Annotated in this window: 59 protein-coding genes and 2 pseudogenes (1 of these 61 running past the window's edge); 26 read left to right on the top strand and 35 right to left on the bottom strand. The window is 45.2% G+C overall.

Annotated elements, in window-relative coordinates; all coding sequences use genetic code 11:
• Positions 1-750 carry the 3' portion of a succinyl-diaminopimelate desuccinylase gene (gene dapE / locus CEW93_RS00295; protein WP_089541146.1) on the top strand. The gene continues 429 nt to the left of window position 1, outside the view, so 750 of the gene's 1,179 nt are visible here — the last part of the coding sequence; its start codon lies beyond the left edge, outside the window; it ends in the stop codon at positions 748-750.
• 25 nt (positions 751-775) lie between these two features.
• Here dapE and iscX read toward each other — a convergent pair whose 3' ends face one another.
• The gene (gene iscX, locus CEW93_RS00290) at positions 776-976 is read right to left on the bottom strand and encodes a Fe-S cluster assembly protein IscX (protein ID WP_089541145.1); all 201 of its coding nucleotides are present in this window, start codon (positions 974-976) and stop codon (positions 776-778) included.
• Positions 977-1,107: 131 nt separating this feature from the next.
• Positions 1,108-2,652: an aspartate aminotransferase family protein gene (locus CEW93_RS00285; protein ID WP_089541157.1), complete on the bottom strand. Its 1,545-nt coding sequence runs from the start codon at positions 2,650-2,652 to the stop codon at positions 1,108-1,110.
• Positions 2,653-2,851: 199 nt separating this feature from the next.
• On the opposite strand from CEW93_RS00285, the gene CEW93_RS00280 reads away from it, so the two are divergent.
• Positions 2,852-3,790 (top strand): PD-(D/E)XK nuclease family protein, encoded by a 939-nt coding sequence (locus tag CEW93_RS00280; protein WP_089541144.1) that lies wholly within the window; start codon positions 2,852-2,854, stop codon positions 3,788-3,790.
• A 70-nt stretch (positions 3,791-3,860) separates the two neighbouring features.
• Here CEW93_RS00280 and CEW93_RS00275 read toward each other — a convergent pair whose 3' ends face one another.
• Together CEW93_RS00275 and CEW93_RS00270 are read right to left on the bottom strand one after the other, a co-directional pair.
• On the bottom strand, positions 3,861-5,225 hold the full coding sequence (locus tag CEW93_RS00275; protein WP_089541143.1) for a diaminobutyrate--2-oxoglutarate transaminase: 1,365 nt from the start codon (positions 5,223-5,225) through the stop codon (positions 3,861-3,863).
• Positions 5,226-6,040: 815 nt separating this feature from the next.
• Entirely contained in the window at positions 6,041-8,665 is a 2,625-nt protein-coding gene (locus tag CEW93_RS00270) for a bifunctional aconitate hydratase 2/2-methylisocitrate dehydratase (RefSeq protein WP_089541156.1), read from the bottom strand.
• 548 nt (positions 8,666-9,213) lie between these two features.
• On the opposite strand from CEW93_RS00270, the gene CEW93_RS00265 reads away from it, so the two are divergent.
• Entirely contained in the window at positions 9,214-10,758 is a 1,545-nt protein-coding gene (locus CEW93_RS00265) for a catalase (RefSeq protein ID WP_370511923.1), read from the top strand.
• Between the two features lie 204 nt (positions 10,759-10,962).
• On the opposite strand, the gene CEW93_RS10760 is transcribed toward CEW93_RS00265, so the two are convergent.
• On the bottom strand, positions 10,963-11,121 hold the full coding sequence (locus CEW93_RS10760; protein WP_186727856.1) for a hypothetical protein: 159 nt from the start codon (positions 11,119-11,121) through the stop codon (positions 10,963-10,965).
• A gap of 68 nt (positions 11,122-11,189) precedes the next feature.
• The gene (locus CEW93_RS00260) at positions 11,190-12,275 is read right to left on the bottom strand and encodes an enoyl-CoA hydratase/isomerase family protein (protein WP_089541142.1); all 1,086 of its coding nucleotides are present in this window, start codon (positions 12,273-12,275) and stop codon (positions 11,190-11,192) included.
• 147 nt (positions 12,276-12,422) lie between these two features.
• Between CEW93_RS00260 and yaaA the strand changes: the two genes are divergently transcribed.
• The 3 genes from yaaA (at position 12,423) to CEW93_RS00245 (ending at position 15,320) form a co-directional block, all read left to right on the top strand.
• Positions 12,423-13,205, top strand: a complete 783-nt coding sequence (gene yaaA, locus CEW93_RS00255; protein WP_089541141.1) for a peroxide stress protein YaaA — start codon at positions 12,423-12,425, stop codon at positions 13,203-13,205.
• Positions 13,206-13,304: 99 nt separating this feature from the next.
• A complete protein-coding gene (recA, locus tag CEW93_RS00250; RefSeq protein WP_089541140.1) occupies positions 13,305-14,405 on the top strand; it encodes a recombinase RecA in 1,101 nt (366 codons plus the stop codon).
• 78 nt (positions 14,406-14,483) lie between these two features.
• Positions 14,484-15,320, top strand: coding sequence for a regulatory protein RecX (locus tag CEW93_RS00245; RefSeq protein ID WP_255503857.1), 837 nt, complete (start codon positions 14,484-14,486; stop codon positions 15,318-15,320).
• A 3-nt stretch (positions 15,321-15,323) separates the two neighbouring features.
• Here the strand turns inward: CEW93_RS00245 and CEW93_RS00240 are convergent, their stop codons facing one another.
• Positions 15,324-15,896: a DUF4126 domain-containing protein gene (locus CEW93_RS00240; protein WP_089541139.1), complete on the bottom strand. Its 573-nt coding sequence runs from the start codon at positions 15,894-15,896 to the stop codon at positions 15,324-15,326.
• Positions 15,897-15,989: 93 nt separating this feature from the next.
• Positions 15,990-16,859 (bottom strand): LysR family transcriptional regulator, encoded by an 870-nt coding sequence (locus tag CEW93_RS00235; RefSeq protein ID WP_089541138.1) that lies wholly within the window; start codon positions 16,857-16,859, stop codon positions 15,990-15,992.
• A gap of 102 nt (positions 16,860-16,961) precedes the next feature.
• Here CEW93_RS00235 and CEW93_RS00230 point away from each other — a divergent pair, with 102 nt between their 5' ends.
• Entirely contained in the window at positions 16,962-17,396 is a 435-nt protein-coding gene (locus CEW93_RS00230; RefSeq protein ID WP_089541137.1) for a DoxX family protein, read from the top strand.
• A gap of 53 nt (positions 17,397-17,449) precedes the next feature.
• Here CEW93_RS00230 and CEW93_RS00225 read toward each other — a convergent pair whose 3' ends face one another.
• From CEW93_RS00225 to CEW93_RS00215, 3 genes are all read right to left on the bottom strand, one after another.
• Positions 17,450-18,352 carry a pirin family protein gene (locus CEW93_RS00225; protein ID WP_089541136.1) on the bottom strand — a complete coding sequence of 301 codons (903 nt, stop codon included), beginning with the start codon at positions 18,350-18,352 and terminating at the stop codon, positions 17,450-17,452.
• Between the two features lie 78 nt (positions 18,353-18,430).
• On the bottom strand, positions 18,431-18,844 hold the full coding sequence (locus CEW93_RS00220; protein WP_089541135.1) for a hypothetical protein: 414 nt from the start codon (positions 18,842-18,844) through the stop codon (positions 18,431-18,433).
• A gap of 31 nt (positions 18,845-18,875) precedes the next feature.
• Positions 18,876-19,205, bottom strand: coding sequence for a MerR family DNA-binding protein (locus CEW93_RS00215; RefSeq protein ID WP_255503900.1), 330 nt, complete (start codon positions 19,203-19,205; stop codon positions 18,876-18,878).
• 156 nt (positions 19,206-19,361) lie between these two features.
• Between CEW93_RS00215 and CEW93_RS00210 the strand changes: the two are divergent.
• Positions 19,362-20,004, top strand: a pseudogene (locus tag CEW93_RS00210) (cation transporter).
• Positions 20,005-20,090: 86 nt separating this feature from the next.
• Here the strand turns inward: CEW93_RS00210 and CEW93_RS00205 are convergent.
• Both CEW93_RS00205 and cueR read right to left on the bottom strand, forming a co-directional pair.
• Positions 20,091-20,831 carry an arsenic resistance protein gene (locus CEW93_RS00205; protein WP_089541134.1) on the bottom strand — a complete coding sequence of 247 codons (741 nt, stop codon included), beginning with the start codon at positions 20,829-20,831 and terminating at the stop codon, positions 20,091-20,093.
• Positions 20,832-20,879: 48 nt separating this feature from the next.
• Complete coding sequence (gene cueR, locus CEW93_RS00200; protein ID WP_047977620.1) at positions 20,880-21,269, bottom strand: Cu(I)-responsive transcriptional regulator; 390 nt, start codon at positions 21,267-21,269, stop codon at positions 20,880-20,882.
• 170 nt (positions 21,270-21,439) lie between these two features.
• Between cueR and CEW93_RS10755 the strand changes: the two genes are divergently transcribed.
• The 5 genes from CEW93_RS10755 (at position 21,440) to CEW93_RS00180 (ending at position 24,353) form a co-directional block, all read left to right on the top strand.
• Positions 21,440-21,583, top strand: coding sequence for a hypothetical protein (locus CEW93_RS10755; protein WP_174521842.1), 144 nt, complete (start codon positions 21,440-21,442; stop codon positions 21,581-21,583).
• Positions 21,584-21,660: 77 nt separating this feature from the next.
• Positions 21,661-22,404: a DUF305 domain-containing protein gene (locus CEW93_RS00190; RefSeq protein ID WP_089541133.1), complete on the top strand. Its 744-nt coding sequence runs from the start codon at positions 21,661-21,663 to the stop codon at positions 22,402-22,404.
• Positions 22,405-22,582: 178 nt separating this feature from the next.
• Positions 22,583-22,993 carry a nitronate monooxygenase family protein gene (locus tag CEW93_RS00185; protein ID WP_222432702.1) on the top strand — a complete coding sequence of 137 codons (411 nt, stop codon included), beginning with the start codon at positions 22,583-22,585 and terminating at the stop codon, positions 22,991-22,993.
• Entirely contained in the window at positions 22,978-23,253 is a 276-nt protein-coding gene (locus CEW93_RS10885; protein WP_222432701.1) for a nitronate monooxygenase, read from the top strand. Before CEW93_RS00185 ends, CEW93_RS10885 begins: the two co-directional genes overlap by 16 nt.
• Complete coding sequence (locus CEW93_RS00180) at positions 23,250-24,353, top strand: RNA-guided endonuclease TnpB family protein (RefSeq protein WP_089541132.1); 1,104 nt, start codon at positions 23,250-23,252, stop codon at positions 24,351-24,353. The genes CEW93_RS10885 and CEW93_RS00180 overlap by 4 nt, the downstream gene beginning before the upstream one ends.
• A 28-nt stretch (positions 24,354-24,381) precedes the next feature.
• On the opposite strand, the gene CEW93_RS00175 is transcribed toward CEW93_RS00180, so the two are convergent.
• The 5 genes and pseudogenes from CEW93_RS00175 to CEW93_RS00155 form a co-directional block, all read right to left on the bottom strand.
• Positions 24,382-25,956 (bottom strand): MFS transporter, encoded by a 1,575-nt coding sequence (locus CEW93_RS00175; protein WP_089541131.1) that lies wholly within the window; start codon positions 25,954-25,956, stop codon positions 24,382-24,384.
• A gap of 12 nt (positions 25,957-25,968) precedes the next feature.
• A complete protein-coding gene (locus tag CEW93_RS00170) occupies positions 25,969-27,870 on the bottom strand; it encodes an amidohydrolase (RefSeq protein ID WP_089541130.1) in 1,902 nt (633 codons plus the stop codon).
• Positions 27,871-27,935: 65 nt separating this feature from the next.
• Positions 27,936-28,097 (bottom strand): annotated as a pseudogene (locus tag CEW93_RS00165) (DUF1427 family protein); the annotation flags it as partial.
• A 117-nt stretch (positions 28,098-28,214) separates the two neighbouring features.
• Positions 28,215-28,898 carry a hydrolase gene (locus CEW93_RS00160; protein ID WP_089541128.1) on the bottom strand — a complete coding sequence of 228 codons (684 nt, stop codon included), beginning with the start codon at positions 28,896-28,898 and terminating at the stop codon, positions 28,215-28,217.
• Between the two features lie 59 nt (positions 28,899-28,957).
• Positions 28,958-29,692 carry a pirin family protein gene (locus tag CEW93_RS00155; RefSeq protein ID WP_089541127.1) on the bottom strand — a complete coding sequence of 245 codons (735 nt, stop codon included), beginning with the start codon at positions 29,690-29,692 and terminating at the stop codon, positions 28,958-28,960.
• Between the two features lie 333 nt (positions 29,693-30,025).
• On the opposite strand from CEW93_RS00155, the gene CEW93_RS00150 reads away from it, so the two are divergent.
• Both CEW93_RS00150 and CEW93_RS00145 read left to right on the top strand, forming a co-directional pair.
• On the top strand, positions 30,026-30,436 hold the full coding sequence (locus CEW93_RS00150) for a hypothetical protein (protein ID WP_089541126.1): 411 nt from the start codon (positions 30,026-30,028) through the stop codon (positions 30,434-30,436).
• Between the two features lie 30 nt (positions 30,437-30,466).
• The gene (locus CEW93_RS00145) at positions 30,467-30,745 is read left to right on the top strand and encodes a hypothetical protein (RefSeq protein ID WP_089541125.1); all 279 of its coding nucleotides are present in this window, start codon (positions 30,467-30,469) and stop codon (positions 30,743-30,745) included.
• Positions 30,746-30,801: 56 nt separating this feature from the next.
• Here the strand turns inward: CEW93_RS00145 and CEW93_RS11050 are convergent, their stop codons facing one another.
• Positions 30,802-30,891, bottom strand: coding sequence for an N-acetyltransferase (locus CEW93_RS11050; protein WP_370511925.1), 90 nt, complete (start codon positions 30,889-30,891; stop codon positions 30,802-30,804).
• Between the two features lie 33 nt (positions 30,892-30,924).
• A complete protein-coding gene (locus CEW93_RS00135) occupies positions 30,925-31,332 on the bottom strand; it encodes a helix-turn-helix domain-containing protein (RefSeq protein WP_089541124.1) in 408 nt (135 codons plus the stop codon).
• A gap of 109 nt (positions 31,333-31,441) precedes the next feature.
• On the opposite strand from CEW93_RS00135, the gene CEW93_RS00130 reads away from it, so the two are divergent.
• From CEW93_RS00130 to CEW93_RS00110, 5 genes are all read left to right on the top strand, one after another.
• Positions 31,442-32,170, top strand: coding sequence for an NAD(P)-dependent oxidoreductase (locus CEW93_RS00130; RefSeq protein WP_255503856.1), 729 nt, complete (start codon positions 31,442-31,444; stop codon positions 32,168-32,170).
• A 176-nt stretch (positions 32,171-32,346) separates the two neighbouring features.
• Entirely contained in the window at positions 32,347-33,870 is a 1,524-nt protein-coding gene (locus tag CEW93_RS00125) for a class I SAM-dependent DNA methyltransferase (RefSeq protein ID WP_089541123.1), read from the top strand.
• Positions 33,870-35,333 (top strand): restriction endonuclease subunit S, encoded by a 1,464-nt coding sequence (locus CEW93_RS00120; protein WP_089541122.1) that lies wholly within the window; start codon positions 33,870-33,872, stop codon positions 35,331-35,333. The genes CEW93_RS00125 and CEW93_RS00120 overlap by 1 nt, the downstream gene beginning before the upstream one ends.
• Positions 35,330-37,738 (top strand): EcoAI/FtnUII family type I restriction enzme subunit R, encoded by a 2,409-nt coding sequence (gene hsdR, locus CEW93_RS00115; protein WP_089541121.1) that lies wholly within the window; start codon positions 35,330-35,332, stop codon positions 37,736-37,738. The genes CEW93_RS00120 and hsdR overlap by 4 nt, the downstream gene beginning before the upstream one ends.
• A gap of 142 nt (positions 37,739-37,880) precedes the next feature.
• Entirely contained in the window at positions 37,881-38,264 is a 384-nt protein-coding gene (locus tag CEW93_RS00110) for a GNAT family N-acetyltransferase (RefSeq protein WP_089541120.1), read from the top strand.
• Between the two features lie 95 nt (positions 38,265-38,359).
• Here CEW93_RS00110 and CEW93_RS00105 read toward each other — a convergent pair whose 3' ends face one another.
• Positions 38,360-38,605, bottom strand: coding sequence for a hypothetical protein (locus CEW93_RS00105; protein WP_186727855.1), 246 nt, complete (start codon positions 38,603-38,605; stop codon positions 38,360-38,362).
• A 9-nt stretch (positions 38,606-38,614) separates the two neighbouring features.
• On the bottom strand, positions 38,615-38,836 hold the full coding sequence (locus CEW93_RS00100) for an HPP family protein (RefSeq protein ID WP_255503899.1): 222 nt from the start codon (positions 38,834-38,836) through the stop codon (positions 38,615-38,617).
• A 235-nt stretch (positions 38,837-39,071) separates the two neighbouring features.
• On the opposite strand from CEW93_RS00100, the gene CEW93_RS00095 reads away from it, so the two are divergent.
• Positions 39,072-39,380, top strand: a complete 309-nt coding sequence (locus CEW93_RS00095; protein ID WP_143822809.1) for a hypothetical protein — start codon at positions 39,072-39,074, stop codon at positions 39,378-39,380.
• Positions 39,381-39,597: 217 nt separating this feature from the next.
• Here the strand turns inward: CEW93_RS00095 and CEW93_RS00090 are convergent, their stop codons facing one another.
• On the bottom strand, positions 39,598-40,278 hold the full coding sequence (locus CEW93_RS00090) for a YidB family protein (protein ID WP_089541118.1): 681 nt from the start codon (positions 40,276-40,278) through the stop codon (positions 39,598-39,600).
• A 164-nt stretch (positions 40,279-40,442) separates the two neighbouring features.
• Here CEW93_RS00090 and CEW93_RS00085 point away from each other — a divergent pair, with 164 nt between their 5' ends.
• The 4 genes from CEW93_RS00085 (at position 40,443) to CEW93_RS00070 (ending at position 43,807) form a co-directional block, all read left to right on the top strand.
• Complete coding sequence (locus tag CEW93_RS00085) at positions 40,443-42,149, top strand: SulP family inorganic anion transporter (protein WP_089541117.1); 1,707 nt, start codon at positions 40,443-40,445, stop codon at positions 42,147-42,149.
• A 109-nt stretch (positions 42,150-42,258) separates the two neighbouring features.
• Positions 42,259-43,179 carry a DUF808 domain-containing protein gene (locus tag CEW93_RS00080; RefSeq protein WP_089541116.1) on the top strand — a complete coding sequence of 307 codons (921 nt, stop codon included), beginning with the start codon at positions 42,259-42,261 and terminating at the stop codon, positions 43,177-43,179.
• A 140-nt stretch (positions 43,180-43,319) separates the two neighbouring features.
• Positions 43,320-43,535: a 30S ribosomal protein S21 gene (rpsU, locus tag CEW93_RS00075; RefSeq protein ID WP_066801040.1), complete on the top strand. Its 216-nt coding sequence runs from the start codon at positions 43,320-43,322 to the stop codon at positions 43,533-43,535.
• A 62-nt stretch (positions 43,536-43,597) separates the two neighbouring features.
• Complete coding sequence (locus tag CEW93_RS00070) at positions 43,598-43,807, top strand: hypothetical protein (RefSeq protein ID WP_089541115.1); 210 nt, start codon at positions 43,598-43,600, stop codon at positions 43,805-43,807.
• A gap of 83 nt (positions 43,808-43,890) precedes the next feature.
• Here CEW93_RS00070 and CEW93_RS00065 read toward each other — a convergent pair whose 3' ends face one another.
• The 8 genes from CEW93_RS00065 to CEW93_RS00030 all read right to left on the bottom strand — a co-directional run bounded on the left by CEW93_RS00065 (position 43,891) and on the right by CEW93_RS00030 (position 48,433).
• A complete protein-coding gene (locus CEW93_RS00065; RefSeq protein ID WP_222432699.1) occupies positions 43,891-44,460 on the bottom strand; it encodes a HEAT repeat domain-containing protein in 570 nt (189 codons plus the stop codon).
• Between the two features lie 314 nt (positions 44,461-44,774).
• Positions 44,775-44,972 (bottom strand): sulfur carrier protein ThiS, encoded by a 198-nt coding sequence (gene thiS / locus CEW93_RS00060; RefSeq protein WP_089541113.1) that lies wholly within the window; start codon positions 44,970-44,972, stop codon positions 44,775-44,777.
• Entirely contained in the window at positions 44,969-45,355 is a 387-nt protein-coding gene (locus tag CEW93_RS00055; RefSeq protein ID WP_089541112.1) for a DUF423 domain-containing protein, read from the bottom strand. Before CEW93_RS00055 ends, thiS begins: the two co-directional genes overlap by 4 nt.
• Positions 45,348-46,202, bottom strand: coding sequence for an RNA polymerase sigma factor RpoH (gene rpoH / locus CEW93_RS00050; RefSeq protein WP_370511924.1), 855 nt, complete (start codon positions 46,200-46,202; stop codon positions 45,348-45,350). Before rpoH ends, CEW93_RS00055 begins: the two co-directional genes overlap by 8 nt.
• Before the next feature lie 372 nt (positions 46,203-46,574).
• Positions 46,575-46,895, bottom strand: a complete 321-nt coding sequence (locus CEW93_RS11045; protein WP_186727854.1) for a sulfurtransferase TusA family protein — start codon at positions 46,893-46,895, stop codon at positions 46,575-46,577.
• A complete protein-coding gene (locus tag CEW93_RS00040; RefSeq protein ID WP_089541110.1) occupies positions 46,885-47,274 on the bottom strand; it encodes a hypothetical protein in 390 nt (129 codons plus the stop codon). Before CEW93_RS00040 ends, CEW93_RS11045 begins: the two co-directional genes overlap by 11 nt.
• A 15-nt stretch (positions 47,275-47,289) precedes the next feature.
• Positions 47,290-47,610 (bottom strand): BolA family transcriptional regulator, encoded by a 321-nt coding sequence (locus CEW93_RS00035; RefSeq protein WP_089541109.1) that lies wholly within the window; start codon positions 47,608-47,610, stop codon positions 47,290-47,292.
• Position 47,611: 1 nt separating this feature from the next.
• Positions 47,612-48,433, bottom strand: coding sequence for a M48 family metallopeptidase (locus tag CEW93_RS00030; RefSeq protein WP_089541108.1), 822 nt, complete (start codon positions 48,431-48,433; stop codon positions 47,612-47,614).
• A gap of 159 nt (positions 48,434-48,592) precedes the next feature.
• On the opposite strand from CEW93_RS00030, the gene CEW93_RS00025 reads away from it, so the two are divergent.
• Entirely contained in the window at positions 48,593-48,742 is a 150-nt protein-coding gene (locus tag CEW93_RS00025; RefSeq protein WP_089541107.1) for an oxidoreductase-like domain-containing protein, read from the top strand.
• On the opposite strand, the gene CEW93_RS00020 is transcribed toward CEW93_RS00025, so the two are convergent.
• The 4 genes from CEW93_RS00020 to CEW93_RS00005 all read right to left on the bottom strand — a co-directional run.
• A complete protein-coding gene (locus CEW93_RS00020; RefSeq protein ID WP_089541106.1) occupies positions 48,739-49,908 on the bottom strand; it encodes an HlyD family efflux transporter periplasmic adaptor subunit in 1,170 nt (389 codons plus the stop codon). The two genes, CEW93_RS00025 and CEW93_RS00020, sit on opposite strands and share 4 nt — an antisense overlap.
• Positions 49,909-49,920: 12 nt before the next feature.
• On the bottom strand, positions 49,921-52,086 hold the full coding sequence (locus CEW93_RS00015) for an ATP-binding cassette domain-containing protein (protein WP_089541105.1): 2,166 nt from the start codon (positions 52,084-52,086) through the stop codon (positions 49,921-49,923).
• Positions 52,087-52,094: 8 nt separating this feature from the next.
• On the bottom strand, positions 52,095-53,591 hold the full coding sequence (locus tag CEW93_RS00010; protein ID WP_255503851.1) for a TolC family protein: 1,497 nt from the start codon (positions 53,589-53,591) through the stop codon (positions 52,095-52,097).
• A gap of 236 nt (positions 53,592-53,827) precedes the next feature.
• On the bottom strand, positions 53,828-57,671 hold a 3,844-nt coding region (locus tag CEW93_RS00005), incomplete at its 5' end, for a PA14 domain-containing protein (RefSeq protein WP_146416616.1).

Genomic DNA, 57,671 nt, shown 5'->3' with positions numbered 1-57,671 from the left:
GATGAAGAAGGCGTGGCAATCAATGGCACACACAAAGTCGCCCTAGCTCTTGCCAAGCGTGGCGAGCGTATGGATTATTGCCTGGTGGGTGAACCATCTAGCAGTGCCACGCTTGGTGATGTGATTAAAAATGGGCGACGTGGCTCATTGGGCGGACGACTGACCATTACGGGCAAACAAGGGCATATTGCCTACCCACATCTGGCTGTCAATCCCATACATCACCTTGCTCCTGCACTGTTGGAACTCATCAATACCACATGGGATAATGGCAACGAATATTTTCCTGCGACCAGTCTGCAAATCTCAAACATCAACGCTGGCACAGGAGCAACCAATGTCATACCCAACAGCGTGGATGTGTTATTTAATTTTCGCTTTTGTACCCAAAGCAGTGCCGAAACATTAAAAGCAAAAACGCACGCCATCTTGGACAAACATCTCAAAGACAGTAAAGCTGATTATGAGATTGAATGGAGCTTATCTGGCGAGCCGTTTTTGACCCCCAAAGGTGAGTTTGTAAATGCGGTGGTCAGTGCCATCAAAGACATCACAGGCACAGATACTCAGCTATCCACATCAGGGGGCACATCGGACGGACGTTTTATCGCCCCCATCATGAATGCCCAAGTGGTAGAACTTGGTGTGCTCAATGACACCATCCATCAGATTGATGAGAAAGTGGCGGTTGATGATTTGGAAAAATTGACATTGATTTATGAAAACATCTTAACGCAGCTTGTCATTTGAAGGTTTTGGATTGGTGGTCAAACCATCAATCCAACTCATCAAGCCATGCCATCTGAATGGCTTCCAAAATCGCTTCATTGGACTTATCAGGCTCACCCACAAAGCCATCAAGCTCACAGACATGGCGGTGCAAATCCGTAAAACGAATGTATTGCACGTCCACATCAGGGTGCTTTTCAGACAATGCAATGGCAATATCTAGGGTGTCATGCCAGTTTAAGGCCATGATGATTCTCCATCAAAATTTTTATTGTAACAAATTTTTGTAAAAATACAAGAAGAACTCACCCCAACCTTTTGTATTTCCAATAAAAACACCGCCACCGAGACCGTTGCGGTGCTTAAAAAAATCAGCCATCAATCAATCGGCGGTGTGTAAGTGCCATTTTTGATATCATCACCAATTCTGTCTGCTTCGGTCAGTACTTGACCCAATAAAGCCTTGACATTATCCAACGTAGCGATGGGGCTTAATGTGGTCATTTTTAATGACTGTACATTTTGCTTGCTATCAATGACGCGGGTTACGCCGATATTAGCTTCCCCACGAGCAAACAGTTCATCAGCAACGTTTTGATTTAGGCTGTCTATAAACTCAGCAGGATAATCTTTTGGCACGACACGAAACAGCACAGACGCAAACTGCGGCTCAACCAGTAGCTCCAAGCCATCAGTGGCACGAATATACTCCGCCACTTCACGGGTGAGTTTGACACCATGGTCAATCATGGAGCCATAGAGCTCTTCACCCAACGCCTCTACCGTAAACCACAGCTTTAAGGCGTCAAAACGGCGAGTGGTTTGCAGTGATTTAGACACCAGATTTGGCACGCCATGCTCTTCATCATAGGCAGAATTTAGGTATTCGGCTTCATAGTGCATAAAGCGATAATTGGCTTCGTCTTTTAACAAAAACGCCCCACACGAGATGCTTTGAAAATAATGCTTATGAAAATCAAGCGTTACTGAGTCGGTCAGTTCAATACCATCAAGCATATCACGATACTCATTGGACAACAGCAAAGCCCCACCCCACGCAGCATCCACGTGCAGCCACGCCCCAAATCTATCACAGAGTTTGCGAATGGTTTTGATGTCATCAATCGCCCCTGCATCTGTCGTACCAGCAGTCGCCACCACGCACGCCACAAGATTACCCTGATTTTGTAAATCAGTCATGATGCTTTCAAGTGCTGCGGTATCCATTTGGGCATTGTCATTAACAGGCACAGTAACCACGGATTGAAAACCCATACCCATCATTGCCATATTTTTTTGCACGCTAAAATGAGCATTTTCTGAACAAATGACCTTCACCTTTTGCATGGCATCGCTAGGAATGCCATCACGTTGCACTGACCACGGCTTGCCATCTTTGTCTGTATAATTTTTGGCAACGCACCAATCACGAGCCAGTAGCACGCCCATCAGATTGGACTGCGTGCCCCCTGATGTGAACACGCCAGCCTGACCACTACCATAACCGACCTTTTGACGTAACCAATCAATGAGCTGAACTTCCATGAGTGAGCCCGCTGGCGACTGGTCCCATGAGTCCATAGATTGGTTGGTGGCGTTAATCAGCACTTCGGCGATTTGCGATGTTACCATCGTTGGGCAATGCAGATGAGCCAGCGAATGTGGGTGATGGACTTTTAAACTTTTATTTAAAAACAACTCCACCAATCGCTCCAACGCCTTATCCACGCCCAAGCCATCTTTGGCAGGTGCAAAGGTAATCTGTGAACGTAGCTCGCTAATACTGCCACCAGTGTACATTTTATCGTTTTGCAGCCATGCTTTGACTGCTCTGACAGCATCGGTCATCGCGCGTTCATAGTCAGCGATGGACGCAGGGTCATTACAAAATAGGGCTTGGCGGTGTTTGGATAGGTCTGACATTTCAAATACCCACATTTATTAAAGTTTACCTATTTTATTACTAATATGCACTAGGGTCAAGTTAGTTTGGATTAAAACAAATTCTTTATATATTTTCATTTTTTTGATATGATACTTATTATAATTTTTAAAAAAGGATAACCAATGAACCAATCTAAAAATAACCTATTTGCCTTGGCTTATGGTGAATTAATTCAAGATACATTTTTTTGCATGGCTATTTAATTTTGCCAATCCTATTTATCAAAATGACCATCAAACATTACATGACTGTGCAGTAAGATTATTACAAAGATGGCTTAATCAAGATATTACTATTGAAGACATAAAAATCAAAACACAAGAGACTTTTTATGAAAATAAAAAACGTAATTTCATAGATATTGTGATTATTATTAACAGCAGTATATGTATTATTGTAGAGAGCAAAACCAGCAGCCATTTACATTCCAACCAACTAAACCGTTATGCTGATTACGCCAAACAAAAATATAAAAACTTTATCGGAATTTATCTAAAAACAGGTAATGAATCAAGAGCATATCAAAAGAACATTCACCCTTTTAAAGCCGTTAATCGCCAAGACTTATTAAATCATTTTACTCCATATAAAGATAAAATTAGCAATGATATTTTTATTGATTTTATAGAATATTTACAAGACATTGAAAGCAAAACACAAAAATTTAGCATAGCAGACCTTGGCGAATGGGAATCGCGACAATGGCAGGGATTTTATCAACACTTGGATAATCTAAATCTGCTAACTTGGTGGGGAATAGTTAATAATCCTACTCGTCCATTTTTGGTAGCAGATTTTAAAAAGAAAGAATGGCAAGCTCATAATAAAATGTCTTACACCATTGTTTTTGCCATTCATGAACAACAATTAATTTTTGGAATTTATGACAAAATCCACAAAAGCACCAAAATAAGAAATGAATTTTCAAAATATTTACTTAGTCAAGCTAAGGGTAAATTTCCAGAAATTAAAAAACTCCAAAAATTTGGCAGGGGTAGTTTTATGAAAGTGGCAGTTATTGACAATTATTGGTTTGATGAAAATAAGCAATATATTGGCATGAATAATTTGGTTGAGAAATTAAAGAATTATCATAATTTTTTGTTATCTTTATAAATAAATCTAAAAAAAATGGCAATTTAAAACTTGCCATTTTTATCATTTGTACATCTTTGTTTATTTTTAGTTAGCCACGTACCTTTTTCAGTGCTTCACCAACTGCCTTTTTAAAGCGGCTAATCACCTGCTCGCACTCATCTTGGCTGATGGTGATTGGGCACAATAGACGCACCACCGTACCACCACGACCGCCACGTTCTAACAGCAGTTTGTTGTCAAAACATGCTTTTTGGATGGCGACCGCAAGCTCACTGTCAGCAGGATAAGAACCCATGTGGTCAGCTTCTTTACGCTCGTCCACAATCTCAATGCCTGTCATTAAGCCACGTCCACGCACATGACCGATACAGGGGTATTCTTGGGCAAGTTTTTTGAGTTCCACTCTTAAAAATTCGCCTTTGACACGAGCATTTTCTGCCAGATTGTTCTTGGTGATTTCTTCTAGGACGTTATAGCCTGCTGCCATCGCGAGCTGATTGCCACGGAATGTGCCTGTATGTCCAGCAGGCGCCCAAGCGTCAAACTTTTTGTTGATGGCAAGCACACACAAAGGCAAACCGCCACCGACCGCCTTACTCATCACCACCACATCAGGGACAATGTCAGCGTGCTCAAAAGCAAACATCTTGCCAGAGCGAGCAAATCCTGCTTGTACTTCGTCCAAAATCAGCACGATGTCATGTTTGGCAGTTACTTCACGGATTTTTTGTAGCCATTTTTTGGGAGCTGGTACGACACCGCCCTCACCTTGAATGGCTTCTAGGATAACGGCGGCAGGCTTGACCACGCCAGACTCTACATCTTCAATAAAGTTTTCAAAATAATAGGTCAAAGCGTCCACACCCGCTTCACCACCCAAGCCCAAAGGGCAGCGATATTCATGCGGATAGGGCATAAACTGCACGCCCGCCATCAAATTACCCACTTTTTCTTTGGCAGATAAATTGCCTGTCATCGCCAGTGAGCCATGCGTCATGCCATGATAACCACCACTAAATGCAATCACATTATCACGTCCCGTGTAGGTTTTGGCGAGCTTTATCGCTGCCTCGGTGCCATCTGCTCCTGTTGGACCACAAAACTGCAACACAAAATCTTTGGGGAAAAACGACAACAGTTTTTCAGTAAACGCATCTTTAATGGGTGTGGTGATGTCAAGGGTGTGTAGTGGCAATCCACTATCTAGCACGTCCTTGATGGCGTTAATGGTCGCAGGGTGATTATGACCCAATGCCAATGTACCAGCACCTGCCAAGCAGTCAAGATATTCATTGCCTTCTACGTCCGTTACCCAAAGACCTTGGGCTTTGGCAATGGCTAGGGGCAGTTTGCGTGGATAGCTACGAACATTAGACTCCATCTGGTCTTGGCGAGTCAAATAATAGTCATTGGTAGCATTGGGGGTAGGAGTTACAGGGGTATGAACGCTCATATTGGATTACCATCTCCGATAAGGGTTAAAAGAAAAACCTACAAAACCCAAACCCAACACAGCGTTTGGGTTTATTAGGCTCACGACGTTCGGCGTGTGGGTCAATCAGCAAAACACAAAGCAAATTGCACACCAAGTTTAACAAGAGCAAATCACCTCGTCTTTATCCTAATATGGGGATAAAACATGGCGATTCAACCGCTTGTACGGCAAGTTTTTAAATCCAACTAAGTTAAATTTAAAAAGTGGCAAATTATACCATGCTTACATAGTTTGTCTAGCAGTTTTTTAAATAAACCGCCATTATTTTATCACCATCAAATTTTTAATCACCATCCCTTTATCAAAAAAACTAATTTATCAACCTTTTGACTCATAAAAAAACCACATTTTTTAAGATTTATTATATTGATTTGATTAAACCCAAATCACTTGACATATCAAAAAAACATTTCTTTACAACACCCATTATTAAAAATATTTTTAAAATCATAAAGTTATATTTTAAAACATACTCTACCACAACCAACTGATTGCATAATAAAATTCAGGTAATTTTTTTATGATTTATTTTTTAGAAAAATAACTTATATCACCATAAATATACTGATACAATAACAGATTGTTGTTCATAAAAAAAATTATCACATCATCTATCCGATAAATCATTGATGAGCAATCAAGAACCATGCTTGATTTTAATACGGATATTTGCCGCCATATGATCAGTCTAAGCCATTTTAAATATTATTATTTTCCATATTTATACCCACAAAAAACACCGCCTAGATAAGACGGTGTTTTGTCATCAGCGATTAGGCAAGTTGAGCTACACTAATCTTGTCTGATTTTTCAGTGTAGTCGCTCATTTGGTCAAAGTTTAGGTAGTTATAAACTTCGGCTTTCATAGAGTCTAGTTTGCCTGCGTATTGCATATACTCTTCAACAGTAGGCAGTTTACCAAGCACCGATGCCACAGAAGCAAGCTCAGCAGAAGCCAGATACACGTTTGCTCCTTGACCTAAGCGGTTGGGGAAGTTACGCGTTGAGGTAGAAACCGCCGTGCTGTTAGGGGCGATACGAGCTTGGTTACCCATGCACAGTGAACAGCCTGGCATTTCGGTTCTTGCCCCTGCTTGGGCGTAGGTGTTGTAATAGCCTTCGTCCATCAGCTGACGCTCATCCATTTTGGTGGGCGGAGCAATCCATAGGCGAGTAGATAAGCTGCCTGCTGGCACTTCTGAGAGCAGTTTACCTGCGGCACGGAAATGACCAATGTTGGTCATGCACGAACCGATGAACACTTCATCAATCTTATCGCCTGCCACTTCTGAAAGCAATTTGGCATCATCAGGGTCATTTGGACAGCATAGGATTGGCTCTTTGATTTGGGATAGGTCAATCTCATACACTTTGGTGTACTCAGCGTCATCGTCTGCTTTTAGTAGACTTGGGTTGTCCAGCCATTTTTGCATATTTTCAGCACGGCGAGCCAGCGTACGAGCATCACCATAACCTTCGGCAATCATCCATTTGAGCATGACGATGTTGGAACGCAAATATTCAGCCACTTTGTCTTGTGATACGGTGATGGCACAACCTGCCGCTGAACGTTCTGCGGACGCATCTGACAGCTCAAAGGCTTGCTCAACGGTCAAATCATCTTCCATCTCGGTCAAATCAATCTCCAAGATGCGACCTGAGAAGATGTTCTTTTTGCCTTTTTTCTCAACCGTCAAATCACCTTCTTTGATGGCATAATAAGGGATGGCATGAACCAAATCACGCAAGGTGATACCAGGTTGCATTTTGCCTTTAAATTTAACCAAAACAGACTCGGGCATATCCAGTGGCATGACCCCTGTGGCAGCAGCAAACGCCACCAAACCAGAACCTGCTGGGAATGAGATACCAATTGGGAAACGAGTGTGCGAGTCGCCACCAGTACCCACAGTATCAGGCAGTAGCATGCGGTTTAGCCATGAGTGAATCACACCATCCCCCGGACGAAGCGACACACCGCCACGGTTCATGATAAAGTCAGGCAAAGTATGGTGGGTAACCACATCAATCGGCTTAGGATAAGCAGCAGTATGGCAGAAAGACTGCATGACTAAGTCAGATGAAAAGCCTAGGCACGCCAAGTCTTTTAGCTCATCACGAGTCATCGGACCTGTGGTGTCTTGTGAACCAACCGTAGTCATCTTAGGTTCGCAATAAGTGCCAGGGCGGATACCTTGACCTTCTGGAAGACCACAGGCACGACCGACCATTTTTTGAGCTAGGGTAAAGCCTTTGCCTGTATCAGCAGGTTGCTCTGGGGTGCGGAACAAAGTAGAAGGAGCTAGTCCCAAGGCTTCACGGGCTTTGCCTGTCAAGTTACGACCGATGATAAGGTTGATACGACCACCAGCACGCACTTCATCTAAAAGTACAGGAGTTTTTAGTTGGCTTTGAGCGATTTGCTTGCCGTCTTTAAAAGCAGTAACAGTGGCGGTGGCATGGTCAATTTTTAGGGTAACTTCATCACCCATGTTCATGTCGGTAACGTCAATCTCAACAGGCAACGCACCAGCATCTTCCATGGTGTTAAAGAAAATCGGAGCGATTTTACCGCCTAAGCACACACCACCGTCTTTTTTGTTGGGAATGTGGGGGATTTCATCACCAAAGAACCACAAAACAGAGTTGGTGGCGGATTTACGGCTAGACCCTGTGCCCACAACATCGCCCACATAAGCCACTTGGTTGCCTTTGGCGATAAGCTCTTTGATTTGGCTTAGCGGACCTACTTCACCAGGTTTTTCAGGGTTGATGCCATCACGGGTATTTTTTAGCATGGCGTTGGCGTGTAGTGGAATGTCAGGGCGACTCCATGCGTCTTGGGCAGGTGATAAATCGTCTGTGTTGGTCTCGCCTGTTACCTTAAAGACAGTAATAGTCATCTCGCTTGGCACGTCAGGACGGCTGGTGAACCATTCCGCTTCCGCCCAAGATTCTAGCACCGCTTTAGCATTGGCGTTGCCAGCTTTGGCTTTTTCTTCTACATCATGAAACGCATCAAATACCAACAGTGTCTTTTTAAGGGCATCAGCAGCCAATCCGCCAAGCTCGGCATTGTCCAGCAGCTCAACCAAAGGAGCCACGTTATAACCGCCAAGCATCGTACCAAGCAGATAAACGGCACGCTCTTTGCTGATGAGTGGTGATGTCGCTTCGCCTTTGACGATGGCGTTTAAAAAGGCAGCTTTGACATAGGCGGCTTGGTCAACCCCTGCTGGCACACGGTTTTCTAATAAATCCACCAAATAGTCTTCTTCGCCTGCTGGTGGGTTTTTAAGTAGCTCCACCAAATCAGCAGTTTGTGCGTCAGTCAGTGGTTGTGGTGGTACGCCCAAGGCTTCACGTTCAGCAACGTGGGCTCTGTATTCAGCTAACATTTGAGACATAGCATGACTCCCTATGATGATGTCCTAAGTGCTTGATGATATTTTATAATAGTTCTCATTATAAAAATAATTATCAAGTGCCTAGACGTTGATTTTCAAGGCATTTTTTGCCCAACTCTAACAGGCTTATCATACCCTAAAATTATTATAAATTCAAAAAAATATAAATCATAGCCAACATTTATTTAAAAAATGGTAAAATTTCCGCAACCTTTGGCTTAATGCCCTTAAAAACACATCAAAAATTTGACTTCTAACACAGCAAGTCCACCAATCACCGCCCTACAAATCCCACTAATAAAAAAATTCTATCATCTTATGGCAGCTTGGAATTTTTTTATTGACCACATGTCAGGGCTTGTATTGTAAATTTTAATGACACATCAAATTTTAATTAAAAAAACAAAATAAAAAATTAAAATTTATATATTTTACTCATCATAAAAATTCAGTGATAATAGCACCAAGACTTCTGATTTATGTTAAAATTTAATCAGCAAGCTAAATAGCCAGCCACCTTTTTTATTAAGGAACATACCATGACCGACAATCCAAACAGCATGAAATGCCCCTACTCAGGCACATCACTCACCATGAGCAATGGTGCTCCTGTTGCTGACAACCAAAACTCACTCACCGCAGGTGAACGTGGTCCACTACTTGCCCAAGATTTGTGGCTTAACGAAAAACTTGCTGACTTTGTTCGTGAAGTCATTCCAGAGCGTCGTATGCACGCCAAAGGCTCAGGGGCGTTTGGTACATTTACAGTAACACACGACATCACCAAATACACCAAAGCTAAAATTTTTAGCGAAGTTGGTAAAAAAACAGAAATGTTTGCTCGCTTTACCACCGTTGCAGGTGAGCGTGGTGCCGCAGACGCCGAGCGTGATATTCGTGGTTTTGCACTTAAATTTTATACCGAAGAAGGCAACTGGGACATGGTTGGTAACAACACACCCGTGTTCTTTATCCGCGACCCACGCAAATTCCCTGACCTAAACAAAGCTGTTAAAAGAGATCCCAAAACCAACCTACGCTCAGCAACCAACAACTGGGACTGGTGGACACTACTGCCTGAGGCACTTCACCAAATCACCATCGTAATGAGCGACCGTGGTATTCCTGCAAGCTATCGCTTTATGCATGGCTTTGGTAGCCACACTTACAGCTTTATCAACGCAGATAATGAGCGTTTTTGGGTTAAATTCCATTTCCGCACCCAACAAGGCATTAAAAACCTAACTGACAGCGAAGCTGAGGCAGTCATCGCCAAAGACCGTGAAAGCAGTCAGCGTGATTTGTTTGAAGCCATTGAACGTGGAGATTTCCCAAAATGGACAATGTATGTGCAAATTATGCCTGAGGCAGATGCTGACAAAGTGCCATATCACCCATTTGATTTGACCAAAGTATGGCCAAAAGCCGATTATCCACTGATTGAAGTGGGTGAGTTTGAGCTAAACAAAAACCCAGAAAACTTCTTCTTGGATGTCGAACAATCTGCTTTTGCACCAAGCAACTTAGTACCTGGCATCAGCGTTTCACCTGACAGAATGCTACAAGCTCGTCTGTTTAACTATGCTGACGCTCAGCGTTATCGCCTTGGCGTAAACCGCAACCAAATCCCTGTTAATGCCCCACGTTGCCCTGTACATTCAAATCAACGTGATGGACTAGGACGTGTTGATAGCAACTATGGCGGTCGTCCACATTATGAACCAAACAGCTTTGGTCAATGGCAAGAACAACCACAGTATGCCGAGCCACCACTAAAAATCAACGGTGATGCTAAGCATTGGGATTTCCGTGAAGATGACAACGACTATTTTAGTCAGCCACGAGCGTTATTTAACCTGATGAGCGATGAGCAAAAACAAGCATTGTTCAACAACACTGCCGCAGCGATGGGTGATGCTCTTGACTTTATCAAATATCGCCATATCCGCAACTGCCACGCTTGCCACCCTGATTACGGCATGGGTGTTGCCAAAGCACTTGGCATGACGGTAGAAGATGCCATCAAAGCTTACGACACCGACCCTGCCAAACATCAGGCAAGCTGTCTGCCCCCAAAAGCGTGATTTAACTCACAAAAAACCGTCCTTTTAAGGGCGGTTTTTTAATATCAAATCCACTCCCACTTTATCCCAAAAAACCACCCTGACAGCCCATAAGTAAATATTGATAAGCACAGCCATGTAAACAGCCTGTTGTATTTGGCTCAAACCCATCAAATCAGCTCACGCAGATGACAAGCAACACAAGCAAAATCCTTGCTACTTTGTTCAAAGGTCAAATGATTGTGCAAATGTTAAGTTTGGATACCAGTTTTGGTGATTGGTGTTTTTTGTGGTGGGTTTGGCACAAGCTGGCATCATAAATGCAATCAACATCAAGCATACCGCCATACTGATTTTATGCCAAGGGCGGGATAATACTTTCATGGCTTCCCCCTAAAAAGCGTTTATCTTATTATCACCATACGCCTTTTTTGGGGATTCGCTACTGATGTTTATTGATTTTTACCAAAATTAACCGTAAAAAAACCATCAATATAGCCATTAGGCAAACTCTCTAAGGCATATCGCCATTTCGGATTTTTGTCTTTATCAATCAGCAATGCTCGCACGCCTTCTTTAAAGTCGCCATGATTGACAGCGTTTGTACCCACCACCGTTTCCATATCAAAGATTTGTTTTAGTGAAAAATCTTTTTTAGGCGTTCTTAAATCATGATAAATCTTAAACATAATTGCTTTGGTGGTGTCTGAGCCATGCTTATAAATCTCAATGGCAGATTTGATAAATTCGCCATTACCTTGATAAATCTTTAACGCTCTATCAATAGCAAGTAAATCACCTGCATTCATCAAATGATTTATTTCATCAAATTCGTTCATCACCTGAGAATTTGGCAATATGGCTTTATCATGAAACTGATTTAAACACGCTGACAGCAGATGATGGTTTTGGGCATTATCATTGACAAATGTTGTTTTGACCAACGCATTTAATACATCATCAAATTTGTCATGTGCCAAAGCAAAATCCGCCACACCCAACTCATAAGCATCCGCCCCATTAAACCTAGCTCCCGTCAAGCCCAAAAACAGCCCCACTTTGCCCGCCAAATGATTTAAAAAGTAAGAAGCCCCCGCATCAGGAAACAGACCAATGGAAACTTCGGGCATTGCCATCAGCGTTGTTGGTGTAACCACCTTATGGCTAGACGCACAAAACAGTCCCAATCCACCCCCCATGACGATACCATGACCCCACGCCAATATGGGCTTAGCATAAATGTGCATGGCATACATCAACCCATATTCGTGCACAAAAAACTCATAAGCCACTTGCTCATCTGTACCGCCATATAACGCCTTAATGTCGCCCCCTGCACATAGCCCCTTGTCGCCTATGCCGTGTATGACCACCATCGCCACAGCATCATCGCTTGCCCACTCATCAAGGATTGCTCTGGTGGTTTTGACCATGTCAAGCGTTTGGGCGTTTAAAACTTTGGGATTATTTAGGGTAATAATGCCGATATATTTACCGTTTTGAGTGGGCATTAGGCGTGATAAAATCGTTTCTGTCATAACAATTCCTTTTTAAGATAAATCATATAAAACACATAAGATTTTTATCATAGCAAATTTAAAAAACACAATCAACCAACAACTAATTTTAAATTGCAATCACCCCACATTGCTTTTATAATGAAACAAATCTTATTGGAACATCTCATGTATTTTTTATTATCTCCTGCCAAAAATTTAGACGAAAAAACCACGCCCCCATTTACATTTGATGAATACGCAAGCGAGCCTGCACTTATCAATCACGCCATTAAACTTATGCAGACCCTAAAAACAAAAGACGTAATAGATTTACAAGAGCTTATGGGCGTATCTGCCAAAATTGCCGAGTTAAATGTCATACGCAATCAACAATGGACATACCCTTTTCATGACAATAAAAAACTTGCGGTTTATTTATTTGATGGTGATGTTTATACAGGCTTAGATGCTTATTCTTTAACTGCTGATGAAGTATTATATTTAAATAAACATTTGGGCATATTGTCAGGGCTTTATGGACTTTTAAAACCCTTAGATGATATGTTGCCTTATCGCCTTGAAATGGGTACAAAACTTAATACGCCACACGCTCACGATTTATATGAATTTTGGGGCGATGACATCACCAATCTCATCAATGAGCGTATCAAACAAAGCAGCTCAAACGTACTCATCAATCTTGCGTCCAACGAATATTACAAAGCCGTCAAAGCAAATAAAATCAACGCCAACATCATCACCCCCAAATTTTTAGAAGCAAAAAACGGACAATATAAAATCGTCAGTTTTTATGCCAAAAAAGCTCGTGGCATGATGGTGAATTTTGCTTGCAAAAACAACATCACCCACCCTGATGACCTAAAAAACTTTGACATGGCGGGTTATTATTTTGACCAAAAAGCCAGCAGTGATGATGAATGGGTGTTTAAAAGAGACCAACAGTATTAAATAAAACTGACCAAAATTTATACCATAAAATTTCCCCCACTTCATCATAAAAAGTGCTAAAATAATGCCAAATTTATGACAGTTAAATAAGGTAAAAACATGGCAAAAGCAACAAAAAATAAGTCAAACAATGACGGTGATGTTGAATTTAACAAAGAAAAAGCACTCGCCGCCGCCTTGGCTCAGATTGAAAAAGCCTTTGGCAAAAACACCATCATGAATTTGGGCGATGATTCCATCAAAGTAGAAGTAGATACCATTCCCACAGGCTCGCTTGGGCTGGACATTGCTCTTGGGATTGGTGGCTTGCCAAAGGGTCGGATTGTGGAGATTTTTGGCCCTGAAAGCTCTGGTAAGACCACACTAACCCTACAAGCGATTGCTGAATGCCAAAAGCAAGGTGGCAAATGTGCTTTTATTGATGCTGAGCACGCCTTAGACCCTGTCTATGCCAAAAAACTTGGGGTTGATATTGATGGCTTGATGGTCAGCCAACCTGATAATGGCGAACAAGCCCTTGAAATCGTGGATATGCTGGTACGCTCTGGGGCGGTGGATATGATTGTGGTGGACTCAGTTGCTGCCTTGACCCCAAAAGCTGAGATTGAAGGCGAAATGGGAGACAGCCACATGGGCTTACAGGCTCGCCTGATGAGCCAAGCCCTGCGTAAAATCACAGGTAATGCCAAACGTGCCAACTGCATGGTTGTCTTTATCAACCAAATCCGCATGAAAATCGGTGTGATGTTTGGCTCGCCTGAGACCACCACAGGCGGTAACGCCCTAAAATTCTATGCGTCTGTACGTCTGGAAATTCGCCGTATTGGCTCGGTCAAAGACAAAGAAGAGATTTTGGGTAACGAAACTCGTGTTAAAGTCGTCAAAAATAAGATGGCACCCCCTTTTCGCCAAGCCGAATTTGACATTTTATACGGTCAAGGCATTAACCGCCTAGGTGAGATTGTTGATTTTGGCGTAGATATTGGAGAGATTGGCAAATCTGGGGCATGGTATAGCTACGGTGGCTCAAAAATCGGTCAAGGTAAAGCCAATGCCTGCCAGTTTTTGGCAGATAACCCCACCATTGCCCAAGAAATTGAGCAAAAAATCCGTGATTCCAAGCTAAGCAAAGCCACGTCCACCATCTCTCATGATGACACAGACGATGTGCCTGAATATATAGAAGGCATGGAAGAGTAAGCCAGATAAGTATGATAAAGGGGCGTTTTCGCCCTTTTGTTTTATGTTTTTTAATATGTGTTCATAAAAACGACAAACATGACCAAACCCATTGAAATAAAAACCTTAGATGACATCTTAGCAGACATGGGAAAATCTGCACCCAGCACCCAGCACACCCTCAAAAAAGACCACCAAAACCATCAAAATAACGCACCCACTGACAAGCTAGCCACACCACCAAAAAACAAACAAAACAAAACCACTCCCCAACACGACCAACCAAAACCCACAAAAACAGCCAACAAACACTCCACCATCACGCCCCTATTTGGCGACAAACACCAACAAATCCTAGATGACAAAACCTTACGGCTACTTAGCAAAGTTGAGATTCAAAAGCTAGAACTTCCTGATAAAGCCACCAGCTATATGCGTTGGTTGGCATTTTATTATTTGTCTAGACGTGAATTATCCGCTTGGCAATTAAAATCCAAACTCCTTGCCAAAGAATGCGACCCTGTGGCAGTTGATGAACTGCTTGACGAATTTGCCAAAAAAGGCTACCAATCCGATGAACGCTGTGCCAGCATGCTTGTGCGTGAAACCATACGCAAAGGGCGTGGCGTTCGCTATCTGTCTGAACAACTAAAAAAAGCCAGGCTAGAAGCTGGGGATTTTGGTGGTGTTGATGTGCTGATACAGCGTGCAGATGTACAAAGCATGGCAGATGGCACGATTTTAGAAGCTGATGGCGATGATGAGATTAATTGGTTAAAACTTGCTGTTGAAGCTCGGTGCAAAAAATACGGTGATGACATTCCCAAAACCCCCAAAGAAAAAGCCCGCCAGTTACGATTTTTGCAGTATCGGGGCTTTTGTATGGACGTGTGTTTTGATGCGTTAAAGATGAACTTGGGGGATTTCGATGAATAAAGATTAAGACGACGTTGCTTTATTTTTTAATTTTATCATCAGCCAAATAAACACCACTACCCCAATCAATGCCACCACGCCTGCCACCACAGGAGCAAAGATTGTCAATGCAGATAACCCCACCGCCGTGCCTGTTTCAGCCAAAGCAATGACAGGATTGGCAAGCCCTGCGGTGCTGGTGGTTGAGACCGCTCGTGTGGTTGCTGATGTCGCTTTAATCGCCGTTGCCGTACCACCGCCTGCCACTATCGCTAACGCCCATGTCATTGCAGGGCTGATGTCAGTCAGGCTGCCTGCCATCGCCACCGTACCTGCCACGCCTGCCAAAGGAACGGCGATGGTGTCCAAAAGATTGTCCACAAAAGGCACAAGATAAGACAAACTCTCTGCAATACTCGCCACCGCCAGCATGATAAGGGCGGTCGTACTGCCTAACCACGCCCAATTTCCACTCAACGGCAAAATCCCAAAATAACTTGCCAAAGACATGCCAAATAATGGCACAAACACCCGAAATCCTGAGCTTGCTGACAGTCCAATGCCCAAGCAAATACTCATTATCATTTCTATGGTCATGGTTTTTCTCCCAAATTTAGGTATTATACCAAAACAGACCAACAAATAGCACATCAAGCCAATGACAAGTAAACCCACTCATTTTTTGATGCGTTATTGAAAATATTCACACAGCCACTGCACAAAACTCCTTACTGTTGGGATAGAGCCACGATTTTTATAATAAATCACCGATAACTGCGATGATGGCAATTGCCAATCATCAAGCACACGCACCAAATGCTGATAACGCCTATCTTTATGCTCAACGAGCAATCCTAAGCCCAAGCCTTTGTTAATCATATCTTCCACCAACACAAAATCATTACAGCCCACATAAACGCTTGGCGACACTTTGATGTTTTGTTGGTCTTTGCTAAATTGCCAAGGCAAGGTCAAGGTTTGGGCAATGATGCGATGCTGATATAAATCGTGGGGCGTTTGTGGTGTGCCATACTGATTTAGGTAGTCTTGTGTGGCAAAAATACCGCAAGTCATTAATGTCAGCACTTTTGCAACCACATGGTCATTATCAACATTGCCCGCACGAATAGCAACATCAATGCCATCTTGAATCATGTTGATTTTTTGTTGGGTTAAGCTAATCTCCAAACTGACATCAGGATATTGACGTAAATATTCATCCAGTTTTGGCATGACGAGACAATGCGAAATGTCCACAGGTACAGAGACTTTTAGTCGTCCGGCAGGCTTATCTAGGCTATGTTGAATGCTGTTAATGGCAATGTCAGCGTGAGTCAGCATGGTTTGAGCATGTGCAAAAAACAGCTCGCCAAGCTCATTTAGGCTCACGCCCTTTTTGCCACGATTGACCAGTTGTGTGCCAAGAGCGTTTTCAAGTTCGCTCAGTCGCCGACTCAGCCGTGAAATGGGTACGCCTGTCAATTCAGCCGCTTTTGTCAGACTGCCTGACTGCACTATCGCCACAAACAAACGCACATCATCAAGACTTGGGGTATTCATTATCTTTCCAAAATTGCAAAATAATCTTGTTAAATTGTATCTTGTTGCAAAAATAAAAGCAAATATAATAGCACCACATTTTTTGATACAGACATGAGTTTTATGAATACATTTTTTGAAAAGTTAGCCCAATCACTGAGTCCTTATGTGTTATTGTTGGTGCGTGTGGCGGTTGGTTATATGTTTTTATTGCATGGCACTGCCAAGTTTTTTGAATTTCCAGTATCCATGACAGGTGGCAATGGGGCTTTGCCTTTGTTTTCGTTGATGGGCATTGGTGGCGTACTTGAAATCACTGGTGGAATTTTGATTGCCATTGGTTTATTAACCCGCCCTGTGGCATTTTTGATGGCAGGCATGATGGCAGTGGCATATTTTGCTTTTCATGCATCATCAGGGGTGATTTTTGACCCCATCACCAACCAAGGTGAAGCGGCGGCGTTGTTTTGTATGGCATTTTTGCTGTTATGGCTGACAGGGGCAGGTTCATTATCGCTTGACCATCAATTAGCCAAAAATAATCCATCAAACTTTTGATAAATAATAAAAATCCCATCGGATAAACAGATGGGATTTTTTGTTGAGAAAATTTAAGCTTTCAAGCCCTCTGGCACCTCAGGGGCAACCAAACGTCTTAGCTGTGTGCCGTCTAAATTGATGTCGCCAAAACGCTCATGACCGTCATTCCAGTCTTTGACGGCGGTGCGTAAATCATCCACATTATCCGCCACAAAGTTCCACCAAATCACCGTGGGGTGTGGCAAAGGTTCACCGCCAAGTAGCATAAGATGCGTGCCAGCATCCGCCCATAGCACGGCATTGTCATCGGCGGTACAATCGGATAACACCACAAGCTCATCTTGGGTGTAGCTTTGACCATTGACTTTGAGCGTGCCTTTTAGCACCAAAAAGCCGTATTCAAAGCCGTCTTGTTTGTCAATCACAAACTCGCCTGCCCCACCAAACTGCATGTCCACGCCAACAAGCGGACTGTACTGGGTGGTCGGTGCGGTATGCCCATGATAGCTACCTGTGGTCAGCACATAATCCACGCCATCTTTGTGCCAAGTGGGCAGCTCTGGATAATGCTCAAAGTTGGGCTTGATGTCTTGGTTGGTAGGTAGGGCAATCCATAACTGTACAGCGTGCAAGTCTTTGACACCATCAGGGGTCTGCTCGGTGTGGCTGATGCCGGTGTGGTTGCCTGTGCCTGCGGTCATCAGATTGACTTGTTTTGGGCGAATCAGCTGACGAAAGCCCAGACTGTCTTGATGCCACACTTCACCAGAGAGCATCCAAGTAAAGGTTTGTAGATTGATGTGTGGGTGTAGTCCCACTTGTAGTCCTTTGTTATCATCAAAAAACTCGGCAGGGCCTGCATGGTCTAAAAAGCACCACGCCCCCACCGTGCGGCGTTTGCCTTGGGGCAGTAGGCGAGCCACAGGAATGCCCCCAACGTCTTTGGTGATGGCATCGTATTTTTGTACGGACATAAAAACTCCTAATTTTGGCGGTTGGCTAAATAGGCATGATACCATAAGTTTGCAGATGGTTTAATATGGTCAAATCAATTAGGTTGGTGCATAGCCAAAAGCACCACGCACCGCACAACCTTGCATAACTTTACCTTTATAATAAAGCTTAGCTGTAAATTCATTGGTGTTGCCATTGCTATCAACACAAGGCTTGCTATTAATATTTATTGTTACTTCACTGTCTGATGATGTAAACCCTGTAAATTCTACGCCCTTAGCGTAAGCTGAACGCTTAACTTTGATTTTGCGATGAAATTCATTATTTTTTGTTAATTCAAGGGACATTCTATTTCTTTTGATAACCACTCGCCAGCCTTCGTTTTCTGATATATTACCTGCTGCGGTAAAATCACGCACAACGGTATCTTTTTGGTCGGTATGTTGATTTGCATTTGCCAAATTAGGCAACATAAATACACAACATATTACCAATAAGTATTTTTTTAACATTTTTTATCCTAGCTCATAGGCTAATGGTTGATTAATTAATAGATTGCTTGCCCATACTACCATTTGTGGCTATGGGCAAGCAACCATTTGTATGTAATTTATTTTGACAACCAATAATTTGTTCCAAAAATGATTTAACTTCTTGTAATTGCTTAATTTGTTCATTGATATGCGATAAATGTTTTTGGGTTAATTCATCAACATCATCACATTGATGATTGGGAGTTGTTTGGAATGCCAATAAGACCTGAATATCTTTTAAAGAGAAACCGATATTGCGACAAGTTTTAATAAAGCGTAATTGTTCTAGCTGATTTTCATCAAAAACTCGGTAGCCATTAGCTTGAAAAGTTGGCTTGATTAAACCTTATTTTTCATAATAACGAATGGTTTCCAAATGCACGCCTGTTTGTTCACTGGCTTGTTTAATTTGAAAAATTTTTGACATTGTACTTGACCCTGTAATGACTACGGAGTTTATATTATAGCAAATTTCAATCATCTTTCGGAGTTTGTTATGGCGTGCCAAAGTTGTTGCAGTTCAAATCAGCCCATTCACCAATCACCCAAGTACAAAAAAGCCTTGTGGATTGTCTTGGTATTAAATTTATCAATGTTCTTTGTGGAAATTGTAATGGGGGTTAAATCGGGTTCAACTTCGCTGTTGTCGGACAGCTTGGATTTCTTGGGCGATAGTGCCAATTATTTAATAAGTTTGATTGTTTTACCAATGGCATTAAGTTACCGTGCCAAAGCATCTATGGTTAAGGGGCTAACGATGGGCGTTTTTGGCTTATTTATTTTAATTACAACCATTTATCGTGTTTATTTTAATTACAACCATTTATCGTGCGTTTTATGGGGAAATTCCCAGTTATAGCGAAATGAGCATTGTGGGATTTTTGGCGTTGTTGGTGAATGTGTCGGCATTGTTGATATTATTAAAATTCCGTGATGGCGACAGTAATGTCCGAAGTGTATGGGTATGTTCTCGCAATGATGCGATTGGTAATGTGGCAGTGATTTTGGCTGGTATAGCAGTTTATTTTTTTCAATCAAAATATCCTGATTTAATTGTAGCTTTTGTTTTGGCATTTTTAGCATTACAAGCCAGTCAAGAAATCATCAAAAGGGCTTGGGTGGAATTAAAAGTCAGTTAATTTATAAACACCGTTTGAATTTGATTTTCAAGCGGTGTTTTTTATTTGGGAATTTTGCAAAAATAAGTTTCAGGCTGCCTGAAAACCTACACCCCTTTATTTTCCAGCGATTTTCGGTTTATCCACCACACCAGCGACAACATCACAGGCACTTCAACCAACACGCCCACCACCGTTGCCAATGCCGCCCCTGAATTTAAACCAAATAAAGCAATCGCCACCGCCAATTCAAAAAAATTGCTTGTGCCGATTAAGCAAGCAGGGGCGGAAATGGCGTGGGGCAATTTAAGCCATTTTGCCCAAATCGCACTCAAGGCAAAAATGCCGTAAGTCTGCACCAATAAAGGAATGGCAATCAGCAGGATAATCATCGGCTTATCCACAATGGTTTGTGCCTGAAACGCAAACAACAGCACCACCGCCAATAACAATCCCAAGATAGACAAAGGCTTAAAACGCTGGCTGAATTGGCGAATTTTGTGTTCATCTTGCAAAGATTTGCGAGTGGCAACTCCCACAAGCAAAGGCAACACCAAATACAGCAACACGCTAAAAAACAGCGTATCCCACGGGATTGTGATGTCGTTCATACCCAAAAGTAGCCCTGCAATCGGGGCAAAGGCAAAAATCATAATCACATCATTTAAAGACACTTGCACCAGCGTGTAATTGGGGTCGCCTTTGACCAGTTGCGACCACACAAACACCATTGCCGTACACGGTGCCACACCCAGCAAAATCATGCCGGCAATGTATTCTTGTGCCGACTGTGCGTCCACCCAACCTGCAAAAAACACCCGAAAAAACAACCAGCCCACAAGTGCCATCGTAAAAGGCTGTTATCAAGCTATGGCATTCATCTGCTTTGATGGTGGTTAAAAATCGCTCAAGCCTTTTAAGATGGGGCAGTCGGGATTGTCATCGCCCCCGCAGGCATCGCTCCACGCTTGCAAGGTGTGTTGCATTGATTTTAATTCTTTGATTTTATTGGATAAAAAATCAATATGACTGGCGATGAGCGTTTTGACCTGAGCACTTGTGCGGTGTGGATTGTCTTGCAGTGCCAAAAGCTCGCCAATCTGTGCAAGCGAAAAACCGACGCTGCGGGCTTTGGCGATGAATTTTAGCCGAGCGATGTCATTGGAGTTATAAATCCGATAACCTGCTTCACTGCGTGATGGGTTAATTAATAAGCCTGCTTTTTCATAATCACGGATTTGTTTGACGGAAAGTTGTGTAGATTTAGACGCTTGTCCGATGTTCATTGTTGCTCCTTATTGAGTGGTGTGTAAAAAAATGTTATCAAGTAAAAATAACTCTTGACCCTAACGTAAGGTTAGGGTTTATGATACGCACATCAAAACAAAAAAGCAATGCTTTTAATCGCTTAAAAGCACTTTGTTTTGATAATCAACCTTTAATTTGGAGAATTGTTATGAACGACATCATCAAAAACCCAAACGCCCACTGCGGTTGCCAATCTTGCACAGGGCAAAATTGCAATCCAAAATGCAACTGCCAAAATGGCGAGCCGTGCATTTGTCAAAACTGCACTTGTGGCGATTGTGATTGCAAGTAATTGATTAGCTAAAAACATTGGGCGGACTTATGTTTGCCCAATGTTTGCCAAATCCCATTTTGATAAGGAAAACTGTAATGAAAATGTTTAAAAACCGTGCCGTACAATTATCTGCCCTTGCCCTTATTTTGGCGACTTTAACCGCTTGTGCCGACGGCAAAAACGAAGTGCCGACGCACTCGATGGTGGGCGACAATAACCACACCCAAACCACCCACGACAGCCCAAATAACCAAAACGGGCACGCAGAGATGAACCACGCCCATATGAACCACTCTGCTATGGCGATGGACACTCAAAATGCTCCGCCCCATACCCAAGCCTATCTTGCAATGATGAACAAGATGGGCGATGAGATGAGCAAAGCGGGCAATCTTGCCGATGCTGATACCGCTTTTGCCAAAGGTATGATTCCGCACCATATCGGAGCAGTTGAGATGGCAAAAGTACAGCTTGAATTTGGCAAAGACGAAACAATGAGAAAACTTGCCCAAGCGATTATTGATGGGCAACAAGCCGAAATTGACTTGATGAATGGCTGGCTGAATGGCAAAGACACGACCACCCAAAACGCCAACGCCCCACACGCCAAAGCCTATGCCTTGGACAATTCACACAGCGAAATGATGACGGCAATTTATGAGACCGACCCTGATGTCGCCTTTGCCAAAGCAATGATTCCGCATCATCAAGGGGCGGTCGAGATGGCAAAAGTGCAATTACAGTTCGGCAAAGACGAAAAAATGAAAAAGCTTGCTCAAGACATCATCAAAGCCCAAGAACCTGAAATCAAGCTGATGCAAGACTGGCTAAAACAGTAGAGGCAATAAGGCAAAAACACCGCTTTTGATAAAGCGGTGTTTTTTACTTTAAAAAACTTTCAGGCTGCCTGAAAGTTAATTTCCATATTTGAAAACCAAATTTCCAAAAAACGCCATTCCATTGCCAATTATAAAATTTATAATACCCCCATTCCATTTATTTTAAAGAGAAAATTTTATGAACCGCATTACCCAAATCCTAAACATCAAATATCCCATTGTCCAAGCCCCAATGTCGTGGCTGACCGATGCACATTTGGTGGCGAGCGTTGCTAATGCTGGCGGATTGGGATTTTTAGCCCCACACGCTGGACAAACCACCAATCCAACATCTAATCAAGATGTATTAGACCGTATGCGTGCCGAAATTCGCAAAGTCAAAGCCTTGACGGATAAGCCTTTTGGCGTGCCATTTATGTTGTCTTATGACTTTTCGCTGATTCCGCTGATGGTGGATTTGCTGATTGAAGAGCAAGTGCCTGTGGTACTGGATAATGGTTGGCTGGATGAAGCGATTTACGCCAAGCTCAAACAGCAGGCATTAAAATCATTTGTCGCCTGCCGAATCCGAATTTGCCAGACGCTTTAAAAGCGCAAAAATTGGGTGCGGATATTTTGGTGCTGACAGGGTTTGATGAAGGCGGAACCTTGCCGATGAAAGAAATTGGCAGTTTTAATGTATTGGCGGAATTTGTGGGTAAAGTGGATTTGCCGATGATGCTCGCTGGCGGCATTGCCGATAAAAAAGCGGTTCAGACAGCGTTTATCCATCGTTGCCGTAAAACCACCGACTTTAGGCGGTGGATACAAGGCGACTTTAAACCAAAATATGATATAATAACCCCATGAAAACACTCAAGTTACGCATACGAGATAAGCACATAGACCAACTAAACCGCCTAAGCGGTTCGGTCAATTTTGTGTGGAACTATGTTAATGATTTAAGTTACAAATACCTACAAAAGACGGGTAAATTCTTGAGTGCTTACGACCTAAACGAATATACCAAAGGTAGCGGTGAATTACTGGGCTTGCACTCTCAAACCATTCAAGCTATCAATGAAACCCACGCCAAAAACCGAAAACAATTTAAAAAGGCTAAATTATCATGGCGAACCAATAATCCAAAGTCTAAACACAAATCATTAGGTTGGTTGCCGTTTAAACAATCTGCCATTAAACACATTGCCACTTACCAAACAGGCAAAAAGGGCTTAAAATCCAAATTACAACTTAGTTTATCCAAAGGTCAAAAGCTGGTCATTGACCTATGGGATAGCTACAACCTATCACTATATCAAATCAACACTTGCGACATTGTCCAAGATAGTCGTAATCGTTGGTATGCGTGTATTACCGTCAAAGACTATCCGAAACAATCGTGTGGAACTGGTAGTGTTGGCATAGACTTAGGTTTAAAAGACAGTGCAACTACTTCAAATGGCGAAAAACTACAAATCAAACAAACCCTAAAATATGCCAAAGAGTTAGCCATTGCTCAGCGTGCCAAAAATAAGCAACGGGTAAAGGCAATCCATGCCAAAATCAAAAACACACGTCAAGACTTAACTCACAAATTCACCACCCAATTAGTCAAGGATAATGCCCTAATCGTGGTAGGTGATGTTAAAACCACTCAATTTAACAGCAAAAAAAGCAAACTAGCCAAATCGGTTTACGATGCAGGTTGGTTTGAACTCAAACGACAACTGACCTACAAATGTAAGAATGCAGGTTGCCGTTTTGAAATCGTGAATGAGAAATACACTACCCAAACTTGCTCGTGCTGTGGCGATATGTCCAGTAGTCCGAAAGGTAGAGCAGGTTTGCGAATAAGAGAATGGACTTGTGCAAAGTGTGGCACATGGCATGATAGAGATGTTAATGCCAGCAAGAACATTCTTGCGGTCGGGCTTGACCGTCTTGTAGAAGGAATCCCCTCACTTTAGGGAGGGGAGGAGGTCAATGACTTAGTTGTCAGCGAGCCGTCAAATAATGACGCACCACAGGCTTAGTATCAGGCTGTAAGTAGCCCAAAATCTCTTCTTGGAGCATGGCATCGGCACACGAGACACGCTGGTGTTGGCGTAAATGCTCTTGCCACGATTCCACAAAAAAGTACTCCAAAAACACGCCTGCTTCTTCGGTGCATTGGGTAATGCCCCATTGATACGCTCCGTCTTTGTAACGTTCTACCGAAAGCTCGTAAATCGCTTTTAAAAACTCGCTTTGGCGTTCTGGATTTGGCTGGTAGCGAATTTGTATCAACACAGGTCCTTGGTCAGGCTCAATGTCAATTTGCGTTTGTGGCAATGCCCAATGATTGGCAGGCGTGGTGTTGAGCGTATCTTTGGGCAGTTTGAGTTTGTACGCAAGCACACTACTTGCCACCAAAGCACCACTTGCCGTCATCAATGTCCCCACCAAGCCCACTTGCGTGGCAATGGCTCCCCACGCCACACTACCCAAGGTCATCGCCCCATTAAACACCATCAAATACAGTGCCAAAGCACGCCCACGCACCCAGTTTGGCAAAATGCTTTGGGTTAAGCTGTTTAGGGTGGTTAAAGCACCAATCCACGCCATGCCCAAAAATAACAACAGCACCAAGGCGACCGCTTTGGCAGGCGACAAGGACAAGACAAGCATGACCGCCCCTGTGATAAGTGCCGAGCCTAGCAAAATCTGGTCAGCGGTAAGTTTGGCACGCAGTTTGGGCAATGCCACCGCCCCCACAATCGCCCCAATACCCACCAAGCCAAGCATGATGCCATAAAAACTGGCGTCGCCTTGTAATAAATTTTTGGCAACCAAAGGTAGCAGTGCCCACACCGCACTTGCCATCACAAAAAATATCAGTACTCGCCACAAAATGACGTGTAGCTCACGGCTGGCTTTGGCATAGCGTAGCCCTGCTTTAAAGGCTCCAACAAAGTTTTCCGACAAAGCGTCTTTGGTTTGGGCGGGGCGTTTCCACCAAATGAGTGCTCCAATCACCACCAAATAGCTCAGCACGTCCGCCCCATAGGCAGCCGCCACACCAAAACTTGCCAAAATAAGTCCGCCCAAGGCAGGACCAATGGCACGAGCGATATTGATACCCAGCGAGTTTAGGGCGACGGCATTTTTAAGTTGGGCTTTGTCAATCAGCTCAGGGACAATGGCTTGCCATGTCGGTCCCATGAGTGCCACGCCAATACCGCTTAAAAAAGTCAAGCCAATCAAAGACGCCACCGACTGCATACCCAAGGCGGACAGTAGCATAAGACCTATGCTACTTGCTGCCATCAGTATCTGAATGCCAATCAAAAATTTGCGTTTGTCCAAGATGTCAGACAGCACCCCAGCAGGGATTGCCAGCAAAAAGATGGGCAAGGTTGCCGCCGCTTGCACCATCGCCACCGCCATCGGTGAGGGCGACAAATCGGTCATAATCCACGCACTGCCGACATCACGGATAAAACTGCCGACATTGCCCAAGATGGTAGCCAGCCACAGCACCAAAAAGATTTTGACTTTTAGGGGGGCAAAACTGCTTGAATTGTCAGTCATCACACGCCCCCATCACGCCATCCAACAAGCACAGCCCAACGCCCCAAAGAAACTTTTTAAATCGCTACTTGGGATAGACGAGCCCCAAGCTTTGGCGTGGTTGTGTCCGTGTAGTCCGCAGCTTGTGCCACAGCCGCAGCTTGCCATCATGGCTTGACTTTGGGCAGGGGTAAAGGCATTTTGGCTCAAATCGCTGTCCGCCCATGCCCCATAACCCCCAAAACGGCGAGTTGGCGACCACTCTGGCATGGCAGGTGGCAAGGGATTGTCATCAAGCGATGAAAATTCGCCATCACCAAACACCACTTTACCGCCCACCACCGTCAAATGCGAGGTCAAATGGGGCAACTCATCATCACTGACGGCAAAATAATCTTTGCTTGGAATGATAAAATCGGCTAATTGACCTGCTTCTATGCGACCACGTTTGCCTTCTTCATTAGAAAACCACGCCACATTTTCCGTCCACATACGCAAAGCAGTTTCTCGGTCTAGCAAGTTTTCATTGGGATAAAGTGCCAAACCGCCCACCGTTTTACCTGTGGTCAGCCAAGATAAGGACACCCAAGGGTTATAAGAAGCCACCCGTGTGGCGTCCGTGCCTGCCGAAACCTTCACGCCACTTTCTAAGATACGCTTGACAGGTGGTGTGGCTTGGGCGGCGGCTGCCCCATAACGCTCCACAAAATACTCACCTTGATATGCCATACGGTGCTGAACCGCCACGCCACCGCCTAGTTTGGCAATGCGGTCAATGGATTTGTCCGAGATGGTCTCAGCGTGGTCAAAAAACCAGTTGATGCCGTCAAGTGGAATGTCTTGATTGACCTTTTCAAACACGTCCAAAGCACGAGAAATGGTCTCATCATAAGTGGCGTGCAGTCGCCAAGGCCATTTGTTTTGTGCCAAAATACGCACCACTTCTTCCAAATCACCTTCCATCTCTGGGGGCATGTCAGGGCGTGGCTGGCGAAAATCTTCAAAGTCAGCGGCAGAAAATACCAACATCTCGCCTGCCCCATTGTGGCGAAAATAATCAGTGCCTTGTTTGTACTTGACCGAGGACGTCCAGCGTAAAAAGTCTTCTTTTTCTTCTTTGGGTTTTTGGGTGAATAAATTGTAGGCAATACGCACAGTCAGCTGATTGTCATCAGACAATTTTTGAATGACTTCATAATCATCTGGATAATTTTGAAAACCGCCACCTGCGTCAATCACCCCTGTTACGCCCAAGCGGTTCAGCTCACGCATAAAATGACGGGTGGAATTGACTTGATAGTCAAAGGGTAATTTTGGACCTTTGGCAAGGGTGGAATACAAAATCATGGCATTGGGTTTGGCAAGCAACAGCCCCGTTGGATTGCCTTTACTATCACGCAAAATCTCGCCGCCCACAGGGTCTGGCGTGTCTTTGGTGTAGCCCACTGCTCGGAGTGCCGCCCCATTTAACAAAGCTCTGTCGTACAAATGCAAAATAAACACCGGCGTATCGGGGGCGATGGCGTTAATCTCAGCGATGGTCGGCAGGCGTTTTTCTGCAAACTGATGTTCGGTAAAACCACCAACCACACGCACCCACTGCGGGGCGGGGGTGATGTCCACTTGGGCTTTAAGCATTGCCATGGCATCAGCAAGGCTACGCACGCCGTCCCAACGCAGTTCAAGATTGTAATTGAGACCGCCACGAATGATGTGGGTGTGGTTGTCAAACAGTCCCGGTAGTACCCGTCTGCCTTTTAGGTTGATACAGCGAGTTTGGCTGCCTGACATGGCTAAAATGGTGTTGTCATCACCCACCGCCACAAATTTGCCTTGACTGATGGCAACGGCTTGGGCGGTCGGATTGGCTTTGTCTAAGGTGGTGATGTTGCCATTATAAAAAATGGTATCAATCACAGGTTGGTTTGTGCTCATGTGCTTTCCTTATCGTGGAGGTTGGCTGGGTTTGGGCTAACTTGGCTACTGATTTGACTGTTGGGCGATGCCCATTGTTTGACCATGGGAATGGCTTGTTCGCCAATAAGCATACCCAAAAGCCCAAGCAAGGCAACAACAGGCGGTGCAGGCGAGCGGACGTTTAATAAATAATACACCACGCCCACCAAAATACCTGCCCCAAACGAAAAAACATACATTTTCATCGGTTTTCCTTGGGAAAAGATTTAAATTCTTTACCTAACTTTTTATAAAAACATAAAGCGTTTAAACAACAAAGGCGTATTAAAAAACACGCCTTTGGGATAAACCATCGTTTGCGATTATTTGGCAGGGTTAGGACCAATACGCTCACCGTGTGTTACACGCTCTGGGGCTTTGTGTACCATGGTATAAGCATAATCTACACCCATGCCATACGCACCTGAATGCTCTTTGACGATGTCAAGTACGGCATCATAAGTGTCTTTTTTCGCCCAATCACGTTGCCATTCTAGTAGCACTTGTTGCCATGTTACAGGGATAATGCCTGCTTGAATCATGCGTTGCATGGCGTATTCGTGAGCTTCTACCGATGTGCCACCTGATGCGTCCGCCACCATGTAGATGTCATAATCACCTTCGGCCGCCGCTGCTAGGGCAAAGCCTAAGTTACATACTTCTGTCCAAAGACCTGCGACAATCACTTTTTTGCGACCGTTGGCAGCTAGGGCATCACGCACGTTTTGATCATCCCAAGAGTTCATAGAAGTACGCTCTAAGATTTTGTTTTCTGGGAAAACCGCCAGTAGCTCAGGATAGGTATGACCTGAAAAGCCTTCGGTTTCAACAGTGGTGATGATGGTCGGAATGTTGAACACTTTGGCAGATTTTGCCAAGGCAACCACGTTATTTTTTAGAGTTTGACGGTCAATAGATTGTACACCAAACGCCATTTGTGGCTGATGGTCAATAAAAATCAGCTGGCTGTTTTCTGGGGTTAATAGGTCTAAAAATTTATTTGACATAACTGTCTCCTGTTTGAATTTGGACAATAAGTGTCCGTGAGTGAATTTTTTGATAATAATTAACGCTGATTGGTATTGGCAGCGATGTCCATTGGTACATCCATCAGCAAAATTTGAGCGTCGCTGGTGGCGGTTACCTCAAAGCCATCGGTTGCCCACACGCCCAAACCATCACGCTCATTGAGCTGTGTGTCGCCGATTTTGGCTTCGCCTTTGATGACAAATACATACACGCCATTGCCTTGCTTTTTCACGTCATAATGGCGAGAGACGTCTTTGTCAAAATTGGCGAGCGAAAACCAAGCGTCTTGATGAATCCATACGCCATCATCATCGGCATTGGGTGATAGGATTTGCTGAAAATCATTAGGGCGAGCTTGGTCAGCGATGGTGATTTGCTGATAACGTGGCTGTACGCCATTTTTGCGAGTGAGTACCCAAATTTGCAAAAACTTGACAGGCTTATCCGCATTGGCATTCATTTCGCTGTGGGTTACGCCAGTACCTGCTGACATCACTTGCACATCGCCGTTTTTGATGATACTGCCGTTGCCCATACTGTCTTTGTGTGCCAAATCACCTGATAGCGGAATAGAGATAATCTCCATATCACGGTGTGGGTGCGTACCAAAGCCCATGCCACCTTCAACAAAGTCATCATTGATGACACGAAGTACGCCAAAGCCCATACGCTGTGGGTCGTAGTAGTTGGCAAAACTAAAGGTATGACGGCTTTTTAACCAACCGTGATTGGCATTGCCACGAGAGTCGGCAGCGTGATAAACGGTTTGCATAAGATGCTCCAAAAGGGTGTTATTTAATTGCTGTAAATTATAACGCAATCTGTTTATCTGATAAACCGCCATTTTTGCAATCTATCTTTTCAAAAATAGAACGATAAAATCTTTATAAGAACAATTGTAATGATTTTTGCAGAGTTATGGGAATTTATTTGCGTGGTGATTTATGTTTGTTATCTTAAATGTGCCACAAACCGCCCTGATATTCTGCATGTTTGTCAATGTATTTTTGTACAAAAATCCACAACAGGAGCCAAACATAAGAAACAAATCTGGTGATACGATGTGCTAAAATAGAAACCCTTTTAATTTGATAATAAACACTTTATGAAAACCAAACTGTCCTTTGCACTCATCTTTGCCATCACATCGCTGACCGCTTGTGCCGCAAAACCCTTAACCACAAACACATCAGCCCCCAAACAAACTTTAAATCACCCAAGCAATGTTTGGCACCATGAAGGCAAAATTACAGGATATGACACCAAGCAATTTAGCTTTTATGCCGAAAAAGGACAAGTTTTAAATATCAGTCTAGCAACACATGCACCATTTGCCTATTTTAACATCTTTGCTCCAAATGGTGATGAGGCATTGTTTAATAGCTCAACCCAAGGCGAACAATTTGAAGCCATTGCACCAGCCACTGGTGAGTACAAAATTTCTGTCTATCAAATGCGTGCTTCTGCTCGTCGCAATCAAACAGTGCCATTTCGCCTAGAAATCATTGTCAATTAAAGCCACTCGTCATCTTATCGGGGCAATCTCTTGACTGATTTGTTGTTGCTATTATGGCTGACCACAGGTGTTTTGGTTGGCTATTCTTATTTTTTATATCAGACCAATGTGATGGCACATGGGTTATTTTTAATCATTTTCTTGATAATATCTGCCAGTGGCTTTTTATTGGATAATGTGTTATGCAAACTCACATGGCAAAAACTCATTGCTCAACTGCTAAAAGTTACCCTGATGTTGTTAGCAATGTTAGTGTTATCAGCACAATTTGCTCGCTTATTTTATGAACGCTTGCCATTATTTGACTAAACAGCCATCAAGTACTGGCTTGGATTATCGCACCCAAACCAAATAACCATCTGTCATCACGCCTGATAAACCAAATCTTGATATTCTGGGTGTTTGTCAATGTACTTTTGGACAAAAAGGCAAACAGGTTTGACTTTTTGTCCTATAAAAGGCCGTCTGAAAACATCAGCAATCCGTTTTCAGACAACCTTTCTGTTTGCTAGGTGCACCTGAGTTGTCCGGTTTGGGGCGGACGCGGCGAGAATGTCGGGCAGGTTGCCTTCGAGCCAATCCACCAAATCCGCCAGCTTGTCCGCCGCCTGCGCGCCGTAAGGCGTGAGCGAATATTCCACATGCGGCGGCACGGTTTGGAAGTCTTGGCGGTGCACCATGCCGTCTTGTTCCAGCTGTTGCAGGGTTTGCGCCAACATGCGTTCGCTAATGCCTTCAATGGCTTTACGCAGTTCGCTAAAACGCTTGGTGCCGTCACGCAACACAATCATGACGAGCGTGCCCCAGCGGTTGGTCAGGTGCTGCATGATGGGACGCGAGGGGCATTTTTGCGCCAATACATTGCCGCGCAATATGGGGTTGGAATTTTTTTTCATTTTTATTTTCCTAAAAAATAATGATGTATAAAAATTCTTACAAACTAACAATCGTGTAAGTACCTCCTAATCGTAAGTTAGGTGCCGATAATACGCCCCGTCAACCGATTTGGCAAACCGCTTACTTTCGCGGCAAGCCGGATTATTTTTTATCTTTCTTATTTTAAAAGGAAAATACTATGAAAAAATCGCAGTCATTGGCGCAACCGGTTATGTGGGCAGCGCGGTCGTCAACGAATTGGCTTCACGCGGCCATCAGGTCACGGCTTTTGCTCGCGACGCGGAAAAAGTTGCCGGCAAACCGAACGTACAGGCGGTTGTCGCTGATGTGAATGCGGCAGATTTTGCCGACAAATTGCAAGGCTTCGATGCCGTGGTGAGCGCGTTCAACACCAGTTGGAGCAACCCGAATCTGGCGGCAGACTACACCAAAGGCTCAAACGCCATCATCGCCGCCGCCCAGAGCGCGCAAGTGCCATATTTGCTGATTGTGGGCGGTGCGGGCAGCCTTTATGTCGCCCCGGGCGTTCAAGTGCTCGACACCCCTGATTTTCCGAAAGAATATTTTGCCGGTGCCAATGCCGCCCGCCATCTGCTCAATGCTTTGCGCGACCGCCGCGATGTGAACTGGGCGTTCGTATCACCGCCCACCCTGCTCGGCGTTACCGGCGGTTACAGCGAAGAGCGTACCGGTGCATACCGCTTGGGCGGTGAAGACCTGCTGATGGCAGGCGATGCTCCCGCCGGCATCAGCGTGGCGGATTTGGCGATTGCCATTGCCGACGATGTGGAAAACAAAGCACATCTGCACCAACGCTTTACCGTTGCCGCACAATAAACGCGTTTTTTCAGACGGTCTCCGCCGGCGGCAAGATGTACTTACGATTTGCCAATCGTATTGCGCGGTCGTAAAGCGATAGCTGGCAACAGTGCCTCGTCTTCCCTTTACAAACTTTGATATTTCCGCGCCAAAACATTATAATGGCAAATAATTTTAAATACAAACAAACGCTTATGAGTCTCAACACCTTCGTTAAATCCATTCAGAACATCATGCGCGGCGATGCGGGCATTAACGGCGATGCGCAGCGCATCGAGCAGATGACCTGGCTGCTTTTCCTCAAAATCTACGGCAACAAAGAACAAAACTGGGCGCTGATCGAAGACCGCTACCAATCCATTATTCCCGACGAGTACCAATGGGAAAACTGGGCAAGCGACCGCAAAGACGGTCATGCGCTCACGGGCGACGCGCTGTTGCGTTTCGTCGATCAGGAATTAATCCCCGCACTGAAAAGCCTGCGCGTAACCGAGAGCACCCAACGCCGCCACCTTATCGTGCGCGATGTGTTTGAAGACGCCAAAAACTTCATGAAAAACGGCACGCTGCTGCGCCAACTGATTAACGAAATCGACGCCATCGATTTTGATAGCAGCAAAGAGCGCCACGCCTTTGGCGACATTTACGAAACCATCCTGAAAAGCCTGCAAAGCGCGGGCAATGCGGGCGAGTTTTACACCCCGCGTGCCGTTACCGACTTTATGGTGCAGATGATTGATCCCCGATTGGGCGAAAGCGTGGCCGACTTTGCCTGCGGCACCGGCGGCTTTTTGGTGTCCGCCTTGAACCGCCTGGAGCCGCAAGTCAAAACCGTAGCCGACCGACAGACCCTCAACGCCAGCCTACACGGCGTGGAGAAAAAACCGCTGCCGCACCTGTTGGCGATTACCAACCTGCTTTTGCACGACATCGACAGCCCGCAAATCCGCCACGGCAACGCACTGGAACACAACGTGCGCGACTACGGCGAGCGCGACCGCCACGACATCATCTTGATGAACCCGCCCTACGGCGGCGCCGAGCTGAACATCATCAAGCAGAACTTCCCCGCCGAACTGCGCTCCAGCGAAACCGCCGACCTCTTTATCGCGCTGGCTTTGTACCGCCTCAAAGCGGGCGGACGCGCCGCCATCATCATTCCCGACGGCTTTTTGTTCGGTAACGACGGCGCCAAAACCGCACTCAAAACCCGCCTGCTCACCGATTTCGACCTGCACACCGTCGTCCGCCTGCCCAAAAGCGTGTTTGCGCCCTACACTAGCATTACCACCAATATCTTGTTTTTTAACAAACCTCGGGTGGGCGAAATGCCGTCTGAAAAACTTTGGTACTACCGCGTCGATATACCCGCCGACCGCAAAGCCTTTTCCAAAACCAAGCCCATGCAGCTTGCCCACTTTGCCGAGTGCATGGCGTGGTGGCACAACCGCAGCGAAATTCAAGACCCCGACCGCGAAAGCTACCAAGCCAAAGCTTTTGACAAAGCCGAACTGCTCGCAGGCGGCTGCAATCTGGATGTGTGCGGCTACCCCAACGACGAAGCCGAAGTGTTCAGCCCCGCCGAGACCATCGCTCGCTATCACGCCGAACGCAGCCGATTAAACCGCGAAATCGACGCCCGGCTGGCGAACATCCGCACGCTTATCGGGCTTTCAGACGGCCTTGACTTGGATGACTTGAATCAGGGGGGCGAATAATGCACACCCCGCAACTTGCCGACAACCTGCGCCGCGCCCTGTTGCAGGCCGCCATCGAGGGCAAACTCACCGAACGCCAAGCCGACGATGGCCATGCACAGGATTTGCTTAAACAGATCCAAGCCGAAAAAGCCGCGCAAATCCAGGCAGGCCGTCTGAAAAAAAGCAAAGGGCTACCTGAAATCGGCGAAGACGAAAAACCGTTTGCCATTCCGGAGAATTGGGTTTGGGTTAGGTTGGGGGAGATTGGGCAGATTATCGGCGGGGGCACGCCTAAAACAACCCATTCAGAATACTGGAATGATGGTTCAATTCCGTGGATTACGCCTGCCGATATGCGTAGCCTAACATCAAGATATATAGAGAAAGGTGCACGCAACATTACGCAAAAAGGTTTGGAGTCTTCATCAGCACGGCTTTTACCCAAAGGCAGCGTTTTATTTTCCAGTCGTGCCCCGATTGGTTATGTTGCGATTGCCAAAGCTGAAATGGCAACCAATCAGGGATTTAAATCTATTGTGCCGTTTCAGGAGGCTATGAACGAATATCTTTATTACGTTTTACTGGCTTTCAAATCTGAAATTGAGAAATTGGGAACAGGAACGACATTCAAAGAAGTATCGGGTGCGGTGGTTGGTAATGTTGCAATCCCCCTCCCACCCCTAGCCGAACAAGCCCGTATTGTTGCCAAGCTGGATGCGCTGCTGGCCGAAACCGACGCACTCAAAGCGCAGGAAACCGCACTGGCCGACGCGCAGAAAAGTTTCCCCAAAATGCTGCGCGCTTCGCTGTTGCAGGCGGCGATTGAAGGCAAACTCACCGAACAGGAAAGCGGAGACGGCCACGCCCAAGAGTTGCTCCAACAAATTCAAGCCGAAAAAGCCGCCCAAATTCAAGCAGGCCGTCTGAAAAAAAGTAAAGGGCTACCTGAAATCAGCGAAGACGAAAAACCGTTTGCCATTCCGGAAAATTGGGTTTGGGTTAGGTTGGGGGAGGTTATTTTCCTAAAATCAGGGCAGGATTTGACGCCGTCTGAATACAGTTCAACCGCCGATGGCGTTCCTTATATTACAGGGGCAAGCCATTTTAATAACGGGCAATTAAACATTAGCCGATGGACAAAATTTCCAAGAAGCGTTGCAGAAAAAGGCAGCCTGTTATTTACTTGTAAAGGTACGGTTGGAGAAATGGCTTTTTTACAAGAAGAGAAAGCACATATCGCACGGCAAGTCATGGCAATTACATCCGTTGGCAATAAAGTTGAACTCGCTTTTATAAAAATCATTTTGCAATCGTATGTAACGCAAATTAAAGCCAGTGCAAAAAGCATGATTCCGGGAGTTGGTAGGGATGACCTTTTACTTTTACCAATCCCCCTCCCGCCCCTAGCCGAACAAGCCCGTATTGTCGCCAAGCTGGACGCGCTGCTGGCACAAATCGAATCCTTGGAGAACCTGTCATGAGCCGCAACCCCCTGCTCACCGAAGAAGACACCAAGCTGCGCCACATCACGCCCGCCATTGAAGCGGCGGGCTGGGCGAAAGAACAAATATTGATGGAGTATTTCTTTACCGACGGGCGCGTTCAGGTGCACGGCAAAACCGCGCGTCGCGGCAAGCGCAAAAAAGCCGATTATCTGCTCACCGCGCCCAACCGCCGTCTGCCGCTGGCGATTGTCGAAGCCAAAAGCCGCGATAAAACGCTGGGCGACGGGATGCAGCAGGCGATCGAATACGCCGAGATTTTGGACATTCCCTTTGCCTATACCAGCAATGGCACGGGTTTTTTGGAGCACGACCGCTTAACGGGCGTTGAGCGCGAATTGGCCTTAGACGAATTTCCAAGTTACGGCGAATTGTGGGCGCGTTTTTCGGGCGAGAGCGGGCTTTCGGATACCCAGCAGACGCTGTTGCAGTCGGATTATCATTTTGATACCGACAAGCAAACCACGCCGCGCTATTACCAGCGCATCGCCATCGACCGCACCGTGGCGGCCATTAGCGGCGGGCAGCAGCGGGTGCTGTTGGTGATGGCAACCGGCACGGGCAAAACCTACACTGCGTTTCAAATCATCTGGCGGCTGATGCAAAGCGGGCAGAAAAAGCGCGTGCTCTACCTTGCCGACCGCAATATCTTGATCGACCAAACCATACAAAACGATTTCCGTCCGCTGAAAAACAAAATCACCAAAGTAGAACATAAAAAGCTCGACAGCTCGTATGAGGTGTATATGAGCCTGTATCAGCAGCTGGCGGGCGACGCGGGCGAAGAGCCGTTCCGCCAGTTCAAGCCTGAATTTTTCGATTTGATTGTGGTGGACGAATGCCATCGCGGCAGCGCAAGAGACGAATCGCAATGGCGCAGGGTGCTGGATTATTTCCAGAGCGCAACCCATTTGGGGCTGACCGCCACGCCCAAAGTGAGCACGGAAGCGGACAATATTCACTATTTCGGCGAGCCGGTGTACACCTATTCGTTAAAACAGGGCATTGAAGACGGTTTTTTGGCGCCCTATAAAGTCATCCGCGTGGGCATTGACAAGGATTTGCAAGGCTGGCGGCCGCCCGTGGGCACCACCGACACCGACGGCGATTTGGTGGAAGACCGTGTGTATGAGCGCGAAGATTTCGACCGCCATTTGATTATCGACGAACGCACCGCCGCCGTTGCCCGCCGCATTACCCGCTGGCTGGAAGAGAACGACCCGTTTGCCAAAACCATCGTCTTCTGCACCGACATCGACCACGCCGAGCGGATGCGCCATGCCCTGGTGAAAGAAAACCGCGAGCGAATGAAAGAAAACCTCAAATACATCATGCGGATTACCAGCGACAACCCCGAGGGCAAAGCGCAGCTGGATAATTTTATCGACCCCAACGAGCGTTATCCCGCCGTGGTCACGACGTCCAAGCTGATGACCACGGGCGTGGACTGCAAAACCTGCAAGCTGATTGTGCTGGACAACGAAATCAAATCGATGACCGAGTTCAAGCAAATCATCGGGCGCGGCACGCGGATTAACGATGCCTACGGCAAGCAATATTTCACCATCATGGATTTTCGCAACGTAACCAATCTGTTTGCCGACCCCGAGTTTGACGGCGAACCGGTGTCGGTGATGGACGATAGCGGCGATGATGCGATTATCCATGATGTACCCGGCGGCGGAAGGCCGTCTGAAAACGGAGCAGAGCAAGAGGACGGCAGCGAAACAGGCGGCGACGGTTTTGTTCCGCCTGAAGACGAGTCGAAAAAGAAAAAGGTGCGCGTGCGCGGCGTGGACGTTACCATTTTGAACGAGCGCGTGGAAATTCTCGATGAAAACGGCAGGCTGATCACCGAAAGCCTCACCGATTACAGCCGCCGCAATATTTTGAACCAATACGCCACGCTCGACGTATTCTTGCAGGCGTGGAACGACGCAGAGAAAAAACAGGCGGTGCTGGACGCGCTGGAAGACGCGGGCTTGTCGGTGGAGATTTTGCAGGAAACCTACGGCAAAGCAGAGGGTATCGACCCTTTTGATTTAATCCTGAATATCGCCTACAACCGCTCCGCCATGACCCGAAAAGAACGCGCCCGCCGCTTGGAAAAAGACGGCTTTTTGCAGGCATACAGCGAAGAATGCCGCGCGGTGTTGAGCGCACTCTTGGACAAATACATGAACGAAGGCATCAGCCTCGAACAAACTGCTATCTTGCAAAACGCCCCGTTCAGCGACATCGGCACACCGATGAAGATTGTTTCGCTGTTCGGCGGCAAGCGCGAATACGAGCGCGCGATACGGGAAGTGCAGCGGCATCTGTATCACATTCCGCCCGATCTGCTGTATCAACGCGGCACGGCGGGAACGCGCTTGGGCGTATAAATCAAGCAGTCAATGGGGAAAGGCCATCTGAAAAACCGCCCAACCGCTGATGAAAGGAGAACGAAATGTCTAAACCGAACTGGATTGCATACCGCGATTTATCCGAACCCCATCAAGCCATTGCCTATTTGCGCAGCATTGAATGGGGCGCAGGCAAGCATTTGGCGGCACTGTTGGAAAAAGATGCTTTTCAAGCCGAATATGGCGCAAGTGCCGGCTTGTATTTTTTTCGCCAAGACGGCGTTTTCATCGGCTTTGGCGCGCTGGTGGACAAAGATTATTTGCCGCGCCCCGCGTCAAACCGTGGATTGCCTTGGTGTATGTCGATCCCAAAGCACGCGGGCAGCGTTTGTCCGAAAAAATCGTGCGTCATCTGGAAGCGCAGGCCAGCCAGCAAGGGTTTGCGCAGGTATATCTGGTGTCGCAACACTTGGGTTTGTATGAAAAATACGGCTACACCCTGCTGGAAAAAACCGACGAAGGCATACACGAGGTGGATTATCTGTATGAAAAAACATTGGCTTAAGCCAATGTGCTTGCCGTCATATGAAAACAGTCAAGCCGTCTGAAAAACAGCTCAAACGTTTTTCAGACAGCCTTGGACATTTGCCGGCGTTGGGTTTAATCCATGTATTTCGCCAAGAAATCCAGCATGGTTTGCGGCTCTCTGCCGAACCAGTTGTAGCCGTCTTTAAAGCGGCGGGTCGTGCCTTCAATCCAGAAAATTTCTTTTTCTTTCGCTCCGAGCAAATCAAAAGTCTTTTGCTCGTCTTCGGGATTTCTCGTCCACGCATCGCCTTTGACCTGAACAATCATCGTCGGCATTTTCACGGCGGGGGCGGTCAAATGCGGGGTCATTTGAATCATCGTGGTTTTTTACCACCAATACGTCGGGTAACGCCGCCCCGATCCGCAATTGTTATACACCAGCGCCACGCCCACCAAAATCAGCGAACCAAACAAAGTCGGCATCCATAAAAAATCCCAGCCCGCGCCCGCCAACATCACAATAAACGGGTTCGATCCCGCTGGCGGATGCGGCACCCGCAGCACCAACATCAGCGCCACAGCCATACCCACCGCCATGCCGCCGCACACAAACAAGACATCCGCAGGCTGTTACACACGCGATTGGCAGAAGCGGGCGTTACAGATGCGCAAATGGCAGCGGATCACTTGTTTTTAATCGGCGAAGGCATGATTGTGGCGGCGCAAACGGGGCAGGGCGATGCGATTGCCGCAGTGGACAACGAACAACGGCTTTCGTTAATGACTTGAACGTTTTGAAAAAACGCCCGAAATAGATGCAGTTTGAGACGGAGCAGCGCAGCGAGTGCGACTGTCGGAAATCCCGTGGGACAGATTGGCGGCGTTTCCCGATTTGACGATTGATTGGCGGGCGGATATTGGTTTGGTGGATGTGGTGGACGCAAATCGATGTCGGTTTGCGTTTCGGTACGCCCTGGGCATTGCCTTATTACCGCTTTTTGATGATTTGATTTGTGATGATTGGATACAACTTTTGCCCAACTGGCAGATTAAAGATGTGCCTTTGTATGTTATTTATTATAAAAATCGTGGCACGGTGGCAACGGTGCGTAGTTTTGTGGCGTTTTTATTGGAACGAGTACAAAAAGTATGAATAGCTTAACTTAAAAAATCGGACAAATTGCCCGATTTTTTATGGTTTAATCATGTATTCCAAAACGTTAATCAGTTTTGGTTTGACACGCCCATTTGCCTACATGATGTGATGGACGCTTTTAAAGTTTTGCCAAGATGATTTTAAGCTAGGATAGTACCTTTACTAGACCACCATATTGGCAAAATCACTTAACAAGCCTGCTTTGATTTGCTCGTTAAAACGCTTTTTTAAATTGGGCTAAAATCTGACTGATTTCATCATTGGCTTCTTTTTCATCTGCTTGCACATCACCGTGTGGCGTTAAATCATTGACCACTTGGGGCAACAGCTCAGCAATGCCTTGGCAAACTTGACCTTGGTCAGCACCAACTTGACGACAAACATCGTTAATCTGCTCTTGACCAAAAAGACTGAGAATATCACCTGCGTCCAAGCCGTCATTATCTCTGTCAATATTAACCCATGATTGGGCTTTGTTGCCCAAGCCATTGTTATTAAATTTTGCTAATAGACCTGACAAACCGCCATTACTTTGAATAAGACCCAAAACAATCGGCAACAACGCCAACAATAACGCACCTTTATTAAAACCTCCTGACTGTGTTTGTTGTTTTTGGCTGCCTAGCACGCTGCCTAAAATACTGCCCAAATCGCCCGCTTTTGGTTGAGTTTGTTGGCTTTGCTGTGTTTGACTGCCAAGCACGCTACCAAGCAAACCACCCAAACCAGCATTAGACTGACCACCCATTTGACTGGCGACCACGCTACCAAGCACATTGCCCAAGCCTGAATTTTGACCACCTAGCAAACCACCTAAGCCACTTTGTTGTTGGGGCTGATTGCCTGTCATGGCATTGGTGATGACTTTGGTAACGATGTTCTGTAAAAGACTCATGAGATTTTCCTATCAATAAATGAAGTATGACCTGCATTTTATCAAAATAATCGATGACAGGTGATAATTTCTTAAAAATGTTACAAATCATAATAATTTAAGAACATTAAGACAGAGTTAGTACGCAAATGCTATAATAGCAAAAATTTAACACTTGACTTGTTATGTGGCAAAAACTGATTCCAAACTGGCTTATCCCTTTTATTGAGCAACCAAAAACTGCCCTACCTGACATCAGTGCAGGGCTGATGATGGCAATACTGGTCATACCCCAAAGCCTAGGCTACGCCATGCTGGCAGGCTTACCCCCTGTGATGGGTCTGTACAGTGCCATCGTACCAACCTTGGTATATGCCTATATTGGTTCAAGCTCGGTCAATGCCCTAGGACCTGTGGCAATCACCGCCGTCATGACAGCAGGGGCGTTATCGTCTTATGACCTAGGTAGCCCACAATATATCCAAATGGCAATCACCTTGGCGCTGCTTGTTGGGGTCATCCTGCTGATGGCAAGTTTGTTAAAACTTGGTTGGATTATGCAATTTATCAGCCGTGGCGTGTCAGCAGGTTTTGTCAGTGGGGCGGCGTGCCTAGTTATCATCAGTCAGCTAAAACACTTAATTGGTCTGCCCATATCAGGGGACAGCTTAATTGGTATGATAAAAAGCCTAGCCCATGTAGAGACTTGGATAAAGCCATACACCGCCTTACTTGGCATCGTGTTATTTGCTCTACTGGTCATAAATCGCTACCGCCCACATTATCTGTGGGGCATACTTCCAAAAAATACCCAATCCATCGCCAAGCAATTTTTTGCGGTGGGCTGTGTGGTGGTACTGATTGTGCTTCATCACCGCTTGGACTGGGGAAGTTTTGGCATCGCCACTTTATCCGCCCTACCCCAAGAGCTGTTTTTGCCACGCCTGCCTGTACTAAATACACACATCTTGGTGGAGCTACTACCTTCTGCCTTGCTCATCGCACTCATCGCCTTTGTGTCTAGTGCCAGTGTGGCAGGTAACATCGCTCGCATACGCAAACAACATTTTGACAACACCCAAGAATTAAAAGGCTTAGGCTTTGCCAATGTTGCAAGCTCCTTGTTTGGGGGCTTTCCTGTTACAGGTGGTTTATCTCGCACCAGCCTAAACATCATGCTTGGAGCAAAATCCCCCTTGGCATCTGTCATCTGTGGCTGTGGCGTGCTGATTATCATGCTGTTTTTTGGGGGATATATGGCAGGGTTGCCTTATGTACTTTTGTCAGCGATTATCATGAGCTCCATGATTGCCATGATAGATTTAGACACCCTAAAAACCGCCCTAGCTCACGACAAAGGCGAAGCGATAAATTTTGGGGCAAGTTTTTTGGGCTGTGTGTTTTTTGGGCTAAATATGGGGCTGATTTTTGGGCTGTTTGTCAGCTTTGCAGGGATTATTTACCGCTCTCATCGGGTGCATATTGCGGTGGTCGGACAAGTGGGCGACAGCGAGCATTTTAGAAACGTACTGCGTCATGAGGTGCGTACTTTTGATGATGTTTTGCTCATTCGTATTGATGAAAATCTCTATTTTGGCAACGCCCAAAGCGTCAAAGACAAACTTTATCAGCTCATCAATCAGCACACCGCTTGCGACATTGTCATCATCATGACAGCGGTCAATCACCTAGATTTATCCGCCCAAGAAATGCTCGCCCGCTTAAACCAAGAGCTGTACCAGATGGGCAAAAAACTGCATTTTAGCGAAATTAAAGGACCTGTGATGGACAGTTTGGCTCATACTTGCCTACTAAAAGAGCTAAGCGGTCAGACCTTTTTAAGCACCAGCGATGCCATACAACATCTGACTGGCAACGCAGCAGCCAAATAAACCACAACCAAAAACCACTTTGATACGCTGATTACAAAGTCTCAACTGAGATTTTTCCCCAAAATGCGTGTTTGTGTTAAAATAATTCATTTTTATGATGGGAAATGCTATGGCAGGCAGTTTATTACTTTTATTAGATGACATCGCCACCGTACTTGATGACGTATCCGTACTGACCAAAGTCGCCGCCAAAAAAACCGCTGGCGTGCTTGGTGATGATTTGGCACTCAATGCCCAACAAGTTACTGGCGTACGAGCTGACCGAGAGCTGTCTGTGGTGTGGGCGGTTGCCAAAGGCTCTTTTGTCAATAAGCTGATTTTGGTGCCTGCCGCTCTTGCCATCAGCCAAATCGCTGCTTGGCTGATTACGCCACTATTGATGATAGGCGGGCTGTTTTTGTGCTATGAAGGCTCAGAAAAAGTGTTGCATAAATTCGCTCCCAAACTGCTGCCCCATGAGCTAGATGACCCTGATGCCCACACCGCTCGCCTAGAAGCCAATGCGGATGACAATGTGGATTTGGTCGCCTTAGAAAAAGACAAAATCAAAGGGGCAATCCGCACCGATTTTATCTTATCGGCTGAGATTGTGGTCATTTCACTTGGCACGATGGCAACTGCCACCTTTACCATGAAGGCTTTGAGCTTGTCTGCCATTTCTATTTTGATGACCGTTGGTGTTTATGGTTTGGTGGCACTTATCGTCAAGATGGATGATGCAGGCGTTCATCTTGCCAACAAACCCGACACAGCCAGTCAAAAACTTGGTGCGTTACTACTGGCCTTTGCTCCAAAACTGATGAAGTTTTTGTCCATCGCTGGTACGCTTGCCATGTTTTTGGTGGGCGGCGGTATTTTGGTGCATGGTGTGGACATACTGCATCATCAAGCCGAACATTTATCGCAGCTGTCAGGTATGTTTGGCGGACTGACCGAAAATCTGTACAATGGCATTGTTGGCTTTATTGCTGGCTGTATCATGGTTGCTGTTATTGTGATATTTAAAAAAATGACAGGCAAAGCCCATTGAACATCTTGTAATTTACCGAAAAACTGTTATAATGGGGAGCTTATTTTGTCCCAATTTGAGTCGATGCCTACGCCCCAAGACCGTACCAGCTCATTATAATACGACCAAATTGATGTTATCTGTCTTGATAGGAGTAACTTATGCCTTTAGTAAAGGTCAAAGAAAACGAACCAGTGGATATTGCCATCCGCCGTTTTAAACGTGCTTGCGAAAAAGCAGGTGTGCTTGCTGACGTTCGTAAAAAAGAGTTTTATGAAAAGCCCACCCAAGAACGTAAACGCAAAAAAGCGGCTGCTGTTAAGCGTTACAAGAAAAAAGTATGGCGTGAGCAAGTACGTACTGTTCGCAAATACTAATATAACAAACACTCATCTTTTGATGGGTGTTTTTATTTGACAAGAGTTTATAGGTCAAGTTTGTGGATAAGGTTTATATTTTATGGCACACCAGAGTTGATGCTTTTGGCTGTGATAATGACAAATGTCTGGGCGTATTTTCAAGTCTTGAAAATGCAGAGCAAGCCAAGCAATACGCCCTAACCCAAAAAGGCTTTAAAGATTATCCTGACGGTTTTTGTGTTTCTGAGTACACCATTGACAAACAAGAGTGGCTAGAAGGCTTTGGTTAGCCACCTCCCACCGCGCCTGCACCACCTCAATACGCATACCCTCGCCAATGGCGTGTATGTCGCAAATTTCGTTTTACTCTGGATTATTTATTATCCAATATTTCAAGCGAAACTTCTGCCCACTCACTGACTTCTGCATTTTCATCATTTAGCAATTGATTGAGAGTGGCTCTGACCGTTTTATCGTCAGGTAAGTTACCCAAAGCAAAAGCACAACTGACCCGAACTGATGATGTTGGGTGTGTGCTGTATGACAGTATCATCTTTCTGATTTTGTCATCAATGTCCGATAAGGGCAAATTCATGGAATGACAGCCATAAAAATGTCCCAACGCATAAATGGCATTCGTCTTAACGCTGATACTGTTATCTTTGGATAATGCCAATAAAATCGGTGGAATTTGTGCCAAAATGTCTTGATTAACCGTTTTAAACTGACCCAAAATAAACGCACAAAGTTCACGAAGATAATATTTTTGGGCGTTTTTTAGGCTGATGACTTGATAAAATAATTCATCAGAGCCACGCAGCTGAATGGTCTTGCCTGCAATGGTACGAACCTTGCCATCTGTATCTTGTAAGTAATCAAAGACAGTTTCATCATCTTGACTTTCCATGTATTTGTAGGCTAGTATTTCCACTTCCTTTGTCATATCATCAATCATTTTTTCTTCTTATTCTTACTTGCTCTACCATGACGACAGTCCCGCACTTGTTAGTAGCTTTAACGGCATTTTAGAATACTGGTATTTATTTTTAAGCCATTTACAGCGTTCAAATCTAGTGTGTCCATTCCCTGAGTTAATCCAATCGTTTCAAATTTCAGAATTTACCTGACACAACCTAAGAATAAATCAGATGACCGCCTGCTACTTTGGTTGCAAATTCAGATATTTACCCCATGTTAAAAATTATGGTTTAGTACGCTTAACCTTAATAAGAATTCTGAATATGAGCAAAAATATGCCTAACCACCCCCCACCGCCTGCACCACTTCTATTTTTAGGCCATCAGTAATGACGGTGTCTGCCAGATGTGCCTTAGGTATCAGCCATCCATCTATCTCTACTGCAAAACGACCGTGCGTGAGTCCTTGCTCCTCCAACAATGCCAGCACAGTTTGATGGTGGGTATTTATTGGCGTGCCATTTAGCATGACGTTCATAGATTATCCTTAGGCAATTTCATAAAACACAACAACAGCCAACCAATGATGAGCATTGTGCCACCAATCGGCGTGATTGCTCCTAGCCATTTAGGCAGTCCAAGTGCCATCAAATACAGTGTGCCACTAAAAATAATGATACCAACTTGCAAAGTCATGGCAATCTTACCAATACGATAGCCCAATACCGCCAACACGCCCAAAGCAAGCAAACCCAATCCATGCACAAACAAGTACAAAGTCGCCGTATCCCAAATCTGCAAGGCATAGCTGTCTGCCATCTTTTTTAGACCATGAGCCCCAAAAGCCCCCAAAGCCACGGCTATGGCAAGATTTAGTCCTGCAATTTTTAACCAATATTGTCTATCCATCTCATCACTCATCAAAAATCATGGTGTCCATCATCATCGCATCACGGATTTTATCCATGGCATTTTTTTCAATCTGACGCACCCTTTCGGCTGAAATATTATAAACCGCCGCCAGTTCATGCAGTGTGGATTTTTGGTCAGCAAGCCATCTTTGTGTAATGATGTCTCGTGAGCGGTCGTCTAGCCCCTGCATGGCACTTTGCAGGGCAGTGGTGGTGTTTTCTTCCCAGTTGGCATCTTCTACGACATCAGCAGGGTCAATGGCATCTTCTAAAAACAGCTGTGGCGCATAACGCCCATCGTCTTCATCACTGTCTTGCATTTCAAAGGACGCATCATAGCTGGTCAAACGACTTTCCATTTCCAACACTTGCTTGACCGTTACCCCCAAATCATGAGCAATGGCTTCGGCTTCTTCCAAAGTAAGCTGATTGCTGGATTTTTTTAGGCTACGCAAATTAAAAAACAGTTTGCGATGGGCTTTGGTGGTTGCCACTTTAACAATCCGCCAGTTTTTGATGACAAACTCGTGAATCTCCGCCTTAATCCAATGCACTGCAAAACTTACCAAACGCACGCCTTTGCTGGGGTCAAAACGCTTGACCGCTTTCATCAATCCCAAATTACCTTCTTGGATAAGGTCAGCTTGCGACAACCCATAACCTGAATAACTGCGAGCAATATGTATCACAAATCGCAAATGGCTCATCACCAAAAGCCGTGCCGCTTCCACATCACCATCATAATAGTAACGCTCAGCCAGCTGTTTTTCTTCGTTGGGGGTGAGTATTGGGATTTGGTGAACGGTATTAATATACGCACCTAAATTTACCCCGGGGGCGGTCAGATGGGTGGGCATGGCAGGCACCAAATCTTTGGTGGCGACATCATGGTTTGGGGAATCTAGACGCACAACATTGAGGCGGTGAAGTGCATTCACCCCAAAATCTTCGTCCACATCATCTAAATCATCAAGCTCATCTGACTCATCAAAGCCATCAAATCCTTCAAAATCATCATAATCGCCATCAAACTCATCATAATCGCCAAAATCATCTGTTCGGGCAGGATTGTCATGTCGGTATTTGGTCATTTTGTTCTACATATCAAATAAAAACACCCCTATTGTAAGCCTTTGAATGGTGAAACGCTAGGGGCGTATGTTAAATTGATAAACATTTTAACAAATTTCAATGTATCAGCAAAATTAGATGGCTTTTTGATGGCAAGGTTATTTGGTGATGATAAAATGATAAACGTCATCTGCCCAGCTTTGTACTTGAAGACCTTGTTTTTGACAAAACGCCACCAAGTCGGTTTGGCTGTTTTTATCCGTAGCAATCAGATACAAACTTTTGCTATCTGCCACCGTACGCAAAGCAACTTTCGCTTTTAATAAAGGCATGGGACAAGCCAGTCCACGAGCATCAAAAAAGGCGGTGATTTGCCCATCTGCCATGCTCTTATCACACAAAGGTTGGCACAAGGCAAATGCTTTATCATCTAAGGACGCATTTAGCTCATCGCTGAGCATGGGTAAATCATTCGCCATAGATTTTTATGCCCTGCACAAAAGCACAGCTCTTTTGACGAGCCGACAAAACCATCGCATCATGTTCACCATACAGACGAGCCAAAGTGTTCTTTTTGGCTTGACGTTGTCCACTACCAACACCTGTACCCAAACTGATGGACGGATAAATGCCACCTCGCCCTGCTGAGATGCCAATGCCCACACCTGTGGCTAGACTGACGTTTTGGTTTTCGGTGGCTTGTGCCAGCTTGCTCACTCGGGCAATTTCACCTTGCAATGTATTGCAATCATGACTTTGATAATTGGCAGGGTTGATATACTGTGGGGCAATCGTACCTGTGGTAGCACAGCCTGCCAAAACCAAAATACACCCACTTAAACTGATGATTTTTTTCATGATATTCAACTTATATTAATGTTTGTTTTGTCCTGCACAGTTTGGACTGTCTGGGGCTGATGATAATGCCGACCATTCATCAGGTGTATAAGCATGAATGGCTAAGGCGTGAATACTTCCCCCTTGTGCCATCAAAAACGGCGTGGCAATGGCATATACCGCCTGATGTCTTGCTGTCAGACGCTTGTTTTTAAAGTCATCAGAGACGATGACCAGTTTAAAATGACTTTCTTTACCATCATAATAACCTGCGTGCATATGGCTTTCGTTATCTAGGGTCATATAGACAGGATTAAGAGCGTTTAGGGCATTTGTCAAAAGTGTGTGTGTGGTCATATCAGCGTTTTACAGAAGATTGGTATAAAGGGTTAACAATTGGCAATAAAGCTTGGATTTGTTTAATGCGATTTTCACTATTGGGGTGCGTGCTTAAAAACTGGGGCATGCTCCCTTCGGACGCTCGTTGCATTTTTCGCCAAAGCGTGATGGCAGCAGTTGGGGCATAACCTGCTCTTGCCATCAGCTCAAGACCGATTTTATCCGCTTCGGCTTCTTGGGTGCGTGAATGGGGCAAATCAAGACCAATGCTCCCTGCCAAACTGGCAAGCTGTGCTTGACCTGATGACAAACCCAAAGCAGCCGATGCAATGGACAGCACGCTACCTGTCGCCATGCTACGACTCATACGCTCTCGGCTATGTTCACGCAAAGCGTGTGCCATCTCATGCCCCATGATGGCGGCAATCTCAGCATCGCTTAATTGTAATTTGTCTATGATGCCACTATAAAAAACAATCTTACCGCCCGGCATGACATAGGCATTTATGGTATTATCTTGGATAGAATGCACCTGCCAACGCCACATACCTGCATCGCCACGATAAATGGTGGTGTGTGGGATTAGATGATTGGCGATGCGTCTTAGGCGAGCCACTTGGGCGGTATCAACATCTAATTTACCCGCTCGTCTGGCTTCGCTGATGGTTTGCTGATAGGCTTGGTTGGATAATGCCAGCACCTCTTCACTAGATACCAAAAGCAACTGCTTACGGTCAGCCCCCACCGCCCCTGCTTCGGTGGTGCTAGAACAGCCTGACATGGGCAAAATCAAACTGACACTTAATATGCTTGTTAATAGAGTTTTTTTAAAAAATTTCATGCTGACACCCCTTTTTATTTTAAGGTTTAACCACATGATTATAACCAAACTCTCATCAATAGCAAGCCATCTACACAAAAAAGCACAAATATTTTATCGGCACGCTGGCTCTTGCAATGCCCACAAAAAACTTTATAATGATAATTTTAGGAGCCTTTTATGACCGACATACCACCGCCACCCACCCCACCAGAAGACGATGAATGCTGTCAAAGTGGTTGTGAAGAGTTATGTGTATTTGAGATTTATCGCCAAGAAAAGGCAGAATATGATGCCAAATACACCCAACGTCCCCCAACTGACGATTAACGCTCTCCCAAACCTTCTGACAATGTTTTGGTAATCGGCTTGGTCAGATAAGACAATACTGTTCGCTCCATTGCTTTGATGTCCACACTGGCGGTCATACCCGGCTTGATGACAATGTCTTTGGCACGGTTTTCATACTGAGCCCCCGCGATACGAATTTGCACCCGATAATAAGGCTCTTCACCTTGTGGTGTCTTTTCCATCAGCGTATCAGGAGAGATGTAGATGACTTCACCGTCCATCGCCCCAAAAATAGAAAAGTCATACGCATCTAGCTTCACACTTGCCATTTGACCTTCTTTGACATAGGCAATGTCCACAGGTTTTACCTTGGCTTCTACAATCAAATCACTGCTGGTCGGTAGCAGTTGCATGATGGTATCACCTGGTCTGACCACCCCACCAATGGTGGTAACAGCAATGTTATTTACTTTACCATCTGTGGGAGCAAACAGGCGTTTTTCTTCTAGTACTTGGGTGCGGTCTCTAAGCTGTTCTTGCTCTACTTGTAGCTCTTCTTGGGCTTTGGTCAGCTCGGTTTGGGCTTCTTCAAAATATTTATTACGCTTATTGGTAATCTGAGCTTCAATATCTGCCACCTGACGGCGAAGTTTAATCACGTCTGCTTGACTGACATCACCATGTACCAGTAGTGGCTCATTTAAAGACAGCTCTTGTTTGGCAAGCCTGAGCATGTTTTCCAGTGATGACACATCTTGCTGAATGGCTTGACGACGGCGATTATACAGCTCGGTTTGGTTTTGGACGTATTCAGGGTATTTTTGGACATCGGCACTAAATTTAAGTGGCTTATCAAAAATCTCTGCTTCCAAACGTGCCACCCTTGCTTGCAGGGCTGCCACTTTGGTTGCACTATTGTCCAAAGCCGCCTTGGCTCGCTCTTCTTCTAGTACCGCCAACAAATCACCTTTTTTAACGTCATCGCCTTCTTTGACAAGCAGTTCAGAAAGCACTCCTTCGTCCACCGCTTGTATCTCTTGGGTTCTGGCACTAGCAATGACGGTGGCGGTAGCTCGGGTTACTTGGTCAATCTTAGCAAACGATGCCCACACCACCAAAATCACAATCATCACCAAAGTCGCCCAAATCACAAGGCTAAATTTACCTGTCTGAGGTTTGGTCGGTCGGTAATTATACTCATTCATAGATATTTTCCATTAAGACTGTTTGCCCTGAATCATCGTCTGGTTTTGACCTGATAACTGTTGGCGGTCGTGTGCGTTTTGTTCATTTTTCATCAGTTGGTCCAGCACCATCTGCTTAGGTCCGTCCATCACCACCTGACCGTTTGCCATGATGATGATGCGATTGACAAGTGCCAAAAGCTCCATTTTGTGCGTGGAAACAATGAGCGTTTTTGATGGGTCTTTTAACTCTTCGGCAACAACCCTTAGACATTGCTGGGCTTGCTGATTGTCCATAGATGCTGTTGGTTCGTCCATCAGCCACACAGACGGCTCTGTCAGCACCAAACGTGTAAAAGCCACCAGTTGTTTTTGACCGCCTGACAAACCCTTACCGCCTTCACTGATGGGCAAATCCAAACCATTAGAATGCCCTGACACCAAGCGGATAAGCCCTGTGCGGTGCAAGGTTTTATTTAAAATGTCATCACTTGGGGTTGGCATACCAATGAGCAAGTTTTCTCTAAGCGTGCCTTGAAATAAGCGGTGGTCTTGTTGCAAGTAGCCAATTTGATGATTTAAAGACTCTCGGCTGATATGACTCATGTCAAGTCCATCCACCAAAACAGTTCCTGATGTCGGCGAATACAGTCCTGAAAGCATTTTTAGCAAGGTAGATTTGCCTGAACCGATAGAACCCAAAATCGCCACTCGCTCACCTGCATTGATGGTCAATCTTGGCACATCTAATGCCAAACGATCATTTTCACCATATTTAAACTGCAAACGCTCGCATTGATAATTACCATAGATGCGACTTGGTGATAAAGGGTGGCTGACGTTGTCATTGTCTTGGGCAAGGCTAAACAAGCGTTCAATGTTCATTTGGGCAGCTTTGGCGTGCGAATGTTGAACCAAAAGGTTTGGCAAACTCATGATGGGTGCTAAAATCCGCCCCCCCAAAATCGTACAAGCAATCAGCCCCCCTGTGGTCATCTGTTGCCCCATCACGATAAACGCCCCCACAATGACAATACCAATATAACTGACCTGTTGAAGCATTTGCACACTATATGTCAAATTATCATTGATATGACGCATTTTTAGGTCATTTTTGGTGGTGGTGTCCATGACGTTTAGCCAACGTGATAAAAACTTCCAGTTACCAGAGCCTGCTTTGATGGTCTCCATGCCTTCTACAGTTTCTACCAAAATCCCTGTTTTTAGATAAGAAGCAGATGCCCCTTCGGCGGCTGTGGCATCCATTTTTTTACGGCTATTTAAGCCCAAAAACACCCCTATCACCGCAGCGATGATTGGCACTAACGCCACCCAAGGCGAACCAATGACAGCAATGATGGTAATAAACAGCAAGCTCATTGGTACATCAACCACCGTAAACAAACTGCTGGCAGTAAAAAAACTTCGCACCTGCTCATAGCCACGTAGCTGTGCCACCAGACTGCCGACCGAATTTGGCATTTGGTCTATTCGCACCTTTAACAAACGCTCAAAGATTTTGCGTGATAAAGTTTGGTCTATGCCTACCACCAGTTTATCCATAACTTTTGAGCGAGCAAATTTCATACCCAACTCAAACAAAATAATCAATGCCACGCCTGATGATAAAATGATGAGTGTGTATTTACTGCTTGTAGGAATAACACGGTCATACACCTGCATAGAAAACAGCGAGATGGCAAGTGCCAGCATATTGATGATAAAAGATGCCATCACCGCTTCTATGACCACCCATTTATATTGGCGTAAATTTTGTTTTAATAATTGTGAAAACGTGATGTTTTTTTGAGCAATATGTTCATCGGTCAGCGTAATCTTTGCCACAAAATCCAAATCAGACGTGCGACAAGTAAAACGACCACCTGACTGCTCAAAGGTCCACAGACCTGATTGCACCTGTGCCACCACTCGCCCATAACCAAGCTCAGTATGATGTGCCAACAGTGGCATATATGCAGGGTCGGGCTCACTTAGAATAAATGGCAAATCAGCAATACCAAGCACAGACAACAAAACCAACAACTGCCCTTCTGGGTCATGAATCTCATCCAACCCATTGATGGCAGAGTGCAAACGGTTAGCATCCACAGGCACGCCCTGCTCTTTTAATAAAACAGCAGTAGCATGACCAAGCTCACTTAGGTTTTGTTTGATACTAATGGTATTCTGCGAAAGCATAGGTTTCCTTAATTGGTGTCAATTATCATCAGGGGGTCGTCAGGTATCAACACATCACCCCCATCTATGTCTGTATCTTCTGTTTCATCGCCAGCAAAAGCCAGCTCATCTAGCGTCCATTCAGGCAAACTGTCATCAGTTGGTGTTGGGCTGATTTTTGGGCGTTTCAGCTTGCTCTTTTGAGTCTGTGCCCAATCCACAAACGCTCGATATGGACGAAATTCACTGACAGGCTCAATGATGGCCTTATGCTCTTTTTGCCACGGCATCGCCCCAAAATCCACTTGCAATTTATAAAAACTTGCCACCATCTGACTTTGCACTTCTAAAAGCTGTCGCTGATAGTCTGACAATTCCCGCACGGCATTGAGCACTTCCAGCCAAGATTTTCGCCCTGCAATAAACTGTCGCCCATAAGAATCCACAACAATCTGAGCCCCATCAATGGCGGACGTGAGCGAACGCTCTTTGTCCTTGGCAGAGACAAACTCTTGATACTGCGTCTGCAAGCTTTCCATGACATTACGGCGGGCAGCTTCTTGGCTTTGTGAAAGACTTAATGCACGAGCTTGCGATGCACGAGCCAATGCCATATTGGAAAATCCTGCCCCTGGGTCATAACTCATGCCCACCGAAAAATCCCCTTTATCACTATGTTTTTCCAATTTAAAGGTATGCTGATATTGCACATACATCGTTGGATAACGGCTGGCAAGCTGGGATTTTGCTTCTTGTTTGGCAGATTCTACTTGGTAAAACTGACGCACCACACTTGGATGGGTTGCTCCTGAGCTGTTAAACACCATGTTTTCAAAATTGACCGATTGAGTCTTGGCATAGTCAGTCAGCATTTTTAAAGTAACATGATAGTTTTTTGTGCCAATGCTCTCACCAACAAGCTGTGCCAATCTTGCCCCTGCCACACGCTCTTGCTCTAACGCCCCTTGGTATGAGTTATAATCCTGCAAAATGCGATTTTTTACCAAATCCAGCTCAATTCTGGCAGAAACCCCATGCTCCACACGTCGCTGCATCATGGCTTCAAATTCACGAAGTCTCTCCAAGTTCGCTGTATAAAGCTCCTGTAAAGCAATGGCATAAATGTAGCTTTGCCAAATGTCTATGGTATTTTTTGCCACCGTGTTTTGTTGGTCAAAAATGTAAGCAGTTGCCGATTTTTCGTCATAAATACTGCGGTTAATGTTGGCAGTCAGCTGACCACCTGTCCACACAGGTTGTCTGATGGTTACAGTACTGATAAGACCATCTTGGCTGTCATGCCCTGCACTGACACTGGGGGTCGCCCACAAGCTTAACTTGGCAGCCTTTACGCCTTCTTGGGCAGCAAGCTCATCAGCACGAGCTGCATTCACCAAAGGGTGCGTGTTGGTTGCCTTAATAATAAGTTCATCAATATTTAAAGGATTGACTTCGGCACGCACAACCAGCGATGTCATCATCGCCAGTATGCCAAGCCCGAGTTTTGAAATTTTTGTTGTTATCACAACCACCTACCCAGTCAATATATTCATCGGTTTATCATAGCAAATTTTGGCTTAAATTACTGCAACGCCTGTCCTATGTATTCTTGCTTTGAGCCGATTTATTGGGCTGTTAAACGATTTGTGCCGATAACAGCACTTGTTATTTAGCAAAAATCATACCAAAAAATGACTCAACCGCACTTCATAATAACAAAAAACCCACAAGCGAACTTGCAGGTTTTTTGGGTTGGTTGGCGTTACAAGATGGCGTTGGCTTTTAAGAACGCATCTAAGTCAGTATAAGACTCTGTCATGTTCTCAAACGTGATGGCATTGCTACCACCGTCAGCCGTCTTGAAGCTTAGGGTCTTAGTGCTGTCATTCCACGCCATGTCGCTGACACTGTCTTTGCCTGCCCAAGCTGGGTTATCCAGATTAATACCTAGATTTTGAGCATTGACGTCAATCACATCACTTAGGACAATCTTATCCACACCAACAGTAAAGTCTTTGATGATGTCGTTATCATTGTCCACTTGCGTGTTATAGACAAACAAGTCAGCACCTTTGCCACCAACAAGCGCGTCATTCATCTTGCCACCATAAATGATGTCTTTGGCTTCTGTACCTGTGATGAATTCTTGGTCTTTGGGGTTGGTACCACTAATCACATCACCTGTACGAACATGCCATTCATCATTAACCATGACGATGTCTTGCAAGATGTTTAGGTCTAGCGAGTTGTCTCTGAGCATCAATGTGTCGCTTAAATCCAGTGTCTTCCACTCAGTTTCATGGCTTGGTTTGTACTCAAAGTTAAGCACGCCCTGAGCTCCTTGCTCCCAGTAGAGTAGCTCCACTGGTACAAGACCGCCTTTAATCTGCACGCCTGTGGCAGTACTGGTGTCTGGGGCACGAATGTTATCATACTCAATCACAGACTGACCATCTAACAACAAACGGAAACCATCATCAGAATAGACTCTAAAATCATACTGACCCGGCTCTAAGTAGATATTACCCGTAACACGTATGCCAGCATCTGTGGTGTTGCCCAAACCTGACTCAGCAACAATACTGTTACCATCACTATTGGATTTTGACAAGAATTTGTACAATTGACTGTTGCTTGTTGTTAAACCACCTGTACCTGCTGTCTCACCACTTGCTAAGCTGGTGTTTGTACCCAAACTCGTTCTGACATTACCATAGTTAATGGTTGTGGCAGTAAAGCGAGCATCAGGAGCACCTTGATGGGCAGAAGCATTTGTGCCAACCACGTCTGCACCATTACGTCCGTTGATGATACCTTCCATGTCAGAAATGGTTTGCAGGTTGCCATACTTAGTATCATCAGCATGCACTTTATTGCCTGCAACTACTTGGTCGTTATAACCATAGTACTCGCCATTTAAGCCTTTGATACTACCATCGATCACATCAAGTGTCGCTTTGCCATTGATTGATGTATTGCCATCAACGTCTTTGACAACCACATTCCACGTTTGCTTAGACTCAACGCCATCGCCATCGCCATCAACTACCGTATAGGTCATCTGTTCTTGATAAGCAGATTTATTAACTGCTGATGTGTAGCTGTATTTGGCAGTTGCCATGTCCACCACCAATTTGCCACCTTGTGGAGTATTGATGCTAACAAAGCTGGTGTTGGTCATTGTGCCATTTGGCGTGGTAATGTCTTTACCATCAAAGGTGTAAGTCGCCCCACCAATGACCACTTTGGAGACATAGCCACCATCTGCACCAAAGCCTGTGAACTGACCTGAGATGGTATTATCATTGATAAATACAGAACCATCGCCTGTGGCAGTAACGCTTTGGATTGAGATGCTGGTATTTTCAGTCAAGTTTTGAGCCAAGCCTGATGTGTCAGTTGCTGCCAAACCGTCCAAGTCAGTTGATGTTTTGCCATCATAAGCAATTGGGTCAATCGCTGATGAATCTGAACCGATGTGGGCTGAGTAAGCATAAGACTTGATGTTGTTGGTTTTCAGCCAATCTGTCCACACTTTCTCTTCGGCTTTACTGATACGCGGACTGTCATGACCACCATTTACTGTACCTGATAGACCATTATTATCACCCATAGACACATTTGGGTGTCCATCTGTCAAGAAAATGGAGACGTTATTTGCATCGCTACCTGTAAACTTGCCTGGGTGCGCAAATGCATCCATCATCTTCGCCAAGGTATCTTCATAGTTGGTGCTACCACGATTAATATTAGCGTCCGCATAATCTCTCAAAGTAGCAATCCAAGCTAAGGCATCAGATGCTGTCATCCAAGTATTGCCAACAGTATTTGCTTCTCTGCCAAACAACACCATCTTAACCATCACTTCATTATCGCCCGAATCGTACTGCTTGATGGCATCAGACAGAGCTTTTTGAGTTACATCCAGACGAGTTGCAGGTTTACCATCAAGAATGGCAGGTGAGTTCATGCTACTTGACACATCAAAGCCGACCAATAGGTTGGTTTGAGCAGGTTGTTTTTGTAGCACAATATCCACATGAGCATTTTGGTCAATAGATGGCATATCATCTTCTACCACGATGGCAAATTGACCTGTGGTGGTGGACGTGCCATCAGAGACTTTTAGGTTAAAGTCAAGATTTAACACATCTTCAATGCCATGCACAGGGTGCAAAATGGGCTGATGCAGTTTTATGGTATAGTCAGATGCAAACTTATCACCGCTGACAAGCACAGGCTGTGCCACTTCTACGGTCAATACCAACTCACCATTGGCTGTACCTTTGAGCGTGTTGGAGCTTGCGTCCCACTGCCACGCCACATCGTTGCCTGACAAGGTTTGAACCGTGGTCAAGCCTTCTAATTCCAAGCTTAGCTGTGAGCTGTCTGGGTCTTTAAAGGTAAACTGACCTGTTATCACGCTACTATTGGTGGTATCTGGCGAGCCTTGATTATCAGTGATGCCATTTTTAAGACCTTCCTCAGACACATAAATGGGGTTGGTTAAAGTCGTAAAGTCATCAATGCTTGGTGCAATGGCAGTTTCTACCGTAAACATCTTATCGGCTGTTTTGGTGGTCAGGTTGCCTGCCTTATCACGTGCCAAGATGGTTGCTTCTACCACTCTATCAACGTCAGCATTAAGCTCCGTGCCTGCAAAGTAAGCAGTAAACATGCCTTGGTCATCAACTGCCACTGTCTCATACTTACCATTGACATGAACAGTAACATAGTTACCTGGCAAGAAGTCGCCTGTTACCTTACCTACCACAGGGATAAGTTTGTCAGTAATCACAGCTTCTGATAAGTTTAGAACATTATCTTGACCTGCAATGCTGATAATCTCAATGGACAAGTTATTGGCATCTGGGGCAATGGTATCAATAATCGCAGAATCGGTATTGCCTGTGAGTGAGCCTGATACGTTTGTAATAAAGGCTTTAACACTCAACGTCTCACCTTCATTTGGTAACATCACGCCTGTTAAGGTTTGGGTTGAGCCTGCAACAACGCCATGCTGACCAACGGTGTATTTAATAAGCTCAACGCCGTTGCCATCAACCACCGTAACCACATCACCATCTTTGGCATCAGCAGGGATCAGTACGCTAACATCTGTGGTGGTGTCTGTGCCTTTTTCATCAGCATTGATGTAGCCGTTATTGTCTGCGTCTTTAACAATGCTAACCTCTGGTGCGGTTGCAGGGGCAGGCACATCAATTGTGCTTGGTACATTATTATCGTTATCTTGACCTGTTAAACCATGTGGGTCAGTAACAGTTACCTGCACCACAGGCAAATCATGACCTGCATTAATATGGTCGGCACCTTGTTGAGTTAAGGTAACTTGGCCTGTTTGCGGGTTAATGGCGTACAAACCATCGGGGTTTGAGTTTGGCGTCAAGCTATACACCAAAGGCTCGCCTTCTGGATCTGTGCCAACACTAGTAGCAACTTCTTGACCTGCCACAGCTTTACCTTGCTCAGGCGTGATGGTAACGGTTACCACAACGCTTGGGGCTAAGTTTGGCGTGGTTGAGCTGTCAACGATGGTGGTGTCTGCTTGAGCCACACCCACTTTGGCGCCATCAACTTGGCTGATG

Origin of the sequence: Moraxella sp. VT-16-12 (genome assembly GCF_002224245.2) — a bacterium.
Lineage (GTDB): Bacteria > Pseudomonadota > Gammaproteobacteria > Pseudomonadales > Moraxellaceae > Moraxella.
This window is presented reverse-complemented; position numbering and strand designations above follow the sequence as displayed.

Bases quoted from the DNA above. Each gene is read 5' to 3' on its own strand.
- rpoH (WP_370511924.1), bottom strand. From the start codon at position 46,202: ATGCCCACCCATCTGACCGCCCCCGGGGTAAATTTAGGTGCGTATATT.
- CEW93_RS00080 (WP_089541116.1), top strand. From the start codon at position 42,259: ATGGCAGGCAGTTTATTACTTTTATTAGATGACATCGCCACCGTACTT.
- CEW93_RS00220 (WP_089541135.1), bottom strand. From the start codon at position 18,844: ATGTTAAAAAAATACTTATTGGTAATATGTTGTGTATTTATGTTGCCT.
- cueR (WP_047977620.1), bottom strand. From the start codon at position 21,269: ATGAACATCGGACAAGCGTCTAAATCTACACAACTTTCCGTCAAACAA.
- CEW93_RS00090 (WP_089541118.1), bottom strand. From the start codon at position 40,278: ATGAGTCTTTTACAGAACATCGTTACCAAAGTCATCACCAATGCCATG.
- CEW93_RS00285 (WP_089541157.1), bottom strand. From the start codon at position 2,652: ATGTCAGACCTATCCAAACACCGCCAAGCCCTATTTTGTAATGACCCT.
- CEW93_RS10755 (WP_174521842.1), top strand. From the start codon at position 21,440: ATGAACGACATCATCAAAAACCCAAACGCCCACTGCGGTTGCCAATCT.
- CEW93_RS00190 (WP_089541133.1), top strand. From the start codon at position 21,661: ATGAAAATGTTTAAAAACCGTGCCGTACAATTATCTGCCCTTGCCCTT.
- iscX (WP_089541145.1), bottom strand. From the start codon at position 976: ATGGCCTTAAACTGGCATGACACCCTAGATATTGCCATTGCATTGTCT.
- CEW93_RS00240 (WP_089541139.1), bottom strand. From the start codon at position 15,896: ATGACCATAGAAATGATAATGAGTATTTGCTTGGGCATTGGACTGTCA.
- CEW93_RS00245 (WP_255503857.1), top strand. From the start codon at position 14,484: ATGACCAAACCCATTGAAATAAAAACCTTAGATGACATCTTAGCAGAC.
- CEW93_RS00225 (WP_089541136.1), bottom strand. From the start codon at position 18,352: ATGTCCGTACAAAAATACGATGCCATCACCAAAGACGTTGGGGGCATT.
- yaaA (WP_089541141.1), top strand. From the start codon at position 12,423: ATGTATTTTTTATTATCTCCTGCCAAAAATTTAGACGAAAAAACCACG.
- CEW93_RS00015 (WP_089541105.1), bottom strand. From the start codon at position 52,086: ATGCTTTCGCAGAATACCATTAGTATCAAACAAAACCTAAGTGAGCTT.
- CEW93_RS00110 (WP_089541120.1), top strand. From the start codon at position 37,881: ATGGGGCGCAGGCAAGCATTTGGCGGCACTGTTGGAAAAAGATGCTTT.
- CEW93_RS00135 (WP_089541124.1), bottom strand. From the start codon at position 31,332: ATGAAAAAAAATTCCAACCCCATATTGCGCGGCAATGTATTGGCGCAA.
- CEW93_RS00105 (WP_186727855.1), bottom strand. From the start codon at position 38,605: ATGATTCAAATGACCCCGCATTTGACCGCCCCCGCCGTGAAAATGCCG.
- CEW93_RS00035 (WP_089541109.1), bottom strand. From the start codon at position 47,610: ATGACCACACACACACTTTTGACAAATGCCCTAAACGCTCTTAATCCT.
- recA (WP_089541140.1), top strand. From the start codon at position 13,305: ATGGCAAAAGCAACAAAAAATAAGTCAAACAATGACGGTGATGTTGAA.
- CEW93_RS00120 (WP_089541122.1), top strand. From the start codon at position 33,870: ATGCACACCCCGCAACTTGCCGACAACCTGCGCCGCGCCCTGTTGCAG.
- CEW93_RS00055 (WP_089541112.1), bottom strand. From the start codon at position 45,355: ATGAGTGATGAGATGGATAGACAATATTGGTTAAAAATTGCAGGACTA.
- CEW93_RS00185 (WP_222432702.1), top strand. From the start codon at position 22,583: ATGAACCGCATTACCCAAATCCTAAACATCAAATATCCCATTGTCCAA.
- CEW93_RS00260 (WP_089541142.1), bottom strand. From the start codon at position 12,275: ATGACAGAAACGATTTTATCACGCCTAATGCCCACTCAAAACGGTAAA.
- CEW93_RS00040 (WP_089541110.1), bottom strand. From the start codon at position 47,274: ATGAAAAAAATCATCAGTTTAAGTGGGTGTATTTTGGTTTTGGCAGGC.
- CEW93_RS00085 (WP_089541117.1), top strand. From the start codon at position 40,443: ATGTGGCAAAAACTGATTCCAAACTGGCTTATCCCTTTTATTGAGCAA.
- CEW93_RS00265 (WP_370511923.1), top strand. From the start codon at position 9,214: ATGACCGACAATCCAAACAGCATGAAATGCCCCTACTCAGGCACATCA.
- CEW93_RS00150 (WP_089541126.1), top strand. From the start codon at position 30,026: ATGAAAACCAAACTGTCCTTTGCACTCATCTTTGCCATCACATCGCTG.
- CEW93_RS00065 (WP_222432699.1), bottom strand. From the start codon at position 44,460: ATGACAAAGGAAGTGGAAATACTAGCCTACAAATACATGGAAAGTCAA.
- CEW93_RS00160 (WP_089541128.1), bottom strand. From the start codon at position 28,898: ATGTCAAATAAATTTTTAGACCTATTAACCCCAGAAAACAGCCAGCTG.
- CEW93_RS00230 (WP_089541137.1), top strand. From the start codon at position 16,962: ATGAATACATTTTTTGAAAAGTTAGCCCAATCACTGAGTCCTTATGTG.
- CEW93_RS10760 (WP_186727856.1), bottom strand. From the start codon at position 11,121: ATGAAAGTATTATCCCGCCCTTGGCATAAAATCAGTATGGCGGTATGC.
- CEW93_RS00025 (WP_089541107.1), top strand. From the start codon at position 48,593: ATGACCGACATACCACCGCCACCCACCCCACCAGAAGACGATGAATGC.
- CEW93_RS00205 (WP_089541134.1), bottom strand. From the start codon at position 20,831: ATGGCACTTGTGGGCTGGTTGTTTTTTCGGGTGTTTTTTGCAGGTTGG.
- CEW93_RS00155 (WP_089541127.1), bottom strand. From the start codon at position 29,692: ATGCAAACCGTTTATCACGCTGCCGACTCTCGTGGCAATGCCAATCAC.
- CEW93_RS11045 (WP_186727854.1), bottom strand. From the start codon at position 46,895: ATGGCGAATGATTTACCCATGCTCAGCGATGAGCTAAATGCGTCCTTA.
- CEW93_RS00170 (WP_089541130.1), bottom strand. From the start codon at position 27,870: ATGAGCACAAACCAACCTGTGATTGATACCATTTTTTATAATGGCAAC.
- CEW93_RS00270 (WP_089541156.1), bottom strand. From the start codon at position 8,665: ATGTTAGCTGAATACAGAGCCCACGTTGCTGAACGTGAAGCCTTGGGC.
- rpsU (WP_066801040.1), top strand. From the start codon at position 43,320: ATGCCTTTAGTAAAGGTCAAAGAAAACGAACCAGTGGATATTGCCATC.
- CEW93_RS00275 (WP_089541143.1), bottom strand. From the start codon at position 5,225: ATGAGCGTTCATACCCCTGTAACTCCTACCCCCAATGCTACCAATGAC.
- CEW93_RS00030 (WP_089541108.1), bottom strand. From the start codon at position 48,433: ATGAAATTTTTTAAAAAAACTCTATTAACAAGCATATTAAGTGTCAGT.
- CEW93_RS00020 (WP_089541106.1), bottom strand. From the start codon at position 49,908: ATGAATGAGTATAATTACCGACCGACCAAACCTCAGACAGGTAAATTT.
- CEW93_RS00175 (WP_089541131.1), bottom strand. From the start codon at position 25,956: ATGACTGACAATTCAAGCAGTTTTGCCCCCCTAAAAGTCAAAATCTTT.
- CEW93_RS00180 (WP_089541132.1), top strand. From the start codon at position 23,250: ATGAAAACACTCAAGTTACGCATACGAGATAAGCACATAGACCAACTA.
- CEW93_RS00235 (WP_089541138.1), bottom strand. From the start codon at position 16,859: ATGAATACCCCAAGTCTTGATGATGTGCGTTTGTTTGTGGCGATAGTG.
- hsdR (WP_089541121.1), top strand. From the start codon at position 35,330: ATGAGCCGCAACCCCCTGCTCACCGAAGAAGACACCAAGCTGCGCCAC.
- thiS (WP_089541113.1), bottom strand. From the start codon at position 44,972: ATGAACGTCATGCTAAATGGCACGCCAATAAATACCCACCATCAAACT.
- CEW93_RS00125 (WP_089541123.1), top strand. From the start codon at position 32,347: ATGAGTCTCAACACCTTCGTTAAATCCATTCAGAACATCATGCGCGGC.